At 65.1% G+C, this 56,448-nt stretch carries 55 protein-coding genes (2 of these 55 running past the window's edge); 26 read left to right on the forward strand and 29 right to left on the reverse strand.

All coding sequences use genetic code 11. The annotated features are described in order from the left end of the window. A protein-coding gene (locus DDT93_RS21435; RefSeq protein ID WP_157960247.1) for a formimidoylglutamate deiminase crosses the window boundary here: on the reverse strand, window positions 1-238 show its beginning. 1,175 nt of this gene lie to the left of the window's left edge; the window shows 238 of its 1,413 coding nt (coding positions 1-238); it begins with the start codon at window positions 236-238; the stop codon falls past the left edge of the window. 2 nt (window positions 239-240) lie between these two features. Continuing rightward, window positions 241-1,065: an N-formylglutamate deformylase gene (gene hutG, locus DDT93_RS21440; RefSeq protein WP_109467948.1), complete on the reverse strand. Its 825-nt coding sequence runs from the start codon at window positions 1,063-1,065 to the stop codon at window positions 241-243. Between the two features lie 135 nt (window positions 1,066-1,200). Here hutG and DDT93_RS21445 point away from each other — a divergent pair, with 135 nt between their 5' ends. Genes DDT93_RS21445 through DDT93_RS21455 form a run of 3 tightly spaced genes read left to right on the forward strand, consistent with a single transcriptional unit; the run spans window position 1,201 to window position 4,906 of the window. Further along, window positions 1,201-2,175: a TAXI family TRAP transporter solute-binding subunit gene (locus DDT93_RS21445; RefSeq protein ID WP_109468106.1), complete on the forward strand. Its 975-nt coding sequence runs from the start codon at window positions 1,201-1,203 to the stop codon at window positions 2,173-2,175. Next, window positions 2,175-2,675, forward strand: coding sequence for a DUF1850 domain-containing protein (locus DDT93_RS21450; RefSeq protein ID WP_109467949.1), 501 nt, complete (start codon window positions 2,175-2,177; stop codon window positions 2,673-2,675). Before DDT93_RS21445 ends, DDT93_RS21450 begins: the two co-directional genes overlap by 1 nt. Then, window positions 2,672-4,906: a TRAP transporter permease gene (locus DDT93_RS21455; RefSeq protein WP_109467950.1), complete on the forward strand. Its 2,235-nt coding sequence runs from the start codon at window positions 2,672-2,674 to the stop codon at window positions 4,904-4,906. The genes DDT93_RS21450 and DDT93_RS21455 overlap by 4 nt, the downstream gene beginning before the upstream one ends. Before the next feature lie 68 nt (window positions 4,907-4,974). Here DDT93_RS21455 and DDT93_RS21460 read toward each other — a convergent pair whose 3' ends face one another. The 5 genes from DDT93_RS21460 to DDT93_RS21480 all read right to left on the reverse strand — a co-directional run bounded on the left by DDT93_RS21460 (window position 4,975) and on the right by DDT93_RS21480 (window position 9,680). After that, complete coding sequence (locus DDT93_RS21460; RefSeq protein ID WP_109467951.1) at window positions 4,975-5,667, reverse strand: TetR/AcrR family transcriptional regulator; 693 nt, start codon at window positions 5,665-5,667, stop codon at window positions 4,975-4,977. Between the two features lie 123 nt (window positions 5,668-5,790). Then, entirely contained in the window at window positions 5,791-6,840 is a 1,050-nt protein-coding gene (locus DDT93_RS21465; RefSeq protein ID WP_109468107.1) for an extracellular solute-binding protein, read from the reverse strand. A 49-nt stretch (window positions 6,841-6,889) separates the two neighbouring features. Continuing rightward, a complete protein-coding gene (locus DDT93_RS21470; protein WP_109467952.1) occupies window positions 6,890-7,702 on the reverse strand; it encodes an ABC transporter permease in 813 nt (270 codons plus the stop codon). Then, window positions 7,702-8,571, reverse strand: a complete 870-nt coding sequence (locus DDT93_RS21475) for an ABC transporter permease (protein ID WP_198654931.1) — start codon at window positions 8,569-8,571, stop codon at window positions 7,702-7,704. Before DDT93_RS21475 ends, DDT93_RS21470 begins: the two co-directional genes overlap by 1 nt. Beyond that, window positions 8,568-9,680, reverse strand: coding sequence for an ABC transporter ATP-binding protein (locus DDT93_RS21480; RefSeq protein ID WP_109467953.1), 1,113 nt, complete (start codon window positions 9,678-9,680; stop codon window positions 8,568-8,570). The genes DDT93_RS21475 and DDT93_RS21480 overlap by 4 nt, the downstream gene beginning before the upstream one ends. 371 nt (window positions 9,681-10,051) lie before the next feature. On the opposite strand from DDT93_RS21480, the gene DDT93_RS21485 reads away from it, so the two are divergent. The 4 genes from DDT93_RS21485 (at window position 10,052) to DDT93_RS21500 (ending at window position 14,996) form a co-directional block, all read left to right on the forward strand. Further along, on the forward strand, window positions 10,052-11,299 hold the full coding sequence (locus DDT93_RS21485; RefSeq protein WP_109467954.1) for an aminotransferase class III-fold pyridoxal phosphate-dependent enzyme: 1,248 nt from the start codon (window positions 10,052-10,054) through the stop codon (window positions 11,297-11,299). Window positions 11,300-11,366: 67 nt separating this feature from the next. Continuing rightward, window positions 11,367-13,037, forward strand: a complete 1,671-nt coding sequence (locus DDT93_RS21490; protein WP_109467955.1) for a N,N-dimethylformamidase beta subunit family domain-containing protein — start codon at window positions 11,367-11,369, stop codon at window positions 13,035-13,037. Between the two features lie 22 nt (window positions 13,038-13,059). After that, a complete protein-coding gene (locus tag DDT93_RS21495; RefSeq protein WP_109467956.1) occupies window positions 13,060-14,322 on the forward strand; it encodes a four-carbon acid sugar kinase family protein in 1,263 nt (420 codons plus the stop codon). Beyond that, window positions 14,319-14,996, forward strand: coding sequence for a class II aldolase/adducin family protein (locus tag DDT93_RS21500; protein WP_232825528.1), 678 nt, complete (start codon window positions 14,319-14,321; stop codon window positions 14,994-14,996). Before DDT93_RS21495 ends, DDT93_RS21500 begins: the two co-directional genes overlap by 4 nt. Here the strand turns inward: DDT93_RS21500 and DDT93_RS21505 are convergent. Further along, window positions 14,993-15,733 carry an SDR family NAD(P)-dependent oxidoreductase gene (locus DDT93_RS21505; protein WP_109467958.1) on the reverse strand — a complete coding sequence of 247 codons (741 nt, stop codon included), beginning with the start codon at window positions 15,731-15,733 and terminating at the stop codon, window positions 14,993-14,995. The genes DDT93_RS21500 and DDT93_RS21505 overlap by 4 nt on opposite strands. Beyond that, entirely contained in the window at window positions 15,730-16,449 is a 720-nt protein-coding gene (locus tag DDT93_RS21510) for a GntR family transcriptional regulator (protein ID WP_198654932.1), read from the reverse strand. Before DDT93_RS21510 ends, DDT93_RS21505 begins: the two co-directional genes overlap by 4 nt. Before the next feature lie 226 nt (window positions 16,450-16,675). Between DDT93_RS21510 and DDT93_RS21515 the strand changes: the two genes are divergently transcribed. From DDT93_RS21515 to DDT93_RS21560, 10 genes are all read left to right on the forward strand, one after another. Beyond that, a complete protein-coding gene (locus DDT93_RS21515; protein ID WP_198654933.1) occupies window positions 16,676-17,542 on the forward strand; it encodes a transketolase in 867 nt (288 codons plus the stop codon). Next, on the forward strand, window positions 17,539-18,567 hold the full coding sequence (locus DDT93_RS21520) for a transketolase family protein (protein WP_109467959.1): 1,029 nt from the start codon (window positions 17,539-17,541) through the stop codon (window positions 18,565-18,567). Before DDT93_RS21515 ends, DDT93_RS21520 begins: the two co-directional genes overlap by 4 nt. Before the next feature lie 26 nt (window positions 18,568-18,593). Continuing rightward, window positions 18,594-19,247 carry a TetR/AcrR family transcriptional regulator gene (locus DDT93_RS21525; protein WP_109467960.1) on the forward strand — a complete coding sequence of 218 codons (654 nt, stop codon included), beginning with the start codon at window positions 18,594-18,596 and terminating at the stop codon, window positions 19,245-19,247. Between the two features lie 245 nt (window positions 19,248-19,492). Beyond that, the gene (locus DDT93_RS21530) at window positions 19,493-20,761 is read left to right on the forward strand and encodes an aminotransferase class III-fold pyridoxal phosphate-dependent enzyme (protein WP_109467961.1); all 1,269 of its coding nucleotides are present in this window, start codon (window positions 19,493-19,495) and stop codon (window positions 20,759-20,761) included. A gap of 33 nt (window positions 20,762-20,794) precedes the next feature. Beyond that, window positions 20,795-22,381, forward strand: a complete 1,587-nt coding sequence (locus DDT93_RS21535; protein WP_109467962.1) for an ABC transporter substrate-binding protein — start codon at window positions 20,795-20,797, stop codon at window positions 22,379-22,381. 7 nt (window positions 22,382-22,388) lie between these two features. Next, window positions 22,389-23,402, forward strand: coding sequence for an ABC transporter permease (locus DDT93_RS21540; RefSeq protein WP_109467963.1), 1,014 nt, complete (start codon window positions 22,389-22,391; stop codon window positions 23,400-23,402). Next, window positions 23,402-24,274 carry an ABC transporter permease gene (locus DDT93_RS21545; protein ID WP_109467964.1) on the forward strand — a complete coding sequence of 291 codons (873 nt, stop codon included), beginning with the start codon at window positions 23,402-23,404 and terminating at the stop codon, window positions 24,272-24,274. Before DDT93_RS21540 ends, DDT93_RS21545 begins: the two co-directional genes overlap by 1 nt. Beyond that, a complete protein-coding gene (locus tag DDT93_RS21550) occupies window positions 24,271-25,260 on the forward strand; it encodes an ABC transporter ATP-binding protein (RefSeq protein ID WP_109467965.1) in 990 nt (329 codons plus the stop codon). Before DDT93_RS21545 ends, DDT93_RS21550 begins: the two co-directional genes overlap by 4 nt. Then, window positions 25,257-26,072, forward strand: coding sequence for a shikimate dehydrogenase family protein (locus DDT93_RS21555; RefSeq protein WP_109467966.1), 816 nt, complete (start codon window positions 25,257-25,259; stop codon window positions 26,070-26,072). Before DDT93_RS21550 ends, DDT93_RS21555 begins: the two co-directional genes overlap by 4 nt. Then, on the forward strand, window positions 26,069-27,067 hold the full coding sequence (locus DDT93_RS21560; protein ID WP_109467967.1) for an ABC transporter ATP-binding protein: 999 nt from the start codon (window positions 26,069-26,071) through the stop codon (window positions 27,065-27,067). The genes DDT93_RS21555 and DDT93_RS21560 overlap by 4 nt, the downstream gene beginning before the upstream one ends. A gap of 24 nt (window positions 27,068-27,091) precedes the next feature. On the opposite strand, the gene DDT93_RS21565 is transcribed toward DDT93_RS21560, so the two are convergent. From DDT93_RS21565 to DDT93_RS21590, 6 genes are all read right to left on the reverse strand, one after another. Then, window positions 27,092-28,261, reverse strand: a complete 1,170-nt coding sequence (locus tag DDT93_RS21565; protein ID WP_109467968.1) for a CaiB/BaiF CoA transferase family protein — start codon at window positions 28,259-28,261, stop codon at window positions 27,092-27,094. Between the two features lie 19 nt (window positions 28,262-28,280). Beyond that, a complete protein-coding gene (locus DDT93_RS21570) occupies window positions 28,281-29,588 on the reverse strand; it encodes a TRAP transporter large permease (protein ID WP_109467969.1) in 1,308 nt (435 codons plus the stop codon). Between the two features lie 9 nt (window positions 29,589-29,597). Then, on the reverse strand, window positions 29,598-30,113 hold the full coding sequence (locus DDT93_RS21575; RefSeq protein WP_157960248.1) for a TRAP transporter small permease: 516 nt from the start codon (window positions 30,111-30,113) through the stop codon (window positions 29,598-29,600). Window positions 30,114-30,181: 68 nt separating this feature from the next. Then, on the reverse strand, window positions 30,182-31,321 hold the full coding sequence (locus tag DDT93_RS21580) for a C4-dicarboxylate TRAP transporter substrate-binding protein (RefSeq protein ID WP_109467971.1): 1,140 nt from the start codon (window positions 31,319-31,321) through the stop codon (window positions 30,182-30,184). Between the two features lie 79 nt (window positions 31,322-31,400). Then, entirely contained in the window at window positions 31,401-32,171 is a 771-nt protein-coding gene (locus DDT93_RS21585; RefSeq protein ID WP_109467972.1) for an SDR family NAD(P)-dependent oxidoreductase, read from the reverse strand. A gap of 16 nt (window positions 32,172-32,187) precedes the next feature. Beyond that, complete coding sequence (locus tag DDT93_RS21590) at window positions 32,188-33,705, reverse strand: aldehyde dehydrogenase (protein WP_109467973.1); 1,518 nt, start codon at window positions 33,703-33,705, stop codon at window positions 32,188-32,190. A 259-nt stretch (window positions 33,706-33,964) separates the two neighbouring features. On the opposite strand from DDT93_RS21590, the gene DDT93_RS21595 reads away from it, so the two are divergent. Beyond that, on the forward strand, window positions 33,965-34,720 hold the full coding sequence (locus DDT93_RS21595; protein ID WP_109467974.1) for an IclR family transcriptional regulator: 756 nt from the start codon (window positions 33,965-33,967) through the stop codon (window positions 34,718-34,720). Between the two features lie 27 nt (window positions 34,721-34,747). Here DDT93_RS21595 and DDT93_RS21600 read toward each other — a convergent pair whose 3' ends face one another. Genes DDT93_RS21600 through dctP form a run of 6 tightly spaced genes read right to left on the reverse strand, consistent with a single transcriptional unit; the run spans window position 34,748 to window position 41,145 of the window. After that, window positions 34,748-35,599, reverse strand: a complete 852-nt coding sequence (locus tag DDT93_RS21600) for an alpha/beta fold hydrolase (RefSeq protein WP_109467975.1) — start codon at window positions 35,597-35,599, stop codon at window positions 34,748-34,750. 35 nt (window positions 35,600-35,634) lie between these two features. Further along, complete coding sequence (locus tag DDT93_RS21605; RefSeq protein ID WP_109467976.1) at window positions 35,635-36,981, reverse strand: NAD(P)/FAD-dependent oxidoreductase; 1,347 nt, start codon at window positions 36,979-36,981, stop codon at window positions 35,635-35,637. Beyond that, entirely contained in the window at window positions 36,978-38,186 is a 1,209-nt protein-coding gene (locus tag DDT93_RS21610; RefSeq protein WP_109467977.1) for an amidohydrolase, read from the reverse strand. The genes DDT93_RS21605 and DDT93_RS21610 overlap by 4 nt, the downstream gene beginning before the upstream one ends. 53 nt (window positions 38,187-38,239) lie before the next feature. Beyond that, complete coding sequence (locus tag DDT93_RS21615; RefSeq protein ID WP_109467978.1) at window positions 38,240-39,529, reverse strand: TRAP transporter large permease; 1,290 nt, start codon at window positions 39,527-39,529, stop codon at window positions 38,240-38,242. After that, on the reverse strand, window positions 39,529-40,098 hold the full coding sequence (locus DDT93_RS21620) for a TRAP transporter small permease (protein ID WP_157960250.1): 570 nt from the start codon (window positions 40,096-40,098) through the stop codon (window positions 39,529-39,531). The genes DDT93_RS21615 and DDT93_RS21620 overlap by 1 nt, the downstream gene beginning before the upstream one ends. Window positions 40,099-40,155: 57 nt before the next feature. Beyond that, on the reverse strand, window positions 40,156-41,145 hold the full coding sequence (gene dctP / locus DDT93_RS21625) for a TRAP transporter substrate-binding protein DctP (protein ID WP_109467980.1): 990 nt from the start codon (window positions 41,143-41,145) through the stop codon (window positions 40,156-40,158). Between the two features lie 155 nt (window positions 41,146-41,300). Here dctP and DDT93_RS21630 point away from each other — a divergent pair, with 155 nt between their 5' ends. The 5 genes from DDT93_RS21630 (at window position 41,301) to DDT93_RS21650 (ending at window position 47,583) form a co-directional block, all read left to right on the forward strand. Further along, on the forward strand, window positions 41,301-41,942 hold the full coding sequence (locus DDT93_RS21630; RefSeq protein ID WP_157960251.1) for a TetR/AcrR family transcriptional regulator: 642 nt from the start codon (window positions 41,301-41,303) through the stop codon (window positions 41,940-41,942). 101 nt (window positions 41,943-42,043) lie between these two features. After that, window positions 42,044-43,060 carry an agmatine deiminase family protein gene (locus DDT93_RS21635; protein WP_269800958.1) on the forward strand — a complete coding sequence of 339 codons (1,017 nt, stop codon included), beginning with the start codon at window positions 42,044-42,046 and terminating at the stop codon, window positions 43,058-43,060. After that, window positions 43,061-44,818, forward strand: coding sequence for an amidase (locus DDT93_RS21640; protein ID WP_109467982.1), 1,758 nt, complete (start codon window positions 43,061-43,063; stop codon window positions 44,816-44,818). Window positions 44,819-45,155: 337 nt separating this feature from the next. Further along, a complete protein-coding gene (locus DDT93_RS21645; RefSeq protein ID WP_109467983.1) occupies window positions 45,156-46,247 on the forward strand; it encodes a carboxynorspermidine decarboxylase in 1,092 nt (363 codons plus the stop codon). A gap of 82 nt (window positions 46,248-46,329) precedes the next feature. Then, on the forward strand, window positions 46,330-47,583 hold the full coding sequence (locus DDT93_RS21650; protein WP_109467984.1) for a saccharopine dehydrogenase family protein: 1,254 nt from the start codon (window positions 46,330-46,332) through the stop codon (window positions 47,581-47,583). Between the two features lie 54 nt (window positions 47,584-47,637). Here the strand turns inward: DDT93_RS21650 and DDT93_RS21655 are convergent, their stop codons facing one another. From DDT93_RS21655 to DDT93_RS21675, 5 genes are read right to left on the reverse strand one after another with little or no spacing between them, the layout of a single operon-like run. Continuing rightward, window positions 47,638-48,579, reverse strand: a complete 942-nt coding sequence (locus tag DDT93_RS21655; RefSeq protein WP_109467985.1) for a fumarylacetoacetate hydrolase family protein — start codon at window positions 48,577-48,579, stop codon at window positions 47,638-47,640. A gap of 11 nt (window positions 48,580-48,590) precedes the next feature. Further along, the gene (locus DDT93_RS21660) at window positions 48,591-49,361 is read right to left on the reverse strand and encodes a cyclase family protein (RefSeq protein ID WP_109467986.1); all 771 of its coding nucleotides are present in this window, start codon (window positions 49,359-49,361) and stop codon (window positions 48,591-48,593) included. Window positions 49,362-49,374: 13 nt separating this feature from the next. Beyond that, window positions 49,375-50,676 (reverse strand): TRAP transporter large permease, encoded by a 1,302-nt coding sequence (locus DDT93_RS21665; RefSeq protein ID WP_109467987.1) that lies wholly within the window; start codon window positions 50,674-50,676, stop codon window positions 49,375-49,377. A 2-nt stretch (window positions 50,677-50,678) separates the two neighbouring features. Next, on the reverse strand, window positions 50,679-51,215 hold the full coding sequence (locus tag DDT93_RS21670; protein WP_109467988.1) for a TRAP transporter small permease subunit: 537 nt from the start codon (window positions 51,213-51,215) through the stop codon (window positions 50,679-50,681). Then, a complete protein-coding gene (locus DDT93_RS21675) occupies window positions 51,212-52,276 on the reverse strand; it encodes a C4-dicarboxylate TRAP transporter substrate-binding protein (RefSeq protein ID WP_232825529.1) in 1,065 nt (354 codons plus the stop codon). Before DDT93_RS21675 ends, DDT93_RS21670 begins: the two co-directional genes overlap by 4 nt. Window positions 52,277-52,411: 135 nt before the next feature. Between DDT93_RS21675 and DDT93_RS21680 the strand changes: the two genes are divergently transcribed. Then, entirely contained in the window at window positions 52,412-53,098 is a 687-nt protein-coding gene (locus tag DDT93_RS21680) for a TetR/AcrR family transcriptional regulator (protein WP_109467989.1), read from the forward strand. Window positions 53,099-53,179: 81 nt separating this feature from the next. Here DDT93_RS21680 and DDT93_RS21685 read toward each other — a convergent pair whose 3' ends face one another. From DDT93_RS21685 to DDT93_RS21695, 3 genes are read right to left on the reverse strand one after another with little or no spacing between them, the layout of a single operon-like run. Beyond that, window positions 53,180-53,662, reverse strand: a complete 483-nt coding sequence (locus tag DDT93_RS21685) for a VOC family protein (protein ID WP_198654935.1) — start codon at window positions 53,660-53,662, stop codon at window positions 53,180-53,182. A 34-nt stretch (window positions 53,663-53,696) separates the two neighbouring features. After that, the gene (locus tag DDT93_RS21690; RefSeq protein WP_109467990.1) at window positions 53,697-54,371 is read right to left on the reverse strand and encodes a glutathione S-transferase family protein; all 675 of its coding nucleotides are present in this window, start codon (window positions 54,369-54,371) and stop codon (window positions 53,697-53,699) included. Continuing rightward, complete coding sequence (locus tag DDT93_RS21695; RefSeq protein WP_109467991.1) at window positions 54,368-55,093, reverse strand: DUF1428 domain-containing protein; 726 nt, start codon at window positions 55,091-55,093, stop codon at window positions 54,368-54,370. The genes DDT93_RS21690 and DDT93_RS21695 overlap by 4 nt, the downstream gene beginning before the upstream one ends. A gap of 94 nt (window positions 55,094-55,187) precedes the next feature. On the opposite strand from DDT93_RS21695, the gene DDT93_RS21700 reads away from it, so the two are divergent. Together DDT93_RS21700 and cysP are read left to right on the forward strand one after the other, a co-directional pair. Continuing rightward, window positions 55,188-55,844 (forward strand): winged helix-turn-helix transcriptional regulator, encoded by a 657-nt coding sequence (locus DDT93_RS21700; RefSeq protein WP_109467992.1) that lies wholly within the window; start codon window positions 55,188-55,190, stop codon window positions 55,842-55,844. Window positions 55,845-56,015: 171 nt separating this feature from the next. Then, window positions 56,016-56,448 carry the beginning of a thiosulfate ABC transporter substrate-binding protein CysP gene (gene cysP / locus DDT93_RS21705; RefSeq protein ID WP_109467993.1) on the forward strand. It continues 599 nt past the right edge of the window, so only the first 433 of its 1,032 coding nucleotides appear in the window; the start codon lies at window positions 56,016-56,018; its stop codon lies off the right edge, out of view.

The following is a 56,448-nucleotide window of genomic DNA, read 5'->3' on the forward strand; positions in this document are numbered from 1 at the left end:
CTGGGTTGCGGCGCACCTCGGACAGGCCCGCCATGGCGTATTGGAACGCGTGGCTGTGCAAGTCCGTGATCCCGGGGACGACCGGATTGTCATAGACCGGGAGCCCGTCCGGGTTGTCGTCTTCGCTCGCGGCGAGGATCGTTCCGTCCGGCCCGAAATGAACCGACAGGTTTCTGACCCAGCCCTTGGGCGTCAGGGCGAACCGGAAGTGCGCCCCCTTGAGAACGTCGAAAGCCATCATCAATGCTCCATGTCGGGCTGGAACTCGGCCATGACCGAGACAAGGCGCGCCAGCGCTTCCTTCAGTCGGTCTGCCCGCTCCGGCAGGTAAGTCCAAGGCGTCTCTTCCAGCATGTATCCTGCCTGCGCGATCTCGATCTGCAAGGCATGAACGTTACGGGAGGGCTGGCCATAATGGCGGGTGATGTAACCGCCCTTGAACCGCCCGTCTCGCACGACGCTGAAGTCGCTTTCTTCCAGAGCTGCCAGTGCGGCGTCCGACAGCGATTGCGCACAGGCCGCGCCGGAGTTCGTACCCAGGTTGAGGTCGGGCAGACGCCCTTCGAAAAGTCGCGGGACATGGCTGCGGATCGAATGAACGTCCAGCATTACGCAATAGCCATGCACGGTCCTGATGCGTTCAATTTCATCCGTGAGCGCCTTGTGGTAGGGTGTCCAGAAATCGGCAATTCGGCTGCCGCGCTCTGCCTCATCCGGCTCGGCACCGGGCCGGTAGAGCGGCCGTCCGTCGAAGTCGATCGTCGACACCAGCCCGGTCGTCGCACCCGTGTACAAGGGCGTATCGTCCGACGGCCGGTTCAGATCCACGGCGTAGCGCGTCACCCGGGCCGACATCAGGCTGGCGCCGTCAGGCAGCAGGTCGCGGGCAATACGGTCCATATGCCAGTCGGTGTCGCTCAGATCGAGCGCCTCGGGCTTCAGCGCGGCCCGCAGCGAGTCGGGCACCACGGTTCCGGCATGGGGAACATGCAGCAGCAACGGCGTGCTGCCTTTTATCTGATCAAATAACGGGCTCTTTGTGGGGTCGGCCGGTGAATCCTGCATGTCCGATCCTTTCGTATTTGAAAACACTTATTGACATACAAAATTCTGAGGTCAAGAAATTAGCTGTCCAACACCCGAGGGCCATCGACCGGAGAGACCGGACGTGGCACTCGATAACTTTTTATGGAGGATTCCATGTCCCTTTCCCGTCGCCAGTTTCTCGGCGCGACCACGGCGAGCCTCGCCCTGCTCACCGCTCCGGCCTTCGCACAGAGCCGCACCTTCTTCGGGATTGCCACCGGCGGCACCGGCGGCACCTACTATCCGCTTGGCGGGATGCTGGCTCAGCTCATCTCGAACACGGCCGAACTGCCGGACACCAAGCTGTCGGCCACGGCAGAAACCGGTAACGCATCGGTCGCCAACGCCCAGCTCCTTGGTCGTGGCGAGATCGAGTCCGCCTTTGCTGCGGCCGACATCCTCGACGCCGCCTACAAGGGCGTGAACCAGTTCGCCGACGGCGCCCTCACCAACCTTCGGGCCATCGGTGCGCTCTATCCCGAGACCGTTCAGCTTGTCGTGCGCGCCGACAGCGGCATCGAGAAGTTCGAAGACATCAAGGGCAAGTCCGTATCGTCCGGTTCCCCGGGTTCGGGCCAGTGGCAGCTTCTGGGTGACCTGCTCGAAGCCCACGGCATGGTGCGCGAAGACGTGTCCGAGGACTATTCCTCGTTCGCGCAGTCGGTCGACAAGATCAAGGACGGCAACCTCGATGCCTCGCTCATCACCGCCGGCCTGCCGACCTCCTCGGTGACCGATCTGGCCAACGGCCACGACATCAAGATCGTACCGCTGACCGGCCCGGCCATCGCCAAGCTGCAGGAAACCCAGCCCTACTACGCGAATGCCACCGTTCCCGCGGGCAGCTACAAGGGCGTCGACGCCGACGTTGAGACCCTGGCCGTGCGTGCGATCTGGGCAACCCACGCGGAAGTCTCCGACGAGATCATCTACGCGGTGACCAAGGCGCTCTATGAAAACACCGAGACGCTGGGCAAGGTGCACCCGATGGGCAAGCAGATCTCGCTCGACAAGGCACTCGAGTCCGTCTCGATCCCGGTCCATCCCGGTGCCGAGAAGTACTATGCCGAGAAGGGCATCTCCAAGTAATGTCCGTGCGCAGCCCTCTGCGCACCATCGGAAGGGCGGCCTTTGCCGCCCTTCTCGTTGTGCCTGCCCTTTCCGCGCACGCGGGAAGCTCGGCAACCTGGCTCTGCCTGACCGAGACACGTGGCGAACAATCCGAGGTCGCCCGCCTTCCGCTCGGTCCCAACCGCACATTCGATCTGAGTTTCATTCATTCCGTGTCGCGCACGCCGGTCACCGACAGCTACCTTGTCGTCGGTGACGAGATCGTACAGACCCGCGAGGTCTTTGTGGCCCATGGCGCGGGCCTGCCCTCGATCGCGAACGACATGGACGCCACCGGCTGGCGGCACGAGGACGGCCACTTCATCCTCGACATGAACCGCCACACGGGACCGATCCCGTTGCGCATTCAGGCGCAGTTCAAGAATACCATCCATATCGACGGCACCGATCTGCCTCTCGCTGATCTGGGCTATCCGGCACTCACCCTTGCCCCCTGCGACGAGGAGACATCACAATGACCCAAGGTCTGCCCCCGAAAGGAAGTCACGGCCATACGGCTGCCGACGGCGATCACGAATTCACCGCTGACGAAGTCGAGGCGCTGGTACGGGAATACGATTCTGAATCGAACTTCCGGAACCTTGTTGGACCGACGGCAATGCTGGTCACGATCGCTTCGGTCCTCCTCTCCCTGTTCCACGTCTACACTGCGGGCTTCGGGCTCCTGAACGAGGTGATGCACCGCACGATCCACCTCGCCTTCGTGATGGGTCTGATCTTCCTCGTCTTTCCGCGCAAGCGCGCGGCCCCCACGGTGCGGCTTTGGGTTGAATCCGGGCTTTTCGCAGCCTTCTATCTCTATATCCTCTACGGACTTGCCACATCCTTGTCCGCCAGCACGACAAAGACCGTATTCATCGCGGTCATGCTGGTGCTGATCGCGCTGACGCTCCCCTTCAACCGCAAGGGCGCGGATCCTGAAAAGGTCGCGATCCGCGACTGGATCTTCGCGGCGGCGGGGGCCGGGTTCTCGGCCTACCTGTCGATCTTCTTCAAGTACATTTTCATCGAGAACGTCGGCAGCCCGCCAGAAGCAGTCTACATGATGGGCTTCCTCGCCATCATCATGACGCTCGAGGCCACCCGCCGGACCATGGGCCCGACCCTTGCCTGGATCGGTGTCTTCTGCCTGATATACGCGCTCGCGGGCCCCTACCTGCCGGGCATAATGGCGCACCGGGGCTACTCGATCACCCGCATCATCAACCATCTCTTCGTCGGGACCGAGGGTATCTACGGCGTCGCGGTCGGCGTGGTCGCGACCTACGTGTTCCACTTCGTCCTGTTCGGGATTCTCGCCCAGATGAGCGGGCTGGGGCAGCTCTTCATCGACCTCGCGACGATCATCGCGGGTCGTGCCTCCGGCGGGTCTGCCAAGGTCTCCGTGGTGTCTTCTGGCTTCTTCGGGATGATCTCCGGCTCGCCGATCGCCAACACGGTGACGACCGGGGCCTTCACCATCCCCCTCATGAAGAAATCGGGCTTCTCGGGCCGGTTCGCCGGTGCCGTCGAAGCCTCGGCCTCCTGCGGTGGCCAGATCACGCCGCCGATCATGGGGGCGTCTGCCTTCGTCATGACCGAGATGCTGGGCGTGCCCTATAACGAGCTCATCCTGATCGCTATCGTCCCCGCGGCCTTCCACTACATCGCCATCCTGCTGATGGTTCACCTCGAAGCCAAGAAGCTGGGCCTGACCGGGCTCTCCAAGGACAAGATCCCGCAGTTCGGGGCCGTGCTGGCCAAGTCGTGGCACCTGTTCCTGCCGCTTGGCGTGATGGTGGCAATGCTGCTGATGCAGTACACGCCCTTCCTCGCGGCCTTCTGGGGCATCATCCTGACCATCGCCTGCAGCTACGTGCCCCTCCTGATGCGGGCCCTCGGCAATACCACGATGGACACCTCGACCGTGCTGACCCCGCCCCGGCTGGTGCAGGGGTTCGAGGATGGTGCCAAGTTCGCACTCGCCATCGGCGCCGCCTGTGCCTGCGTCGGGTTCCTTCTGGGCATGACCACCCTGACCGGCCTCGGCTTCAAGTTCTCGGCTGCGGTGGTTCAGCTGGCGCATGATGTGGCCGGCTTCGTCATCGCACTCGATTTCACCGGGCTGCTTTCGGAGAACGGACTGGCGCTGTTCTTCGGCCTGATCTTCGTGGCCATCGCCTGCATCATCATGGGCGCGGGCATCCCGACGACCCCGACCTACATCATCCTGGCCTCGATCGCCGCCCCGGCGCTGACAGAATTCGACGTGCCGTTGATCGCGACGCACTTCTTCGTCTTCTACTTCGGCGTGCTGGCGGACGTGACCCCGCCGGTGGCGCTTGCCGCCTATGCGGCCGCCGGGCTGGCGAGGGCAGAGCCGATGACCACGGGGACGACGGCCTTCCGCCTGTCCATGGGCAAGGCGCTGGTGCCGTTCATGTTCATCTATGCCCCGAGCCTGCTGTTCGTGGACTTCACCTGGCTGGAGTTCATCACCGCGCTTCTGTCGGGTCTGATGGGTGTTCTGGCCCTGTCGGCCGCCTACATCGGCTGGTTCCGGCGTGACCTCGTCCTCTGGGAAAAGCTCTTGCTGACCGTTGCGGGCTTGCTGCTGATCTCGACGCACTACGCGACGATTACAGTCGGGGCGCTCATCGTGCTGGCCATCCTTCTCCGGCCAGCCAAGGCGCAACCCGGAACGGCATAGTTCCCGGGCCTTCTTGGCCGATGGCTCTTTGAGTCGTCGGCCAGCGAACGCCCCCCGTCGGCTGATGATCAGGCTTCGGTGTCCTGCACCTCGATCCGGTCCAGCGCGTCCTCGGTCAGCGGGCGCCGCGGCAGGTACTCCGGCAGGAACTGACGCAGGTAGGTCACGGCGCATGCCGTGCCTTCCTGCCGGTATTCCTCGGTGATCCGCCCGTGATGCCCATAGGACAGCGACCAGATGCCATCCATCGCAGCGGCGGAAATCTCGATGCGGTGGGCGAGGTCGGGCATCGGCTGCATGTCGAAGTAGGCTTCGAACATCCGCGCGCGGCTGCGCGCGATACGGGCGTTGCCCGCGAAGTCCGCGTTGCGCACCGCGACCGAGACGCCGGCGCCGAGAAACAGGCGCAGCGCTGCGGGCCGGGAGTTCTGGAAGGCGGCGGCGGCCGTGTGCTTCATCGCCAGCAATTCCTGCCACGTCTCCGGCTCGGGATCGGTCGGCGGGATGATGGAGCGGCGATAGATCTCCTCGTTGAACCGGCGCGCCAGCGCGACATAGACGGCGTTTCGGTTCGGGAAGAAGTAGTAGACCGAGGCGAGGGACACACCCGCCTCCTCGGCGATCTGGGCGAGGCTGATGTCCTCGTCCTCCGTCGCGGACAGGAGCGTCTCGGTCGAGTCGAGCAGAAGGTTGTACCGCTCGACGCCACGCCGGCGCATGGGCCGGTTCAGAAGGGCCGGGTCAACCAGAGTATCTGCCAATTTCAATATCCGTCGTCTGCAAAGGGTCGGACCATGTTAGGGCCGCGTGGCCCGGGCGGCAACAGGTGGCCGCCGCCCGGGAGGTGGGCGAAAGCTGTCGTGAAGCTCCCGCCCGTCCTGCTCTTACTGCAGCAGCCAGTTGGTCCAGCGTTCGCGCAGCTCGTCGCGGTGCGCGCCGATCCATTCGAAGTCGGGGTCCACCAGCAGCTCGTAGTTCGCCGGATAGGTCGCATAGAGTTTCTGCTCGTCCTCCGGCAGCTGGCTCAGGCCGATGGTCGAGGAGGTCGCGTAGCCGACCGACTGGATGAAGCCCGGGTGCCCCTCGGCCGAGCCGTAGAAGAAGTTGATGAACTTCATGGCGCCCTCGGTGTTGGGCGCGCCCTTCATCACCGCGAGATAGCCGGTATCGCGGATCGCGCCGTCCCATGCCATGGCAAAGGGCGAACCGTCCTGGATCACTTTCAGCGCCCGGCCCGAGTAGGCCATGGTCATGGCGACCTCTCCGTCGCGCATGATCTGCTGTACTTGGTTCCCGGTCTTCCACCAGACCGAGATATAGGGCCGGATCTCGTCGAGCTTCTTGTAGGCGCGGTCGAGGTCCAGCGGGTAGAGATCCTCCTTGGCAACGCCATCGGCCAGCAGGGCAACGGTCGGCAGCCACCAGTCGCGGTCACCGGTATCGGGCAGGCCGCGCGGTCCGGGGAAGGTTTCGACGTCCCAGAAATCGGCCCAGGTGGCGGGCGCCTTGCCGGCATAGGTGTCGGTGTTGTAGGTCAGGACCATGCCGCCCGTGGTGCGGGCAATGCCCTTGGGCTGGCAAGCACCGGGGAGCGCGTATTTCTTGACGTTCTCCAGCTCATCGCAAGGGATGGTCTCGAGGATGTCGGCCTTGCCAACGAGGTCGGGGCCGGTCGCGGTCACGATGTCGAACTCGATATCGCCGGTGCGGGCCATGCCCTCGGCGCGTGCCCACTGGTCGGGCACCTCGATATCGAAGGGAACCACCTCGGTCCCGGTCGCATCCGCGAAGGGAAGGTAGAAGTACTCTTCCATCATGTTGCGCATCAGACCGCCGGTCGTCGCGATGACGATCTCGTCAGCGACGGCGGCGGTTCCGCCTAGGGCCAGTGAAAGCGCGAGCGCGGCACCGGCAACGGGCTTCTTGAACTTCATGTCAATCTCCATGTCGGGTCTTGGTTCAGGACGTTTCTTGGTTTTGCAGCTAGGCCTCGGGAGAGACCGTTCGCCGGGAGTCCGCCATGCGTCGCAGCAGCGCCGCGGCGACAAGGACGAAGATCGAGATGCCGGTGAGAAGAACGGCGATGGCAGGGATGATCGGAGTGAGGTTCTGTTCGATATCGTCGAACATCATGCGCGGCAGGGTCTTGTCCCGGATGCCGGCAAGGAAGAACGAGATCACCGGCTCGTCGAACGAGAGGATAAAGGCGAAAAGCCCCCCGGACAGGACGTTGGGCAGGATGATCGGCAGGGTCACCAGCCGAAAGGCGGCGAAACGAGAGGCGCCACAGCTCATCGCCGCGTCTTCCAGCGTGGCGTCCACCGAGCTTAGCGCCGCGGCGATGGTGAACACGGCGAAGGGCATCGCGATCACCGAATGCGCAAGGACGTAGCCGGTGATGGTCGACGACAGGCCGGTCTGGCGGAAGAACAGGTAGAGTGCCACCGCCAGCGCGATATGCGGCACCACGATGGGGGCGATCAGTAGCCCCTGGAACAGCGCGCCAAGCCGCCCTGCCCCTCGCATCAGCGCGTAGGTCGACATGGTCGCGATCACGCAGGTGGTGATGGCTGTCAGGACCGCGATCTGCAGCGAGAAGGTCGTCGCCTTCATCCAGCGCGAGTTGCCGAAGAAGGCACCGAACCAGTCGAAGGTGAAGCCCTCGGGCGGAAAGGTCAGGTAGTCCGTTTCGCTGAAGGCCATCGGCAGGATGACGACGATCGGCGCGAGGATGAAGAAGAGCACCGCGTAGACATAGGCATTCAGCAACAGCTTGCGGGGGTTGAGGTCTGTCATCACAACTGCCCTCCCAGCATCCGGTCGAACCGGAACACGCGCGAGAACAGCAGCGTGATCGCCGTGACGAAGAGGGTCAGCACACCGACGAGCGCGGCGGCGAAGGGCCAGTCGAGGAACTCGCGCAGCTGCTGCGAGATCAGCGTGGCGATCATCATTTCCTGCGGCGACCCCAGCAGCGCAGGGGTGATGAAATATCCGAGCGCCGTAAGGAACACGAGGATCACACCGCCCAGAACACCGGGCAGCGCCAGCGGAAAGGTCACCTCCCAGAAACTGCGGAACGGCCCTGCGCCGCAGATCGATGCGGCGCGACCGTAATCCGCCGGGATGTTCCTCAGCGCGCCATAGATCGGCAGCACCATGAAGGGCATGAGCACGTGGGTCATCGCCACCACCACGGCACCCTGAGTGTAGAGCAGCCGTATCGGTTCGGACGTGATCCCGAGGAACTGCAGCGCCGAGTTGATGATGCCGTTGCGTTGCAGCAGCACGGCCCAGGCCGCGGTTCGCACCAGCACCGATGACCAGAATGGCAGCAGCACGCAGGCGGTGATGAAGAGCGCCATCGGCCCCTTGGACGACACCATCGCCATCGCCACCGGAAAGGCCAGTACCAGCGAGAGGGCCGAGACGAGCACCGCGATCCATAGGGTGCGCAGCAGTACTTTTCCGTAGACCGGGTTGTCGAGGATCTTGGCATAGTTGCCGAACCCCGGGGTCGGTTCGGTCACCGACAGCGAGAGCAGGCTCAGCAACGGATAAAGAAACGCAAAGGCGATGAGCATGAAGAAGGGCGCCATCAGCAGAACGATGCCCGCCGACGAGAGCCGCCGCCCGTTGGGCTGGAAGAACGCGGACAGGGTCACGCCGCGATCTCGCCGTAAACCAGCATCGCCTCGGGCGGCAGGGTCAGGCCGATACGCTCGCCAGCAGAAAGAGGCGGCAGCCCCGCGGAGGGGACACGCGCGCGCACCTCGGTCCCGTCGTCGAGCCGGGCGATGATCAGGGTTCCGGCCCCGGCATAGACAATTTCGGTCAGGTTCGCGCGCACCGCGCCCGGAGTCCCGGCGGGAACCACGCCCAGCCGTTCGGGCCGAATGGCGAGGGTCGTGCTGCCCTGCACCGGTTGCGAGACAAAGGCGCTCTCGGGCGGCAGAATGCGTTCCCCCTGCCCCAGCATCAGGCAGGATCCGTCCCAGTTGGCGGGGATCATGTTCATTTCGCCGATAAACCCGGCGGCAAACAGGTTCGCGGGCCGCTCGTAGAGTTCGCGGGCCGGCGAGATCTGCTGTATCTGGCCGCCGCGCAGGATGGCGATGCGGTCGGCCATGGTCAGCGCTTCGCCCTGGTCGTGCGTGACGAACACCACCGTGATGCCAAGCTCGACGTGCAGGCGCTTGATCTCGAGCTGCATTTCCTCGCGCAGGTTCTTGTCGAGCGCCGAGAGCGGTTCGTCCATCAACAGCAGGCGCGGCTCATAGACAATGGCGCGGGCCAGTGCGACGCGCTGGCGTTGCCCGCCCGACATTTGCGCAGGCATCCGGTCGCCATAGCCCGACAGGCGGACGACTTCGAGCGCCTGCCCGGCTCGGCGGCGACGCTCGGCGCGGCCGACGCCGCGCATCTTCAGTGGGAAGGCGACGTTGTCGAGGACGGTCATGTGCGGGAACAGCGAATAGTGCTGGAACACCATGCCGATATTGCGCTTCTGCGGCGGCAGCCGGGTGCAGTCTTGTCCATCAATCAGGATCTGGCCGCCGGTGGGCACCTCGAAGCCAGCCATCATCATCAGCACGGTCGACTTGCCAGAGCCCGACGGACCCAGCAGCGCAAGGAATTCGCCGCTCGGGATCTCGATCGAGACGTCATCGACCGCCTTCAGCGTACCAAAGCTCTTGTCGAGTCCCCGGATCGAAATCTCTGCGCCCGGTGCGGCACCTGCCGTCGTGCCTGCCACCCGTCTTTCCTCGACCATGCGCCACCTCTTCCTGATTGGCCGTCCTCGGCTGACGACGAATCTGACGCTATCTGATATACCAAGATAATCAATCCTTATCAGGTATCTTGCCAGAATTTTCACGGAATTGCTGAATTGTCGCGCAAGAGGGATCACCCCAACAGCGCAACGACCATGCACATACTTCCTATATGATATAGCTAAACATGAGAAAAGAAGAGCGCGCCCAAGCGAGCAGCAGACCAAGACAACGTGCTGAGTGTCTGAAAAAGATATAGACAGAGAGACAAGCCATCTTGACGTCCGCCCGATATTCTTGATTTCTGTTATATCAAACTTACAGCCTGGTGGCGGCCTGCCCGAGCACCACGCGAGAGACGGAGCCCAGCATGATCACCGCCCCCCCGAACGACCCGAAATCCAACGACGCCCGCCTGCGCGAACGCGCGCAGCAGGTGATCCCGGGCGGCATGTGGGGGCACATGAGGGCCGCCGCCGTGCCCGCGGGCTATCCGCAGTTCTTTGAAGGCGGCGAAGGCGCGCGGGTCCGCGACGTGAATGGCCGGACCTACATCGACTTCATGTGCAGTTGGGGGCCGATCATCCTTGGCCACCGCCATCCCGAGGTGGAACAGGCCGCACGCGCACAGCTTGATGCCGGCGAGTGCCTCAACGGGCCGACCGAACACGCCGTGCGCCTCGCGGAGAAGCTTGTCGCCCTTCAGCCCCACGCCGATTGGGCGCTGTTCCAGAAGAACGGGTCCGACGCGATGACGACATGCGTCACGCTCGCCCGCGCCGGAACCGGGCGGCGCAAGATCCTCGTTGCGCGCGGCGCCTACCACGGCGCGGTGCCCTGGTGCTCCCCCTCGCTGGTCGGGGTCACAGCCGAGGACCGCGCCCACCTGCTCCACTTCACCTACAACGATGTCGCCTCGCTCGATGCAGCGGTGCAGGAGGCGGGCGACGATCTCGCCGCCATCGTGGTCTCGGCCTTCCGCCATGATCTCGGCATCCGGCAGGAACTCCCGACCCCCGAATTCGCGAGGGCTGCCCGCGCCCATTGCGACCGGCTGGACGCCGCCCTGGTCCTAGACGACGTTCGCGCCGGGTTCCGCCTGAACCTCGGCGGCAGCTGGGCCGACCTTGGTGTCAGCCCTGACCTCTCGGGCTACTCCAAGGCCATCGCCAACGGTTACCCCCTCGCCGCCGTGACCGGCAGCGACCGCTTCCGTGGCGCAGGCGAGGAGGTCTTCGTGACCGGGTCCTTCTGGTACGCAGGCGCGGCAATGGCCGCCGCGGTCGCCACGCTGGACGTGCTCGAGCGCGAGGATGGCCCCGCACTATTGCACGCCGCCGGGACCCGTTTCGCCGAAGGCCTTATCGGCGGCGCCGCGCGTCATGGTTACGAGGTCACGCTCTCCGGCCCTCCGGTCATGCCACTGATGCAGTTCGCTGGGGACCCTGAGGCGAAGCTGGGCAAAGCCTTCTGCCAACAGGCCCTCGCGCGCGGGGTCTACCTGCACAACAAGCACAACATGTTCCTGAACCTCGCCCATACCGACGCGGTGATCGACGAGGCACTGGAGGCCATCGACGCCGCCTTTGCCGCACTGGCAGGGGCCACACCCGCATGACCGCCGCATTGACGCCCCTCACCCGAACCCGCTCTAACCTCCCTGGCACTCCCAGAAAGGGCCGCGCATGACACGCTCCAAGTTCCGCTTTCCCGAGACCGGTCCGCACGCGATCAAGCCGTGGTCGGTGCGCAAGGGCTATGCTGACGAGCACTTCCTGTCGGACTACCGTTTCCAGTTCCCCCGCCAGGATCCGGCCCTGGCAGAGGTCTATGTCTACACCCCGCGCATGTCCTATGATCCCGGCGAAACGGTCGAATTCCACGGCTCCTGCAACGCGGACACCTGGACGCTCCAGATCTACCGCGACGGCCACCAGCCCGAGATGGCCTACGAGGCTTTCGATATCCCCGGCGCTTTCACCAAGACCTCTGAAACCGCCTACTCCGACGGTTGCGACTGGCCGGTGGTCCATTCGTGGACCATTCCCGAAGGCCAGCGCCCGGGCTTTTACCGCGTCGTCTCGACCTGCATGCGCAAGGACGGCGAGCGGTTCGTCCAGCACCACTTCTTCGTAGTGCGCCCGACGCCCGAGACCCAGCAGGGCAAAATTCTCTTCATGCTCGCGACCGGAACCTGGACCGCCTACAACGACTGGGGCGGCGCCAACCACTATTTCGGCACCTTCGGACCCAACAAGAACGAGGGTTCTCCGCATCTCAGCCTGCACCGCCCCTGGACCCGCGGCATGTTGTGGCTCCCCAACGGCGCCTCGCGGATTGCGCAGAACCGCATGCCCGAGATGAACGACCTGCCCGGCTATCCTTCCAAGGAATGGGGCTACTCGCACGGCTGGGGCCAGTACTACGCCGCCGCCGGCTGGGCCCAGTTTGACCGCCACTTCGCGGTCTGGGCCGAGAAGGAGGGCTTCGGTTTCGACATCATCACCCAGACCGATCTGCACTACCGGCCCGAGATCCTCGACAACTACTCCTGCCTCGTCACCGTCGGCCACGACGAATACTGGTCGTGGGACATGCGCAAGACGGTCGAGGAGTGGGTCGAGAAGGGCGGGCATTTCTCGCGCTTCGGCGGCAATTTTCTCTGGCAGATCCGGCTGGAGGAGGACGGCGCGCGGCAGGTCTGCTGGAAGACCAAAGCGCCGAAGATGGACCCGGTCCGCGACGATCCCGAGAAAAAGCACCTGCTGACCGCCTCTTGGGAGAGCGGCGGCGTGTCGTGGCCCGGCGCGTCCACCGTGGGGGTGAACGGCTGCCACGGCATGTACGGCAGCTGGGGCGGCTTCGCCCCGCGCGGGTCGCGGGGGTTCACCGTCTACCGGCCCGAACACTGGGCATTCGAGGGCACCGATCTGCGTTATGCCGATGTCTTCGGCGCCGAGGCAGGGATCTTCGGCTACGAGGTCGACGGGCTGAACTACACCTTCGAACGCGGCCTGCCCTACCCGGTGGCTGACCCGGGCGTGCCCGAGGGCATCGAGATTCTCGCCATGAGCCCCGCGGTCCTGTTCGAATACGAGCACGAGGGGCCGGGTTATCGCTATTACGTGCGCGATTCCGACCTTGTCGGGCTGGCCGAGCTGGCGGCAGAGGACTACCCGGTCGCCCGGCGCAACTACCAGTACGGCTCGGGCATGGTGGTGAGCATGAACCGCGGCAAGGGAGAGGTCTTTACCGCCGGCTCCTGCGAGTGGATCATGGGGCTGACCCGGCGCGACCCGTTCACCGAGACGATCACGCGCAACGCGCTGGAGCGTTTCAGCGGCGCCGCCGACTGACCCGCCCGGAGGAGGAAAGAACATGTCTCCCGCCTATGGCGTGATCTCCGACGACTTCACGGGCGGTCTGTTGATCGCCAGCTACTTCGAGGAAGCCGGGCTGGAATGCCCGGTCTTCTTCAGCCCCGAGGCCGCAGCGGCTGCGGCCCCGATCACCGCACCCATCGTGGTGATCGCAAGCCGAACGCGCCTGATCCCGGTCGAGGAGGCCCGGACCGAACTGACCCGCGCACTCGACGCGCTGGATGCGCTTGGCTGCGGCACCATCGCCTACAAGGCCTGTGCCAGCTTCGACTCGACCGAAGAAGGCAACATCGGCCTTGCCGCAGACATGCTGTCCGACCGCTACGACCAGGTGCCGCTGCTGCTCAGCGCCGGCTTTCCCGAGTTCCGCTGCACCGTGAACCAGGGCCACCTGTTCTACCAGTCGGTGCTGGTGAACGAGAGCGTCAAACGGTTCGACCCGGTCACGCCGATGCCCGACCCCAACCTCGTGCGGTTCCTGTCGCACCAGACCCGCACACCACTGGGACACGTAAGCCATCTGGACATGTTCCGCGGCGAGGACGCCGCCTTTGCCGCGCTCGCCGAGCAGATCGGCGAGGGGCACCGCCACGTCCTGCTCGACTGCGCCGACGATCATGACATTGAGATCAGCACCGCCCTTGCGCGGGGGAGCCGCGCCATCGTGGCCAGCGATCCGCTCTGCATTTCGGTCGGGCTGGACCGCGCCCATGCGCGCACCGGAACAGCAAAACCGCCGCGACACGCGGGCGGCCCTGCCGCCGTTCTGATCGGCAGCGTCGGCCCGGTGGCCGAGCAGCAGACCGCCCTGTTCGAGGCGCAATACCCGGTGCATTACATCGACCTGACCGCCGATGTTTCCGCAGAGGAGCTGATCGACCGCGCCACCGCTTGGGCAGCAGATCACATCGGCCTGCGCCCCTTTGCGATCACCACCCTCGCGAAAGAGGCCGGGGTGAAGGCGGCGCAGGTGAAGCTGGGCCAGATGGGCGCCGCACGCCATGCCGAACGCCTGCTCTCGGGCATCGCCGCGCGCTTGCGCGACCTTGGTGTGCGCCGGTTCATCGTGTCCGGCGGCGAGACGTCGGGCGCCATCGTCGGCGCGCTGGGGATCGAGCGCGTTCGGCCCTTTGCGCGCGGACCGCTCGGCGGCGGCTTCTGCGTGGCAGAAGGCGGCGACCCGGTCTCGTTCTTCCTGAAATCCGGCAAGCTCGGCGCCCCTGATGTCCTGCTGCGCGCCCTCGACGAGATGACCCCATGACGAAAGACACAACGATGACCGAAGACGAGATCCGGCAGGCGCTGGCCGATCACAGCCGCCTCTGCGTGACCCGCAAGCTCTCGAACGCGACCGCGGGCAACATCAGCATGCGGTTCGGATCGGGAATGCTCATCACCCCCTCCGGTGTCGACCCGGACATCATGGAGCCCGGCCACATCGCCGAAGTGGCCTTTGACGGCTCCTTCACCGGCCCGCTGAAACCGTCGAGCGAGTGGGCCCTGCATTCCGCGCTCTACCAGTCGCGGCCCGAGGCGCAGGCGATCGTCCATGCGCATCCGACCTACTGCGTCGCCATTTCCTGCCTGCGCGAGCCGATCCCGTCCTTTCACTACATGGTGGCGAGCTTTGGCGGCAACGACGTGCCCTGCGCGCCCTACGCGCCCTTCGGGACGCAGGCGCTGGCCGACGCGGTCGCGGACACGATGGGAACCAGATACACCGCCTGCCTCATGGCCAACCACGGGATGATTGCAATTGGCGGCAGCCTCGCGGCGGCCTTTGGCAAGACCGAAAAGCTGGAGGTGCTGGCTCATCAGTACCAGCTCTCGCGGTCCATCGGCACGCCGGTGCTTCTGAGCGCCGAAGACATGGCGACGGTGCACGAGGCCTACAAAAGCTATGGTTACGGCAAGCCCGCAGTGGCCGCAGGTTAGTCGAGCGTCCGCGGGTTCCTGAGGCCCGCGGTCTCGCCCCCGTCAACCGGGATCACCGCGCCGTTCACATAGCTAGATGCATCAGAGAGCAGCCAGGCAATCACCTCGCCCAACTCCTCCGGCCGGGCGATACGTCCAGCGGGAATGCGCAGTTCGAGCGTGCGTCGGCGGGTGTCATCCGACAGGACAGAGCCCATCATCCGGGTCCCGATCTGGCCGGGACAGACCGCGTTGAAACGCACCCTGTCGCCCAGTTCCAGCGCCAGCGACTGGGTCATCCCGATGATCGCCGCCTTGGATGCGGTATAGAGCGCAAGGTTCTCCTCGCCCGCCCGCCCAGCCACCGAGGCGATGTTCACCACCGACCCGGCGCCCGCCACGAGACCCTCCAGCGACAGGCGCGTCATCAGGTAGACGCTGCGGGCATTGATCCGCATCATCTCGTCCCAATCGGCCACGGTGGTCTCGCCAAAGACATGGCGTTTGCCCAGACCGGCGTTGTTCACCAGCCCGCGCAGCTTGCCCTGCCCCAGTTCCAGCGCCCGGTCGACAATAGCCCGGCAATCGGCGTCCACGCCGATGTCGGCCTGGAAATAGCTCAGCCCTTCAATCTCCCGCTCGGCCGCCTCTCCAGCCTCCGCGTCGCGTCCGGCGATCAGCACCTGCGCGCCGGAGCGGCAGAGAATTTCGGCCGTCGCGCGCCCGATCCCGTGGGTTCCACCTGTAACGATGATCATTTCCTGCGCCGTCCCTTTTGCGCTGCCTGCTCTTCCTCGTAGCGCGCGAGGTGATGGCGCAGGTTGCGGCCGCCCTCGATCAGATCCATCCGGATCGCCTCGCGCAGCGAGTAGGAATCGCGCGCGCGCAGCGCCTCCAGCACTTTCAGGTGCTGATGCTGGCCCGCGTAGGTCGGGTGCGCATCGGGGTAGAGCTCGCTCAGGATCGGCCCGATGCGAATCCACAGCCCCTCCAGCACCTCGGTCAGCGTCGGCATCCCCGACCGGGAATAGAGCCCGAAGTGAAAATCGAAGTTCGCCTGCAGGGCGGTCTGCCAGTCACCCGAGGCCTCCGCGCGCACCAGCGCCTCGTGGGCCTGCTCCAACTCGGCGATCACCGCGTCGTCGATATGCGGCAACGCGCGCTCTGCGGCCATCGGTTCGAGACTCATGCGGATGTCGCGGATCTCGGTGTATTCCTTCTGGGTCAGGCGGCGCACCCGAATGTAATATCGGGGCCGAATCTCGATGGCGCCCTCGTGCGCCAGTTGAAACAGGGCTTCGCGCACCGGGGTCTCCGAGGTGCCCATCTGCTGCGCCAGATCGCGGACCTTGAGCCGTTCATGCGGCTTCAGCTCCGCCTTCATCAGCGACCTGCGAAGCTTTGCATAAACGATCTCCGAGAGAGGAACGGACTCCTCGGTCTCGGCGGCATCCCCGGTCGGCAAATCGCTCACATCGCTTCCTTTTCCAGCTTCTGCCCTCTCAGGCTCTGCCACCCGCGCACGGCTGTCAATCGCGGGAGCTTGAGCCAATTTCCAGCATCCGGATATATCATAATTATAAGAATATCGCCACACACGGGGGATAGCCACAGATAATTTGGCTAAATCGGTCGAAATGGTTGCGTGACTGCATTTTCAGATATATCAAATAGCCAACCCGTCCAACAGCGAGAGTCCCATGTCCGACCGTTCAAACGTCAACATCGCGGTGCTGGAGGACCGCGCAAAGTTCATCCGGACCGAAACCGTCCGGCTGACCAAGATCGCGGGCGCAGGCCACTATTCCTCGACCTTCTCCTGCGCCGAGATCCTGTCGGCGCTCTACTACGCCCAGATGCGCATCGAGCCGTCACGGCCCGACTGGGAGAACCGCGACCGCTTCGTCATGTCCAAGGGCCACGCCGCCATCGGGCTCTATCCGGTGCTGGCCGATCTCGGCTACTTCGATCCTTCCGAACTCGACACCTACACGCGCCTCGGCTCGAAGTACGGCGACCACCCCGACATGAAGAAGGTGCGCGGGCTGGACTTTTCCTCGGGCTCCCTCGGGCACGGGCTCTCCGTCGGGGTCGGCATGGCGCTGGCCGGTCGCGTCAGGGGCCTCGACTACAAGACCTACGTGATGCTCGGCGACGGCGAAATTTCCGAGGGCCAGATCTGGGAGGCGATGAGTGCCGCCAACCACTTCCAGCTGGGCCATCTGGTGATCCTGCTCGACCGGAACGGCCTCTCGATCGACGGCCATACCGAGGAGGTCATGGCGATCGAGCCGGTTCACGACCGTTTCGCCAGCTTCGGCTGGGATGTTCAGCGCGTCGACGGACATGATCTTGCGACGGTGATGACAGCCTTCGGCAACCTCAAGGACGGCACCACCGGGAAACCGCAGGCGATCATCTTCGACACCATCAAGGGGCGTGGCGTGAAGCGGATGGAGATGTCGCTCGACTGGCACGTCGGCAACCTCGTCGGCGACGACTACGACGATGTCATGGCCGAGCTTGACGCCGGCCTGCAACCCTACGAACCGGAGCCCGCAGAATGACCACCGAGATGCAGAACGAAGCAGAGATCTTTCGCGGCACCACCGAGGGCAAGACCACCTTCAAGGACGCGCGTTCGGTCCGTGGCACGCCGAAACAGGGCATGCCCGCCTTTGTCCTGGGCGAGGAACTGGCCGAGATGGCAAAGTCCGACGACCGCATCGTCGTCGCCACCGCCGATCTCGCCTCGGCCAACCGCACCAACGACTTCAAGGCCGTGCACCCTAAACGGTTCTTCGACTTCGGCATCGCCGAAAAGAACATGATCACGGCCGCCGCAGGCATGGCCGCCTGCGGAATGGTGCCCTACGTGGCCACCTTTGCGAGCTTTGCCGCCATCCTCGGCGCCGAGCAGATCCGCACCGACTGCGCCTATCCCCGGATGCCCGTGCGCGTCATCGGCACCCACTCGGGCATGTCGATGGGCTTCTACGGCTCATCCCACCATGCCCTCGAAGACCTTGGGATGCTGCGCTGTGTCGCCGACCTGACGGTGATCTGCGCGACTGACGCCAACCACCTGCGCGCGATCCTGCGCAAGTCGGCGGATCATCCCGGCGCGATGTACATTCGCCTGGGCCGCGGTCGCGACCCGGTGGTCTATGACGAGGTCCCCGACCTGGAGATCGGCAAGGCGATCCGCCTGCGCGAGGGGAGCGACATCACCCTGATCGCGACCGGCAGCCAGGTCCGCGCGACGCTCGACGCCGCAGATGCGATGGCGCAGGACGGCATCTCTGTCCGCGTGGTGGACATGCACACCATTAGCCCGCTGGACCGCGCCGAGGTCGAGGCGGCTGCGCGCGAGACCAGGGCGATCATGACGGTGGAAGAGCACAACATGACCGGCGGCCTTGGCAGCGCCGTCGCCGATGTGCTGGTCGATCTGCCCCGCCTTCCGTTCAAAAAACACGGCGTACCCGACCGCTTTGTCGAGGTCGGCCCGCCGGCCGCACTCTACAACGCCTACAAGCTGGATGCGCCGGGGGTTGAAGAGGTCGTCCGCGCCTTCCTGAAGGGCATCTAGGTGGCAAACCGGCCGGGAGGCAGCGCATGAAATCGACAGCGGCCCATCTTTCCAACGCGCGCCGCCCCCAGCGGACCCGCGGCAAGGAACGGTTCTCGCACCTTCTGGACGTGACCGAGCAGCTGCTGGCCGAACATGCCGATACCGAGGTCACCCTGGCGTCCATCGCGGAACGCGCCGGGGTGCCGCTCCCCTCGGTCTACCACTTCTTCCCGAACCGGAATGCGATCTACGTGGAACTGGCCCGCCGGTTTCACCAGGACCTTGCGGCGATTTCGCGAAGTCGGATCGCGCCGCCGCCGGACCGCTGGCAGACACTGCTGCTGACCCGCCAGTCGAGGGGGCGCGACTACCTCAACGCCCACCCCGCCGCGCTGCGACTGTTCATGGGCGCGGGCGTCAGCGCCGAGGTCCGCACCCTCGATCTGAGGGGCAACTCATCCCTCGCCAAGTCCCGCGCCGAAGAGTTCCGCACGCGCTATGTGTGCACCGGACTCGACCAGCTGGAGGACTGGCTGGCCGTGTCCATCGGGGTGATGGACGGGGTCTGGACGATCTCCTACGCCGAACACGGCCGCATCACCGACCACTACCTTCAGGAAGCCTGGCGCGCCTCGGTGTCCTACCTGCGCAACTACCTCCCCGAGGTGCTGTTGCCGAACCCTGACGCGACCGACTGAGTTAACGAAATTTTCTATCACCTTCTCTGACAGGGATGCCCGGAATCCCTGTTCCATGTGAAGTCAGACGCCAAAGACTTAAACCCTGAAACAATAAAGAAAAATGCCAAATGCCCAGTATGATGGCAGTTTCGGAAGGCAGGCGGAACCGGCAAGCTACTGAGGATCAATATCAGTTGTCAGCTGAATTTTCCGTCAATAACCTCGAATCCAAAGCTATCAGACAGCACGGGGTCAAAGGTTAGATGTGGGACAACACCAAGGATCGCGCCCTGCGTGAACGTGCGGCCGAAGTCATTCCCGGCGGCATGTACGGACACCAGTCCACCGTCATGATGCCCGAGGACTTTCCCCAGTTCTTCACCCGCGCCGAGGGGACCCGCCTGACCGACGCCGACGGCAACGAATACATCGACTACATGTGCGGCTATGGCCCTAACCTGCTGGGCTACGGGCATCCCGACATCGCCCGCGTGGTGAGCGAGCAGCAAACCCGCATCGACACCTCGACCGGTCCTTCGCCGCTGATCGTCGATCTGGCCGAAGCGATGGTCGGCATGGTCAGCCACGCGGACTGGGCCATGTTCTGCAAGAACGGGGCCGATGCCACGATGATGGCGCTGATGATCGCACGCGCCTACCGGGGCAAGCGCAAGGTGCTGCTGGCCAGGAACGCCTACCACGGCTCGATGCCGTGGAACACGCCGCGCCCGGGCGGGGTGGTGGCCGAGGACCGCGCGCATTTCATCTACTTCGACTACAACGACCCACAGGCGCTCACCGACGCGGTGAAAGAGGCGGGCGACGATCTTGCCGGCATCTTTGCCGCGCCCTTCCGCCATGACACCTTCACCGACCAGTCGATGCCTGACGCCGAGTATGCCCGCACCGCGCGCAGACTGGCGGACGAACACGATGCGCTGCTGGTGGTTGACGACGTCCGCGCCGGGTTCCGCCTGTCGCGCGACTGCTCGTGGGAAACCGTCGGCGTGCGCCCCGACCTTTCGTGCTGGGGCAAGGTGCTGGGCAACGGCCAGCCGATCTCGGCGCTGATGGGCAATGACCGGGCCCGCGCTGCGGCACAGAAAATCTTCGTGACCGGCTCTTACTGGTTCTCGGCGGTGCCGATGGCCGCGGCAATCGAGACGCTGCGGCTGGTTCGCGAAACCGACTACCTCGAACACATCACCAAGATCGGCGAACAGTTCCGCGCCGGACTGGACGAGCAGGCCGAGTCCTTTGGCTTTGGTCTGCGCCAGACCGGACCGGTGACGCTGCCCATGGTCCTGTTTCAGGACGATCCCGACTTCCGCCTCGGCTACGGCTTCTGCCGCGCCGCGATGAAGCGGGGCGTCTACCTCTCTCCCTACCACAACATGTTCATGAACGCCGCGATGACCCAGAAGGACCTCGCGGATACCTTCGAGGCCACCGGCGAGGCCTTTGAAGATCTCAAGCGAAGCCGTGACAGCCTGAAACCGTCGCCTGTGCTGGTGGCGCTGATGGATGCCTGAACCTCGCAAACTACGCCAACAGGGAAGCAAAAAATGAAACATTTCAGATTGAAGAAGGGGCTGACCGCCCTGTTACTGGCGGGAGCCGCGTTCAACGCGGCCCCCGTTGCCGCGCAAAACAGCGACACCTTGGTCATCGCGCGGTCGATGGACGTCAACTCGCTCGACCCGGCCCGCGCCTTCTGTGACACCTGCCAGTTCTACCTGACGGCGGTTTACGAGACGCTGGTCACACTCGACGCCGACAACAAGACGCTCAAGCCCAACCTCGCAGAGAGCTGGGACGTGAACGAGAACTTCACCGAGTTCACCTTCCACCTCAAGGACGCGACCTTTGCCGACGGCTCTCCGGTCGAGGCGTCCGACGTGGTCTGGACCTTCGAACGCCTCAAGAACCTCAAGGCCTCGCCGTCGTTCCTGATGGACGGCCTGACCTCGGCCGAGGCGGTCGACGCCAAGACGGTCAAGTTCACCGTGGATGCGCCGAACTCGGAATTCCTCAACAAGGTGTCCGCACCCTATACCGGCATCATCAACGCCGAGGTGGCCGAGGCCAACGGCGCCATCGCGGGCGACACTGCAGCCGAGGCGGACAAGTCCGAGCCCTGGTTCCTCGCGAACTCGGCAGGATCCGGTCCCTTCATGCTCGCCAGCTACTCGCCCGAAGCCGAGCTGCGCCTTGCCCGTAACGATTCCTACTGGGGCACCGAACCGGCCTTTTCCGAGGTGGTCGTGACCCAGATCCAGGACGCCGTGAGCCAGGCGCAGGCGCTGGAAACCGGTCAGGTCGATATCGCCATGCAGATCGACCCGGACACCGCCCAGTCGATCCGCTCGGGCGATGTGACAACCGAGGTCGTGCCCTCCTACAACTTCCTCTACATCGGCTTCATCCCCGGTGCGAAGGACATGGCCGACGTGCTGACGCCGGAGGTCCGCCAGGCCCTCGCGCTGGCAATCGACTATGATGGCATGCTCGACTTCACCGTCGGCGGCAACGGCGCCAAGCAGGCCGCGCCGATCCCGAACGGCTTTCCCGGAACTGCCGGCCTGACTCCGCGCGCGCAGGACATCGAGAAGGCCAAGCAGATGCTGGCCGATGCCGGCCAATCCGACCTCAAGCTGGTCGCGGGCTACCCGAACGACAACGTCTACGGGGTCGACTTCAACATCATGATGCAGAAGGTCCAGCAGGACTTTGCCGCCGTTGGGGTCGAGCTGGAGCTGAAACCGCTGACTTGGGCCGTCTGGCGCGACGAACTCGGCGCAGGCGAATGGCCGGTGACCGCGATCTACTATGCCCCCGACTACTACGGTTCGGGCCAGTACGTCGCCTACTTCGGCATGATCGACGGCTTCCCCTGGACCAACCGCGCCAGCCTCGGGAAGGGCGAGCTGGTGGTGAACCCGGCAGAGGCCGACCTCTACGCCAAGGCACTGGCCTCGTCCGGCGCAGCCTCGGAGGAAGCCTATACCGAGATCGGCCAGGCCATGATGGACGACGCGATCATCCTTCCTCTGGTGTCGCCGAACCTCGTTCTCGCCTATCGCAACGATATCGAGGGCGTGCGATACTCTGCCTGCTGCAACCTGCCGCTGGCCGAAATCTCGCGGAAATAAGTAACAGATGCTCGCCTATATCGTCAGACGGCTGATCTCTATTCCCTTTCTGCTGTTGGGCGTGGCGAGCGTCTCGTTCCTGCTCTCGCAAATGACCAAGGGCGACCCGCTGGCCGCCCTTGTCCCCGAACGGATGATGTCGAACCCCGAGATCGTAGAGGCGGTCAAGGCCGAGTGGGGTCTCGATAAGCCGCTGCCCGTCCGCTACGTTCGCTACCTCGGCAACCTCATCCAGGGCGATCTTGGCACCTCGTTCTCGACACGCCGCCCCGTCGCCACCGACATCGCCGAACGGCTCCCGGCCACGCTGGAACTCGTCATCGCCGCCATGATCATCGGTACTGCGTTGGGGCTCTGCCTTGGCCTGCTCTCGGCCCGGTTTCGCGGTTCCGCCTTCGACAGTCTCGCGCGCATCTTCGCGCTGATCGGATCCTCCCTCCCCATCTTCTGGTCCGGCTTGATCCTGCTCTACCTGCTGTCGGTGCGCATCGCGCTTGTGCCCGGCACCGGGCGCCTGCCGCCACGGGTCCAACCGCCGCCGACCCATACCGGGCTCTACACCATCGACGCGCTCATCGCCGGGGACATCTCGCTATTCTGGCAGGCTCTGGCGCATCTCGCGCTGCCCGCCTTCGTGCTGGGCTGGGCCGTGACGGGCATCATCACCCGCCTCGTGCGCTCCTCGCTGATCGAAGGGCTGGGACAGGACTATGCCCGCACCGCCCGCGCCAAGGGCGCGCCGGAGCGGGTAGTGCTGATCGGCCACGCACTGCCAAACGCGATGATCCCGCTGCTGACCATCCTTGGCTTTACCTTTGCCTACCTGATCACCGGAGCAGTGCTGACCGAAGCGATCTTTTCCTGGCCGGGCATCGGCTCCTACGCGGTGCGGGCTGCAGCGTCGCTCGATTATCCCGCCATCGGCGGCGTCACCATCGTCGGCTCTGTCGCATTCCTGCTGGCCAACCTGCTGACCGACATCGCTTACGCCTGGGCCAACCCACGGATCAAGGTGCACTGATGGCCGAACTCTCCAACGCCCTTGGCACCGCCGCCAGCCGCACCCGTTTCGTCGGCCTGCGCCGCTTGGTCCGTCGCCTGCCCCCGACCGCCAAGGTCGGCGCCGCGATCCTGCTGTTCTGGATCGTGACCGTTCTCACCATCCACTTCTGGCCGGTGGCCGACCCCCTCGCCATGGTGGGCCGCCGTCTGCAACCGCCCTCGGGCGACCACTGGCTCGGCACCGATGCGCTCGGGCGCGATGTGTTCTCGCGCACCCTGCACGGTTCGGTCTGGTCGATCCCGATCGCTATCGTCGTCGTGGCCTTCGCCGTCGCCATCGGCTCGGCCCTTGGTGCCGTTGCAGGTTTCTTCGGCGGCTGGTGGGACGCGGTGATCATGCGCCTTGTCGACGTCACCGTTTCCTTCCCGCCCATCCTGCTGGCCATGGCGGTCGCCGCCATGCTGGGGCCCGGCCTCGCCAATGCCTCGATTGCCATGGTCATCGTCTGGTGGCCGATTTACGCCCGCCTGATGCGCGCGCAGGTGCTGGAGGTCCGCGAGCGCGAGCATGTCGAGGCCGCTGTCGCCGGTGGCGCGGGCCGCGTCCGGGTGCTGGTGGTTCATGTGCTGCCGCTCTGCTGGACGCCGACCCTGATCAACGCGACCATGGACTTCGGGCAGGTCGTCCTGCTTGCCGCCTCGCTGAGCTTCATCGGCCTTGGCGCCACGCCGCCCAGCCCGGAATGGGGCAGCATGATCTCCGAGGGCGCGACCCGCTTCTACAACTGGTGGATCGCTTTCGGCCCGGGCATGGCGATCCTCTCGGTCGTCCTTGCCACCTCCTTCCTCGGCGACGGTCTCCGCGATGCCTTTGACAGGAGGGCCGGATGAGCGAACCGCTCCTCGATATCCGCGATCTACGCATCTCGTTCCGGGGACCCGACGGCACATGGTCCGAGGCCCTGCGCGGCGTCGATCTCTCACTGGAACGTGGCGGCGTTCTTGGTGTCGTGGGCGAAAGCGGCTCGGGCAAGTCCATCGCGATGATGGCCTTCCTCCAGCTCCTGCCCCGTGGCGCCCGCATCTCCGGCAGTGCACGGTTCAACGGTGAAGAGTTGATCGGCATGGCCCCCTCGCGCATCCGGCAGATCCGCGGCAAGAACATCGGCTGCATTTTTCAAGACCCGCTTTCGGCCTTCAATCCGGTGCTGACCATCGGCTCCCAGATCGCCGAGGCGATCCGGCTGCACGACCGGTCCGTCTCGCGCCGGGAGGCGCTGAAAGAGGCCGAACGGCTGTTCGAGATGGTCTCCATCCCGCAACCCGCGCGCCGGGTCAGGCAGTATCCGCACGAGTTCTCGGGCGGCATGCGACAGCGCGCGATGATCGCGATGGCGCTGGCCAACCGGCCCGAGCTGATCATCGCCGACGAACCGACTACCGCGCTTGACGTGACCGTGCAGGCCCAGATTCTCGACCTGCTGGCCGACCTGCGCAAGGAACTGGGCATCGGCCTCGTGATGATCACCCACGACCTTGGCGTCGTGGCGGGCATCGCCGACGAGATTGCGGTGATGTACGGCGGCAAGGTAGTCGAACGCGGACCGACTGACCCGGTGTTCTACGACACCGCCCATCCCTACACCGCGGGGCTGATCGGGGCCGTTCCGACACTGGAAGGAACCGGCGCGCTGCGACAGATCCCGGGCACGCCTCCGTCGATCTTCACGCGCCCCCAAGGCTGCTCCTTCAACCCGCGCTGCGAGCGGGCCGAGGCAGTTTGCCTGCGCGAGGATCCGCCCTTCGCGGTACACGGCCGCACATCCTGTGCCTGCCACTTCCCGCTTGGTCCCTCGCTCCGGGTCGTCGGGTCATGAAGCAGTTCGCACCGCCGCAGATCACCGGCCGCACGCGGGTCATGTTCATCATGGGGGATCCCATCGGCCACGTCGTCGGCACCGCCGTGCTGAATGCCGCATGGCAAGAGGCCGGACGCGACCTTGTCACCGTACCGCTGCACGTGCTCGCCCCGGACCTGCCGCACATGCTCGACAGCCTCCGCAAGGCGCCCAACGTGGCGGGCACCGGCATTACCATCCCGCACAAGATCGCGGCGCTCTCGCTGGTCGATCACGTGACCGAGGCAGCGCGGCTTGCCGGGGCAGTGAATTTCATCCGCCGCAACCCGGACGGATCCCTCACCGGTCACAACATCGACGGCGCAGGTTTCCTTGCCGGTCTAACGGACCACGGCATCGACCCGGTCGGGCGCAGTGTTCAAATCGCCGGGGCCGGTGGCGTGGCGCGGCCCATCGCCTTCGCGCTCGCCGCTGCGGGGGCCCACCGCCTGACCATCCGCAACCGGGACAAGACCAAGGCCGAGGCCCTGCTTGCCGATATCCGGGCAAGCGGCGTCGCCCCCGGGTGCACCCTCGAAACCGCCCTCGGTGCGCCCGCCGACCTGCTGGTCAACGCAACCTCTCTCGGCATGAAGGAAACGGATCCGATGCCTTTCGACCTTGCCGACATCGCAACTGGCGCCATCGTGGCCGAGGTGGTGATGACCCCGGCCGAAACGCCACTGCTCGCCGCGGCGCGGGCTCGCGGCTGCACCATCGTTCCGGGCCGCGCGATGATGGATCCGCAGGCCGCGCTGGTCGCCGCCTTCCTCGACGGGACGCCCGCGTGACACAAGGACAGACAACCGCCCCCGTTCTCTCGGTCCGCGACCTGACCAAGGATTTCCCGCTCCGCGGCGGTCTCCTCGGTCGCGAGGTCGGGCGGGTGCAGGCCGTCTCGGGCATTTCTTTCGACATCGCCCCGGGTGAAACCTTCGGCCTCGTCGGTGAATCCGGCTGCGGCAAGTCCACGCTCGGACGCAGCATCCTGCGGCTGATCGAACCGACCTCCGGTCAGGTCCTGCTGGCTGGCAAGGACGTGACCGCCGCGACCGATGAACAGTTGCGCCAGTTGCGCCGCGAGATGCAGATCGTGTTTCAGGATCCGATGGCCTCGCTTCACCCGCGCATGACCATCAGCCAGATTCTCGCCGAGGGGATGCGCCTTGCCGACCTCCCGAAGTCCGAGGTGGAGCGCAAGATCAGTTCGCTGATCGACATGGTCCGCCTGCCCGCCGATACCGCGACCCGCTATCCGCACGAACTCTCCGGCGGACAGCGCCAGCGGATCGGCATCGCCCGCGCGCTCTCGCTCGATCCAAGGCTGATCGTCCTCGACGAACCGGTCTCGGCGCTCGATGTCTCGATCCAGGCCGGCGTGCTGAACCTGCTGGAAGAGCTACAGGAGAACCTGGGCTGCGCCTATCTGTTCGTGGCGCACGACCTTGGCGTGGTCCGCCACATCTCGGACCGGGTGGCTGTCATGTACCTTGGCCGCATCGTCGAGATGGCCCCGGTGGCGCAGCTCTACTCGAACCCGCAGCATCCCTATACCCAGTCGCTGATGTCCGCGATCCCCCGTCCGGATCCCCGCGTCGAACGCGCGCGCAAGCGCATCGTGCTCAAGGGTGACCTGCCCTCTCCAATCGACCCGCCTCCCGGCTGCCGGTTCCACACCCGCTGCCCCCGGGCGACCGAGATCTGCAAGCGCGCAGTCCCGCCGCTGGCGAGCCCGGACAACAGCGCCGCGCTGGTCGCCTGTCACCACCCCGGCCCGATCGGCTGACATCGGGATCGCAAGGGCGCCGCTCTACTCCGCTGTCCGCGGCCCGACCCGGGAAACCTCTTCGCCCAACCGACGTAAAACCTCCGCCGTGTGCTTTCCAAGGCCGGGGGCCGCGTGGTCGCGGCCCTGCGGAACGCCCTCGAACCGGACCGGCAGCGGAACCGACCGCACCCGCCCGGGAAGGTCATCGGAGGCCGCGAAGAAGTTCTGCGCCGAAAGGTGCGGATCGCTGAGCAGGTCGTCGATCCCCGCAACGCGGGCATAGGGAATGTCCTTTGCCTCGAAAATCGCGATCCACGCTTCGGTGGGCTTCTGCGTCAGGCCGGTCGCAAGCCGATGATAGAGCCTGTCGGACCGCGCATTGCGTTGTGCGGGGTCACCGAACCACGGTTCGGAAGGAATGCCGGTCTCTCCCATCGCGTCGAGAACCGCGCGCCAGTGCCGTTCATCGTAGGGCATGACCGAGAGCCAGCCGTCTGCCGTTGCATAGGGCCGGCGGCTTGGGTTCAGCAGGCGGACATAACCCGGCCTCCCACCGAGATCGAAGCTTGCGGCATCAAGGTGCTCGTTCATCAGAAAGGCGACGAGGCATTCGAACATGGGCACTTCGATCGCCTGCCCCTGCCCCGTCCGCTCCCGCGCAAGGAGCGCGGCAAGGATGGCATAGAGGATGTGCAGCCCGCCGATCTTGTCGGCGACGATCGTCGGCACATAGGCCGGTTCCGCCCCGACGCGTGTCGGCAGGGCGGCGAGCCCCCCTGCGGCCTGGATGATGTCGTCATAGGCGGGCCGCCCGGCGTAGGGTCCGTCGCTGCCATATCCGGTGGCCGCGCAATGGATCAGCCGGGGCCTGCCCTGACGTACCGTTTCCGCGTCAAGCCCGACCCGCCGCGCCGCTGCGGGACGCATGTTGTGCAGCACCACGTCCGAGTGATCGAGCAACTCCCCGAGGATCTCCTGCCCCTCCGGCGTCTTGAGGTCTGCCACCACCCCCAGCTTGTTCCGGTTGTTGTTGGCAAACAGCGCACCCGTTCCATCCGGCCCTCGCGTGCCAGAGGAGCGCGCGAGATCTCCCGCCGGCGGTTCCAGCTTGATGACCTCGGCCCCGAGGTCTCCAAGCACCTGTCCGGCCATCGGGCCCATCACGATGGTCGAGGCATCGAGGATGCGGAACGGTTTCAGAAGGTCGAGCATGTCTTCTCCTTCGCTTGCCTCAGCCTGCCACGCTCGGCAGCCACAGAACGATCTCCGGCACCACGACAAGCGCGGTCACGATCAGCAGGTCCGCCACGAGGAACCACATGACCCCGCGAAAGATCGTACCCGTCGAGGCAAGATCGCCGACGACCCCCTTGATGACAAAGACGTTCAGCCCGATGGGCGGTGTGATCATGCCGATCTCGAGGAATTTCGCCAGCAGAACGCCGAACCAGATCAGGTTCCAACCGGCCTCGTCGATGATCGGCAGCAGGATCGGCAGGGTCAGCAGCATGGCCCCGATCGGCTCCAGGAACATCCCGAGCAGCAGGTAGACACAGGCAATCCCGATCAGGAGCAGGGTAAAGCTCAGCCCAGCACCCGAGATCGCCTCGGCCAGCACGTCACCCGCGCCGGAATAGGCGATGAACCGGGTCAGCATCGACGCGCCGATGGCAATGATGAACAGCGCGGCCGAGTTGATCAGCGTGTCGATGACAGCCGCACGGAACCCCTGCCAGGTCAGCCCGCGCTTGAGCAACGCGATCACCACGGCAAGGAACGAACCGACGGCCCCGGCCTCGGTCGGGGTGAAGGCGCCCATGAACAGGCCGCCCAGCACGCCCAGCATCAGCAGCAGAACCGGCCAGGTTTCGACAAGGGCGCCCAGCCGGTCCGGCCAGCTGAACCTGTCGTCATCGCGCGGTGCGAGCGCCGGGTTGAGCTTGGCGCGGATCACGACCACGCCGACGTACCCTAGCACGGTCAAAAGCCCCGCGCCCACCCCGCCCATGAACAGCGAGGACACCGGCACCTGCGCGATGATGCCGTAGAGGATCATCAGGATCGACGGCGGGATCAGCGCGCCGACTGTCCCCGCCGCCGCCACGGTGCCTGTCGCGAGGCTCACGTCGTACTTCTGGCGCATCATCTCGGGCACCGCGATCCGCCCCATCGCAGCCGCACAGGCGATGGACGACCCCGTCACCGCCGCGAACCCCGCGGCTCCGAAGATAGAGGCCACCGCCAGCCCACCGGGCAACCGCGACAGCCAGACCCGGGCCGCCCGGAACAGTCCCGTCGTCAGCCCTCCGTTGTAGCAGACGAAACCCATCAGCAGGAACATGGGGATCGAGCTCAGCTGCCAGGTCGAGGCAAACCCCCAGGGCACCACCCCAAGCGCTCCCCATGCCGCCCGTTCGCCGACCAGCAGCCAGATACCCCCGAAGGAGACCCCGATCAGCGAGACCCCGATGGGGAATCTCAGGGCAATCAGCAGGACCAGCAGGCCAAGCCCGGCGAATCCGATATGTGCATCCGTCATCGCCAACCCTCAGAACGCGCGGTCGACATGGAATTCGGCACCCCGAATGCCGTAGCGCGCGATCTTGTAGACCAGCGCCGCCACGATCAGCCCGGTGCCGATGGGCATCAGGTAGAAAGCAGGCCAGGTGTCGATCCGCACGTCCTGCTCGATGATGAAGGTGCTGACCTGCGTCTTGCGCAGCGCCTCTTCGACCCCACGCCAGGTCAGCAGGCCGAAGATGACAGCCGCATAGAGGGAGGCGCCCGAGTTCAGTCGCCGCTGAACCGGCAGAGCAAGGCGCTCGACCAGAATCTCGACGGAGATATGCTTGCTGCCGCGCTCGGCGAAGGCCAGAGGAAGGAAGACCACCGCCACCATGTAGTAGTTCGACACGATCGCGATCGTGCCCGGCAGGGGACTGGACAGGAAGAACTTCGCCGCCACGTCCGCCGTGATGTGCACCATCATGAGAACGAGAGCGACGGCGCTGACCAGCGTCGCGCCCCCGATCGCGCCACCAAGCGCCTTTTCGATTGCCTGCATTGTCATGTCCTTGCGAAAGGGGTCTGCCCGACCGGGGAGCGAGCCGGGCAGACCTGCGCGCAGTGTCCTCAGTTCAGCCCGTAGGTTTCCGGGTCGACCTTCGAGAACACCTCGGTCCAGAGCAGGTCGGCCAGTCCGTCCGTGTTCTGCTCGAGCCCGGCGCCCTTCTCCTTCCACTTGTCGACGAGTCCCGCGATGACCTCCATCTTGGCGTCGACATCACTCAGCCCGTAGGTGTCCGAGAACTGCTTTGCCACGACCTTGACGTCGTCCTTCACAAAGGCTTCCGAGGCATCGAGCAGCGCCTGCGGCGGCTCGATCACCTCGATGCCACGCTTGCGGGATTCCTCCAGCGCTTCCTTGGCCGCGTTGTTGTAGCGGATCGACACGTCGGCCACGTTGCGCGCGGCGGCCTTCAGCAGGAAACTGCGCTGCTCGCCCGAGAGCCCGGCCCAGGTATCCCGGTTGATGTTGGCCGCGCCGGATCCGGCGAAGACACCGCCCGGAACCCCGGTCGTGATGTACTTGGTCACGTCGATCAGCTGCAGGTTCAGCAGTTCCGGGGCCGAGATCATGGTGCAGTCCACCACGCCCTGGCTCATCGCCTCGTAGATCTCGTTGCCGGGGATCGACACCTTGGTTCCGCCGAAATGTTCGGCCCAGCGGCCGAAGTTCGACGCCCCGGCGCGGAAGGTCTTGCCCTTCAGATCCTCGACCGAACGCACGGGCTGGGTGCAGAGCAGAACGTAATCCGGGGTCGAGGCGCTGCCGAGGTAGACTTGGTTCTCGCGGGCGAACTGGGCCTGGCAGTCCGGGCAATGCAGCATGGCGTACTCTGTCAGCGCGCCCGCCATGGCAATGGCCGGATCGGCACCGCGTGTGCCCGAGGTGGACAGCATCGAGAGGTCCGCCGCGAGGTTCGCCTCGGCGAATTCTGCGGGAAAGTAGGGCATCAGCACGTAACCCATGTCGGCGAGGCCGTCACGGATGCCGGCCGGGGTTTCCTTGAGGTCCAGCAGCGAAAGCTCGAACAGCTTCATCGACATGTCCGAGTTGTCGTTCACGTAGGCGACGAAGTCCTTCAGCCCCTCGTTCACGGGCCCGCCCGGCGGAAAGCCCGAGGCATAGGTGAGTTGCTGCGCCTGAGCGGCAAGGGCCCCGGTCATACCGAGCGCAAGGGCGAGTACCGCCGGTTTCAGATGTTTCATTGTCTTCCTCCCTGATCGGACCTCATGGGGTCCTGTTGACCCGCCCGGCGTCCTCCTGTCGTCGTCCGGGCGGCACGTTTCATTTCGCGGTGAAGCCACCGTCGACCGGCAGTTCGACACCGGTGACAAAGGCGCTGTCGTCCGAGGCCAGCCAGAGCACGGCTTGGGCCACTTCCTCCGGCTGGACCAACCGGCCCAGCGGCACTGTTGCCGTGTACTTGTCCTCGGCCGCCTTGGCCTGCTCCGCACTGACCCCGCGGCCGGTAAAGCCGGATTTCATCGGCGTTTCCGCCAACCCCGGGCAAACCACGTTCACGCGGACATTGTCGGGTGCGAAGGTCTGGCACAGAGATTTGGTCAGCCCGACCACGGCGAACTTGCAGCTCGAGTAGACCGGCGACCACATGGAGCCGACCATGCCGGACACCGAGGCGGTGAAGATCACCGAACCGCCGCCGCGCTTGCGCATGTACTGCACCACTTCGCCCGCGCCGAAGCTGGCCGAGCGCATGTTCAGGTTCAGCGCGAGCTCGTATTCCGCCGCGTCCAGCCCCTCGATGCCGCCCGGGCCGGGGATACCCGCATGGGCCCAGAGGATGTCGATCCCGCCCAGCTTGGCCGCTGCGTCGTGGATCGACTGGCGCGGTCCTTCCACCGTGCTGAGGTCGGCCTGAACCGTCGTCAGCCGGTCGCCATCGGGGTCGAGCGTCGCCTTGAGCACGGCCAGCGCGTCGGCATTGATATCGACGGCGCAGACCTTTGCGCCTTCCTTCAGGAACAGTTCCACACCGGCGCGGCCCATGCCGGAGGCGGCCGCCGTAATGACGGCGAGTTTGTTTTGCAGTCTCATCGAGTTCTCCAGGGCCTCAGTCGGCGTATGCGTCGGGAAATTTGCCGGTGGTCGAAATCACCGTGGTGCGGGTGTCGAGGTAGGCGTCCATCGCCTCCACCCCGTTCTCGCGGCCCCAGCCGCTTGCCTTGAACCCGCCATAGGGCGTGGTCCACCGGATGTAGCGGTAGGTATTGACCCACACGATGCCCGCCCGGATCCGCGCGGACACGCGGTGCGCCCGACCGACATCGCGGGTCCACAGCCCGGCGGTCAGGCCATAGGCCGTGTCATTGGCCAGCGCGACCGCCTCTTCCTCGTCGTCGAAGGGGATCAGCGCAGCAACCGGGCCGAAGATCTCCTCGCGGGCGATCCGCATATCGTTGCGCGCCCCGGCGAACACCGTCGGCTCGACGAAATACCCGTTCGACAACGCTCCGGCGTCGAGGCGGTTGCCCCCGGCCACGAGCTCGGCCCCCTCCTCACGTCCGATCTGAACGTAGCGAAGGGTCTTTTCCATCTGCTCTGCACTCGATTGCGGCCCCATGTGGGTCGCCGGATCGAGCGGCAGCCCGACGCGGACCTTTGCCGCGCGCGCCGCAAAGGCTTCGACCACTTGGTCGTAGATCGGGCGCTGGACCATCACCCGCGAACCCAGCGCGCAGCTCTGCCCGCAGAGGGTCCATGCCGAGTTCGTCGCCGCATTCAGCGCCTGTTCCACGTCCGCATCCGCGAACAGGATGTGGGGCGACTTGCCGCCCAGTTCGAAGGTGTATTTCTTCAGGCTCTGCGCCCCGGTCCGCAGGATGGCGCGGGCGGTCTCGCCCTCGCCGGTAAAGGCGATCTTGTCGACACCCTCGTGTTCGGCCAGCGCCTCGCCCGCTCCGCCACGGCCATATCCCGGCACCACGTTGACGACCCCTGCGGGAAAGCCCGCCTCCTCGAACAGCCGGGCCAGTGCCAGCGCGGTCACTGGCGTCTGCTCGGCAGGCTTCAGCACCACGGTACAGCCCGCCGCCAGGGCGGGGCCAAGCTTCCAGCAGGCCGACATCAGCGGCACGTTCCAGGGGCAGATCATGCCAACGACACCGACGGGCAGGCGCGAGGTAAAGACATGCACCGCATCGCCCATCGGGATGCTGCGCCCATCGTGCTTGTCGGCCAGCGACGCGAACCAGTGGTAATACTGGGCGTGCATCCCGATGTCGGCGCGCGTCTCGCGCAAAGCCCGGCCTGAATCACGGGTCTCAAGCTGTGCCAGGTCTTCGACTTTGGCTGCGTAGAGGTCGGCGAATTTGCGCAGCATGGCCGCGCGCTCGTGCGGGGCTATCCGGGACCATTCTCCCTCGAATGCTTCCCGCGCCGCCGCGACCGCGCGGTCCACGTCCGCCTTGCCGCCATATGCGACCCTTGCCCATACCGCGCCCGTGGCCGGATCGATGCTCTCGATCATCCCGCCGTCCTGCGGAGCAACCCAGCTGCCGCCGATGTACAGGTTGGGGTATTCTTCGACCGGGCCACCATGCCGCTGGATCGCAGAAAACTGCTGGTTCATCACGGCTCCTCCCTTCCGTAATTCCGATATCGCAATCATATGTTCACGATATTGAATAACTCAATCTCGACTTTCTGCTTACATGAGGTTAGCGGCTTAAGAAGCAATCAGTTGATAAAATTACATATTATGTGAGAGCGCGCGTGAAATGCTGGCGAACACTCTCGACATATGTTCTATCTATTCATGATCATGACTAACAAATACACCAAAGCGAATCGCTCGGCGCATCCTCGGTGAATCAGAAAGGACAAAGCGTATGAAGGTCAGGCAGGCAGCTAACGTCGTCACTCTGCTGGAGTACTTCGCCGCCCGGGGTGAACCGGCCACGCTGGCAGAGATCGCCGATGATCTCGGATGGCCGCGCTCCAGCACCTTCAACATCGTCGGCACGCTTGTCGAAGTCGGCTACTTCTACGAACCGCGCAGTCGCGGCGGCTACTATCCCAGCCCGCGCTGGCTCAGCATGGCGCAGGAGATCGCCGAGAGCGACCCGATCCCCGACGTGATCCGCCAGCTCGCCGACAAGGTCAGCGCCGAGACCGGAGAGACCACCGCAATCGGCTCAATGTCAGGCCAGTCCGTGGTGTTCATCCATGTCTGCCAGTCGCGCCAGCCGATCCGCTATAATGCCGAGATCGGCACCACCGTTCCCCTGCATGCAAGTTCGGCCGGACGGTCGATCCTTGCCCAAATGGAGCAGCAGGAGCGGGATGCGTTCTATCGCAAGCTCAACTTCGAGAAGTTCTCGGACACCACCCCGATGAGCATAGACCGCATCGAAAGCGACCTGCGCGAGGCCGAGGCGCGTGGCTATCACCAGAGCGACTCCGAATACATCGCCGACCTTGCAGGGGTCGCCCTGCCCCTCGCCTATGGCAGTCGGCGGCTCTCGATCGTGGTCGCTGGCCCGGTGTCGCGCTGCCTCACACGAAGGCCCCAGACCGCGCAGGCCATCCGCCGGATCATTGCCGACTTCGGCATGAAGGTCTGGCCAGCGCCGCACCCCACCTGAGAGGGGTGCCACTTTCTGGATCACACCTTAGTTCGACGCGAGGAACTCCAGAACCATCGCGTTGAACGCCTCCGGCGCCTGGATCGGCATGAAGTGCGACGCGTCCGGCATGACGGCCAGCTTTGCCCCCGGAATACGGTCGACGATGTCCTGCGAATGCTTGACCGATATCGCGTCGTACTGCCCGACCGCGATCAGCGCCGGGGCCTCGATGTTCTGCAACTCGTCCAGCATGTGCGGCTCATCCGTCCACATCTGGTAGACCGCAGCGCTGAAGTTCTCCCACTTCTCCGGGGTCGGCGACAGGGACCGATAGGCCATTTCGGACTGGTTGCTCTCGATCGTGTAGGGCGGTTTCGAGAGGTTTTCCATGTCATAGGCGTCGGTGTCAGCGTTCGAGCCGAAAGTCACGAACCGCGCGACCTTATCCGGATAGCGATAGCCCATGATCATGGCGATGTTGCCGCCGTCGCTCCACCCGACTATGGGCGCCGTCGCGATCCCGAGGGCATCCATCACCGCGACCACGTCATCGGCCATGCGCTCGTAATGCAGCGGCTCGCCGTTCCAGCTCGACCGTCCGTGCCCCCGGCTTTCGATCAGCAAGACGCGGTGATCACCCGCGAACGCGGGAACCTGGTTGCCCCACGAGAGTGCGCTGCCGGTGCCGCCGTGCAGGAAGACGAGCCAGTCGCCCGTGGTGCCGTGCACCTCGAAATAGACCTTTTCGTGATCCGCGGTTGCCACCATGCCCGACACCGCGGGTTCAGGCAGCGGGGCCGGATCGGGGATCGTGTCCCAAGCGTTCTGGGCGAGGGCCATCGTCGCAGTAACCATCAGCGCCGCCGCTCCTGTCACAAATCGGGTTGCTCTCTTCATGTCACGCTCCACTGTTGTTGTCACGATGGACCCGGTCAGAGCGCCGGGCCGGGACGGATCGGGCTGCCATCCTCGAACCGGGACAGGCGGAAACGGGTCAGGTCGTGGCCCGGGGCCTTGTCCTGCATCAGGTCGGCCAGCACGCGCCCCACGCCGGGGCCGATGCCGAAACCATGCGCGCTCATCCCCGTCCCGATGAAGAGACCGGGGAGCCGGGCAACCCGGTCGATCACCGGGACCACGTCGGGCATGGCGTCGATCATCCCGGCCCAGGTCCGGCGGAACGCCACCGGCCCCAGTTCGGGAAACAGCGACTGAAACCGCTGCCGCATCAGGCGCAGGTCACGCGCCTCCGCCGGCGGGTTCAGGATACGCATCCGCTCAAACGGCGTGATCTCCTCCAGCGACCACTGGCGCGGGGTCGTCCACGCGTCGGGGTATCCGCGCGGCGCATAGGGCCGCAGGCCCGGTCCGGTCGGATCAGCCCTGAGCGCGGGCAGATAGGATCTGAAGTGCCGGAACGCGTCGGGGCCGAGGAGGACCTGATGGCGCCCCCCGGCCGAGAGGGTATAGCAGCCGTCCTGCCGCCGCCGGAAGGCGACCAGTTCATCGGTCGCCGCCCCTGCATGAATCTCCGGCAGCGGCTGCGTCGCCGCCACGGTGGCCCGCACCGACACCTGCGGGATCGAGACACCGTGCCGCCGGAGCAGGAGCGAGGACCACGCCCCGCCTGCCACCAGCACACGGGAAGTAAGGACCCGGCCCGCTTCGGTAACGACACCAGCGATCCGCCCCGCAACGATGTCCAGCCCCCGGACCGCACAATTCTCGACGATCGTCGCACCCTCCTCGACCGCGAGGGCCGCAACCGCTGGAACCGCGGTCCACGGTTCCGCCCGCATGTCCGACGGCGTCGTCAATGCCCCGAGATAGCGCGCGCCCGTGCCCGGGATCAGCCTCTCTGTCTGCTCCGGGCTCAGCACCTGCGAGTCGAGGTCATGCGCCCCGGCCAGCTTGGCGAAGGCGGCGAAATCCTCCATCTCGGCCTCGGTCCGGGCCAGATAGGTCACCCCGGTCTCCTGCAGACCGATGGCATCGCCGCACTTCTGCGCCAGCCCCTGCCAGTGACGGCGCGCCTCGATCATGATCGGGAGTTCATCCGGATCGCGCCCCTGCTGCCGGACCCAGCCCCAGTTCCGCGAGGACTGCTCGGCGGCAACACGACCCTTTTCCAGCACGACCGCGCGAACACCCGCGCGAGCGAGGAACAGGGCGGTCATGATGCCGACGATCCCCCCGCCGACAATCACGGCGTCCGCCTCCTGCGGCAACGGACCGGCAAAGCGCGGCGGGGTTGCCAGAGTAAAGGGAAACTCGGTCATGACCCGAGGCGATCTCCGGATTCGGCCCCGGTCCGGTCCAGGCAGGCGGCGATGGCCTCGGAGAATATCCGGACCCCGACCGGGATCAACGTGTCGTCAAAGTCATACTCCGGGGTATGGACAGCAGGGCTGTCCGGCCCGGCCCCGAGGAAAACCATCGCGGAGCGCGCACCGGCCTTGCCGAAACGCCCGAAATCCTCTGAGGCGACCGATGGACCCGGCGGCGTGATCCGCCGGATGCCAGACCGGGCGAGGGCCTCGGCAAGACAGTCCACCGCGTCGGCGTCATTCACCGAGGCCGGGAACACGTCCTCGTAGCCAATCGCGACGGCCAGTCCGTTGTCCAGCGCCGTGCGCTTCGCCAGTTCCTCCGCCCGCTGCACCACGTCCGACATGTGCGCGTCATCCGCCGTGCGAAGCGTCACCTGGAGCCAGGCCTCACCCGGTGCAACGCCGTAGCTTGGCTCGCCCAGCCGGGCGTGGGTCGGTGTCACCATCACGAAGTCCGGCTCGGGCAACTGGCCCGCGCCAAGAGCTTCCAGCGCCGGCAGCAGGGTGCACATGGCCCGCATGGGCGACAGTCCGTCCCCGGGGCGCGAGGCATGGGCGGTCGAGCCGGTCAGCCGGATCCACATGCCGCGCGAGGCACAGTTCGCCGGACCGACAACCAGCTCGGCCGAGCCCTTCTCGATCTCCGGCATGTTGTGCAGGGAAAACGCCCAGTCCGGCCTGATCTCACCATAACGCGGGTCCGCGACCACGGCGGCCGCGCCCTGACCGGTTTCCTCGGCGGGCTGGAACATCAACACCACCCGCCCGCGCGGGGGGCGCTGGCGCGACAGAACACGGCCCAACCCGACGAGGATCGTGCTGTGCCCGTCATGCCCGCACAGATGCGCCGTCCCGGGCTTGGCGGACCGGTGGTCGATCTCACCCAGTTCGAGGATCGGAAGGGCGTCAAGTTCCGAGCGGACGAGGATCGTCGGCCCGGGCATGCCGGAGTCATAAACCGCCGCAACGCCATGCCCGCCCAGCCCCTCGAGAAGTGCGTCGGGCGCAGTCGGTTCGAGCATCGCGCAGACCCGGCGGGCCGTCTCCTGCTCTTCCCCCGACAGCTCGGGGAACCGGTGCAGCTCGTGGCGGAAGGCCGTCAGCTCCCGGATGTCGGCATCGCCGAGCGGTGGAAAGAGTGTGTCGTTGTTCATGGTCTTTTGCCTTGTGGTGACGCGACATGCGCGGGCGGCTGGGGACTCCCCGGTCAGCCGAAGAAGAATTCGGGTAGGAACATCGCGATCTGCGGCACGAAGGTGACCAGCATCAGGGTCGGCAGCCAGGCCAGCAGAAGGAACGCGATGGTCGGTTTCATCATCGCCTGGACCGAAACGCCGGTGACCCGTGTCCCGAGATAGAGCAAGGGAGCGGTTGGCGGGGTGATGTTGCCCATGCCAAGGTTCACGCCGAGGATCGCCGCGAAATGGATCGGGTCGACCCCGGCATTGGTTGCGATCGGCGTCAGCAGCGAGGCGCTCAGCACCAGCCCGCTGAAGTCGTCGATGATCATGCCCATAATGATGATGACGAGGTTCACCATCAGCATCACGACGACCGGGTTGTCAGATACGGAATAGATGAAGTCCTGCGTCAGCTGCGGCACGTCTTCGAAGATCAGGTACTTGCTGACGATCAGCACCATGAAGATCATCACCATCACGACGCCGATGGTCACGCTCGACTCCTTCAGGGTCTGCCAGAAGGTGGCCCATGTCAGCCCGCGATAGATCAGGAATCCGACGGGCAGCGCGTAGATGGCCGCGACACCGGCGGCCTCGGTCGGGGTCATGAAACCGCCGTAGATACCACCGAGCACGATCAGCGGCATCATCAGCGCGGGGATCGCCCGGAAGGTGGTCCGCCCCAGTTCGGGCAGGACCGGCCCGGTCGGCCGGATCGTCAGGATCTCGGTATTGCGGCGCAGAAGGAGGAAGTTCACCGCGACGAGGAAGGCCGTCAGGACAAGCCCCGCGCCGAGCGCGGAGAGAAAGCACTTCAGAACCGATTGCTGGGTCAGCCACGCATAGACCAGTTGCCCGCCGCTGGGAGGGATCAGCAGGCCAAGCGGACTGGCGCTGACCAGCAGTGCCGCCGAGAACCCGCGCGGATACCGGTTTCTCTCGAGATGCGGCATCATGATCGAGCCGATGCAGGTGAGGGTCGCGGCCCCGCTGCCCGAGATCGCGCCGAACATGGCGCTGGCGATCACACCCGCCGCACTCAGCCCGCCCCGCACCCGGCCGGTCAGCAGCTCGGCGATACGCACGATCGGGTCGGCGATGCGGCTGCGCAGCATCAGGTCGCCGGTGATGATGAACAGCGGAATCACGAGGATGATCACCGTGTTCAGCTTCCAGTGCCCGGTGCCCATGAAGGCCGCCGTGTTGTGATCGCCCAGCACCGCGATCAGGATCAGCACGCCGCCAAAGGCCATCGGGACAGAGACCCCGATCAGCAGAAGAACAACAAGCAGGATGATGGAGCCGGTCAGGATCATCAGAAGGCCCCCTCTGGCCGGGTCTCGTCGCCCGGGGTCTCGGGCAGTATGGCGCTGCCGAACCGTAGCAGGACATAGAGGTGAAGTGCCGTGTAGAAGGCGATGAAGACAAAGCCGACCAGGGTCGCGAGATGCGGCACGAGGAAAGGTATCTTGAGCGCGATGGTGGTCTGCCAGCGTGGATAGGCGGCGATGTCGCTCGCGACCGACTGCCAGGCCCACCATGTCAGAACCAACACGATAGCCAGTTCAATGACCGCGACCGTGACCTGCCGCGTCCAGCGCAGCCGACGAGAGCTGAAGACCGACTCGAGCAGATCGGCGCGGATGTGCGCGTTCTGATAGCTGCCCACTGCGCCACCGAGGAAGTAGAGCCAGAAGGCGAGAGGAAGCAGCCACTCCTCGTAGGCAAAGAGATCCGCGTGCAGCAGGTATCTCATGATCACGACCAGTGTGAAGGTAAGCGGCAGCAGGATCGTCGCCACCGCGCCGAGGGTCAGCTTGATCCGCACCATGGCGCGGACGAACCGCGCCGTTCCGGGCGGCAGATGATTGGCTAGGTCTTGCACGGGAATGACTCTTTGGTGGCCCCGGTCGGCGGGCGGCGCGTGCCGCCCGCACGCTCGTTACTTGGTAAGACGATCGATCAGATCCTGCCCGACAGACCCGCTCAGCGTCGGCCAGACATCGGCCACGACCTTTTCGCGGATCGCCGACATCTCCTCGGGCGTGAACTCGACGATGGTCCAACCCTTGTCACGCAACTGCCCCACGAAGCCTTCGGACCGCTCCAGCGCATCCTCGGCGATAGTCGAGGCTGCTTTGGACGCGGCAGTCTGGATGACCTCCTGCTGCTCCGGGCTCAGCTTGTCCCAGCTCTGGCCGCTGATGTAGATCTCCTGGATCTCGACGAAGGCGTTGTAGGCCAGGAAGGTATTGCCGACATCGCTGGCCGCGAAGGTGGTGTAGGCCCATTCCGGAGTACAGCAGATGGCGCCGTCGATGGTCCCGGCCTGAACCGCCGGAAAGACCTCGGCCCAGTTCATCGTGGTGGTCTGGTAGCCCAGCGTCTCCATGGTGGTCTTGACGATCTGCGAACTCCAGACCCGGATGTTCATGTCCTTGGGGCCAAGCCCTCTCGGATCAGCAGGCATGTCGGTCGCGATCATGCCGATCAGACCCTCGCCGATGGTGGCCAGATGCTGCACCCCATGATCCGCAAGGATCTCGGAGATCACAGTGTTGAACTCCGACGTCGGGTCGCCCAGCACGCTGCGGATCTCGTCGCCCGAAGAAATCAGGAACGGCAGGCTCAGCACCTCCAGCCGGGGGTCGGCCTGCGCGTAGACGGTGCCGTGCACCATGTCGATGTTGCCAAAGCGGACATCGTTGAACAGTTCTTCGCCCGAGCCGAGCTGACCGGCCGGGAAGTACTGGACCGTCACGCCGACATTGGCGGATTCGATCTCTTCGATCATCTGCTCCAGTACCTTGGAGCCGAAGTGCTCGGCCGGCAGCGTCCCGGCAAGCCTCAGCTTGACGTCCGCTGCCAGCGCGAAACTGGAGGAGAGCATGAGTGCGGCCACCGGCCACAGAAGCGTTCTTTGCAAAGTCATTTCAGGTCCCTGTCGATCTCTTGTCTGTTGACGCCGGTGTGATTCCGGCCCATTTCGAACCACAACATAACAGGTGTGATGTTGCTGAACCTAAGGCCGGTGACGAAAACCTGTCAAGCGTGTTAAACCGATCTCGCAGCCAGACAGGAGGTCCCGTGCAAGCAACGTCCAAAAGAAAGTCGGAACCCCTGGTCGAGGCAGACTGGATCCACGCGGCACGGCGGATCCTGATCGAGGAAGGGATCAAGGGCCTGAGTCTCAGACGGCTTGCGGCGGCCCTCGGGGTCACTACCGGCGCCTTCTACTGGCTGTTCGGCAACTTCGACGATCTGCTCGACAAGCTGCGGCAGGACTGGGAAGAGCAGAACAACCTGCACTTCTCTCTGGTGTTCGAGTCACCGGACCTCGACAGCCGCCAGAAGTACATCGAATACCTTCGGATCCTGCTGGACAAGCGCCGCTACGATCCCGAGTACGACGGCGCGATCCGGGATTGGGCCCCCTTCTCGCCGGAAACCGCGGCGACCCTTCAGCGGGTAGATGACCTTCGGATCCGACAGCTCGAAAGCATGTACCAGGGGTTCGGCAACAAGGGCCTTGCCGCCCGCGTCCACGCCGAACTCGCCTACTTTCACCAGATCGGCTACTACCTCGTCGGGGCGTCGGAATCCCTTGAACAGAGGTTGGAAAAGCTGCCGTTCTACGCGCAACTGGTCTGCCCGGACATCATCCCGCTCGACAGCACCATAGAGGACCTGCGCGCGCTGTTGGTGCGCAACGAAGACCTCCAAACCTGAACCGCCCGCCAGCCACTCGGCGGGAGACACCCCCTGCCGAGTGCGCTATGGAACACCCGAGTTCGAAGACACATGCCAGGAGCCCCCACATGACATGGACGATGCCGCCAGAGACCGCACCGCAAGAGCGCGTTTGGATGGCCTTTCCCCGTGAGGGCTCGACGCTTGGCGAGACCAGCGCCGAGCGCGAGGCCGGCTACGCGGCCTGGGCCGAGGTGGCCAACACCACGGCGGATTTCATCGGTGTGACCATGATCGTGGACCCGAGCGAGACGCGCAGGGCCAAGACCATGCTTGCCGGTGCGGTGGAGATCGTCGAACGCCCCGTCGGCGAGTTCTGGATGCGCGACACCGGCCCGACCTTCGTGCTCGACGAGTCCGGGCGCCTTGGCGCGGTGGACTGGGTCTTCAACGGCTGGGGCGGCCACGCATGGAGCAACGCCGAACCCGACGAAGACATGGCCCGATTCATCGCCGGTCTGGCGGGCGCCGAATGCCTGTCCTCCGAACTGGTGAACGAGGGTGGCGGCCTGCATGTCGATGGCGCCGGCACGGTGTTCCTGACAGAGACGGTGCAGCGCGATCCCAACCGCAACCCCGGCATCGCCCGTGCCAAGGTCGAGCAGGAGATGGCCCGCTTGCTGGGTGCGCGCCAGACGGTCTGGCTGTCGCAGGGACTGACCCGCGACTACGACGACTTCGGCACCTCGGGCCATGTCGACATCGTGGCGACCAGCCCCGCGCCGGGCCTGATCCTGCTGCACGCCCAGAACAATCCGGAGCATCCCGACCATCAGGTCATGGCGCTGATCAAGCGCGAGTTGACCGCAGCGCGGGACGCCGACGGAAACCCCTACGAGATCATCGACATGCCCGCCCCCGAGCAATTGCGCGACGATCACGGCTGGGTGGATTACTCCTACATCAACCACCTCGTGACCAACGGTGCCGTGATCGCCTGCGGCTTTGGCGAGGACCGCGCAGATGGCGCCGCCCGCGAGATCCTTGCCCACGCCTACCCGAACCGCACCATTGCCATGCTCGACTCGCGCGAGCTTTTCGCGCGCGGCGGCGGGATCCATTGCATCACCCAGCAGCAGCCCAAATCGGTGACGTAAGTGAACGTCATCGAGGCCACGATCGCCGACCTGCAGGCAGCGCTGAGCAGCGGCGAGGTCACCGCTGTCGAACTGGTGACCGCCTACCTCGACCGGATCGCGCAATATGACTGCGCGGGTCCGACGCTCAACTCGGTGGTGGTGGCCAACCCGGCGGTTCTGGACGAGGCGCGCGCCTCGGACCAAAGGCGCGCGGCCGGGCGCACCCTGTCCCCGCTCGATGGAATCCCCTACACCGCCAAGGACAGCTACAAGGCAAAGGGCCTGACCGTCGCCAGCGGTTCGCCTGCCTTTGCCGAGCTGATCGCCGGCGACGATGCCTTCGTCATCGCCCGCCTGCGCGCCGCCGGGGCTATCCTCATCGGCCTGACCAACATGCCACCAATGGCGAACGGCGGCATGCAGCGTGGCGTCTACGGCCGCGCGGAATCGCCCTACAACGCCGACTACCTGACTGCCGCCTTCGCCTCCGGCTCCTCCAACGGATCCGGCACCGCGACCGCCGCCAGCTTTGCCGCCTTCGGGCTCGGCGAAGAAACCTGGTCCAGCGGCCGCGCGCCTGCCGCGAACAATGCGCTCTGCGCCTACACACCCAGCCGGGGCGTGATCTCGGTGCGCGGGAACTGGCCCCTCGTGCCAACGATGGACGTGGTGGTACCGCACACCCGCACGATGGCCGACATGCTCGCGCTGCTGGACGTGATCGTCGCGGACGACGAGGACACCACCGGTGATTTCTGGCGCTCCCAGCCCTGGGTCGAGATTCCCCGCCCCTCCGATATCCGCCCGGAATCCTACGCCGCGCTGGCGGAAACCGGCAGTCTCGCAGGCCAACGTTTCGCCCTGCCCGCCATGTATATCAACGCCGACCCCCTCGCCGGAACCGCGCCCGACGGTGGTATCGGCGGCCCCACCGGTCAGCGGATCGAGACCCGCCCCTCGATCGTTGCCCTGATGGATGCGGCGCGATCCGCGCTCGAAGCTGCGGGCGCCGAGGTCATCGTCACTGATTTTCCGCTGGTGACCAACTACGAAGGCGACCGCCCCGGCGCGCCGACGATTCATACCCGCGGGCTGGTGTCGTCTGCCTACCTGGAACGCGAGATCTGGGACCTGTCGGTCTGGTCGTGGGACAGCTTCCTCAGGTCCAACGGCGATCCGCACCTGAACCGGCTGGCCGACGTCAACGGAGCGCAGATCTTCCCCCGGCCCCAAGGCGCCCTCCCCGATCGCTACACCGGCTTCGACGACGATATCGCGAACTATCCCGACTTCGCACGAACGCACCCCCGGACAGACTTTCGCGACATCCCCGAGCTCGAGGCGGGCCTTCGGGGCCTCGAGGAAACCCGGCGCCTCGACCTCGAAGAGTGGATGGACAACCTCGGGGTCGACGCGGTGATCTTTCCCGCAGTCGCCGATGTCGGACCGGCGGATGCAGACCGCAACCCGGACTCGGCTGACAAGGCGTGGAAGAACGGCACCTGGGTGGCCAATGGCAACCTTGCCATCCGTCACCTTGGCGTGCCCACGGTCACCGTCCCGATGGGAACCATGACCGATATCGGCATGCCCGCTGGGCTGACCTTTGCCGGGCGCGGCTGGTCAGATACCGGGCTTCTTCGCCTCGCCGCAGCCTTCGAGCGAACCGGCACCTATCGCAGTGCCCCGCCCCGAACAGCCGAGCCCGCCTTGGCCGGGGCACACCGCCAGCTGCTCGATTCCGAGGGGCGCTTCACACTTCCCCTGCGGGGTTGAGCGGCCTCCTGCCTTCACGAGATCGTCCGCTGCTCCTCGATTCTCTGTGGCCCGTCTCGCGCCGCAGCAGATTGCCGTTCGACAGCATCATCGCCGCCCGGAGCGTCGCGTCAGATTGACCACGAAGTCCGCCTGTCCGGCGAACCGAAATCCCGCAGACTGGAAAAAGTGCGCTTATCCAAACCATTAGCCCAACCCAACAACCACAGGAACCGCGCGTCAGAAACCGCGACATCGGCGACAGGGGCATTGCGACCTCGCCCCAACCGCTATAAACGGCCCCGGCATCGATTGGCCCGGTGCATTCCCGTCCCGTCCTGACAGAGGCCCGACGCGCATGCAGACGCCCTACTACCTCATCGACAAATCACGCCTTCTTCCGAACATGGAGAAGATCGCGACATTGCGCCAACTCTCCGGTGCCAAGGCGCTGCTGGCGCTGAAGTGTTTCGCCACCTGGTCGGTCTTCGACATGATGTCCGAGTACATGGACGGCACGACCTCCTCCTCGCTCTTCGAAGTGAAGCTGGGGCGCGAGAAGTTCCCGGGCGAGACGCATGCCTATTCCGTCGCATGGGCCCCGGACGAGATCGAGGAAGTTCTGGCCTCCTCCGACAAGGTCATCTTCAACACCGCGCAGCAGTTGTCCCGCTTTGAAGAGGTCAGCCGCAACCACATCCGCGGCCTGCGGGTCAACCCCGGTGTCTCGACCTCTGGCTTCGACCTCGCCGATCCGGCGCGCCCCTTCTCGCGCCTGGGCGAGCACAGCCCTGAAGTGATCGAGCCAGTGGCGGACCTCATCACCGGTTTCATGTTCCACAACAACTGCGAGAACGCGAGCTTCGAGCGGTTCGACGAGATGCTGGGCCAGATCGAGGCGCGCTTCGGTCACCTGATCAAGCGGATGAACTGGATCTCCCTTGGCGGCGGTATCCACTTCACCGGCGAAGGCTACCCGCTCGAAAAGCTTGCCGAGCGGTTCAAGCGGTTCGCGGGCGAAAACGAGGTGCAGGTCTACCTCGAGCCCGGCGAAGCCGCGATCACCAAGTCGACCACGCTGGAAGTCACCGTGCTCGACACGCTCTACAACGGCAAGAACCTCGCCATCGTCGATAGCTCGATCGAAGCGCACATGCTCGACCTGCTGATCTACCGCGAAAGCGCGAAGATGCTGGAAAGCGGCGATCAGGAATGGATGATCTGCGGCAAATCCTGTCTTGCCGGTGACATCTTCGGAGAGTTCCGCTTTCCCGATGCACTGAAACCCGGCGACCGCCTGTCGATGCAGGATGCGGCCGGTTACACAATGGTGAAAAAGAACTGGTTTAACGGCGTGCAGATGCCCGCCATCGCCATTCGTGAGCTCGACGGCTCCGAGCGCCTTGTGCGCGGCTTCACCTACGAGGATTTCGCGGCGGCCCTGTCGTGATCTGTCCGCGCCCTTGAAAGGGGCGCCTGTTGACCTGGCGCCCGCCCCGGCGGTGCGCCTCATCATCTGAGGGGATTCAGATTTGAAGAAGAACGTACTCATCATTGGCGCCGGGGGCGTCGCCCAGGTCGTTGCGCACAAGTGTGCCCAGAACAACGACGTGCTGGGCGACCTCCACATCGCCAGCCGCACGGAATCGAAATGCGAGGCGATCATCGCCAGCGTGAACGCCAAGAACGCGATGAAGGTCGCGGGCGCCTTCACTGCCCACGCGGTCGACGCGACGGATTCCGAGGCGGTGGCCGCGCTGATCCGCGAGACCGGCGCGCAGATCGTGATCAACGTGGGCACCGCCTTCGTCAACATGCACGTCCTCGACGCCTGCATCGCGACCGGCGCCGCCTATATCGACACCGCGATCCATGAAGAGCCCGAGAAGATCTGCGAGACCCCGCCGTGGTACGCGAACTACGAATGGAAAAAGCGCGATCTCTGCACCGAGAAGGGCGTGACCGCCATCCTCGGCGCCGGTTTCGACCCGGGTGTCGTGAACGCCTATGCGCGCTATGCCATCGACCAGATGGACGAAGTGAAGAGCATCGACATCGTCGACATCAACGCCGGGAACCACGGCAAGTACTTCGCGACGAACTTCGACCCCGAGATCAACTTCCGCGAGTTCACCGGCGTGGTCTACTACTGGGAAGACCAGCAGTGGAAGGAGACGACCATGTTCGCCTCGGGCCACACCTGGGATCTGCCGGTCGTCGGCCCGTCGCAGGCCTATCAGTCGGGCCATGACGAGGTGCATTCGCTTGCCACCAACTATCCGCAGGCCGACGTGCGCTTCTGGATGGGCTTTGGCGATCACTACATCAACGTCTTCACCGTTCTGAAGAACATCGGCCTGCTGTCCGAGCAGCCGGTGGTGACCGCCGAAGGTCAGGAAGTGATCCCGCTGAAGGTGGTCAAGGCCTGCCTGCCGGATCCGGCCAGCCTCGCGCCGAACTACACCGGCAAGACCTGCATCGGCGACCTGGTGAAGGGCACGAAGGACGGCAAGGACATCGAGCTCTTCGTCTACAACGTGGCCGACCACAAGGAAGCCTACGAGGAAGTGGGCAGCCAGGGCATCTCCTACACCGCAGGGGTGCCGCCCGTCGCCGCGGCGATGCTGGTGGCCACCGGCGAGTGGGATGCGAAGACCATGAAGAACGTCGAGGAACTGGACCCCAAGCCGTTCTTCACCCTGCTCGATCGCATCGGCCTGCCGACCCGCGTGGTCAAGGGCGGCCTCGGCGGCGAAGACATGGCCTGGACCGACTACCAGGGCTGATACGGATCGGGGCGGCCAAGGGCCGCCCCGTCTGTTCTCAAGCCGCGGGGTTTCTCACCCTTTGCGCACCACGGTGTTCGTCAGGGTTCCGATCCCGTCGACCGTCAGCTCCACCACGTCACCATCCGCAAGGAACTCGAAGCGCTCGAGTCCGCAACCGTCGTCGACGGTGCCGCCGCCGATGATCTCCCCGGCGTGCAAGGTTTCGGCATTCGAGATAAAGGCGATCATGTCCTCGTACCCGTGGAGCATTTCGCCGAGGCGGCTGTCGGTCACGGTGCGCCCGTTGATCTTTGCCACGCAGCGGAGCTCGCGATAGTCCGCGATCTCGTCGGTGGTCACGATCCACGGGCCAAAGACGTTGCCCGCGTCAAAGCTCTTGCCCTTGGCAGGCCCGAGCATGCCCTGCATCTCGCGCAACTGGGCGTCGCGGGCCGAGAAGTCGTTGAAGATGGTAAAGCCAAAGACATGATCCATCGCATCGGCAGCCGCGATATCGCGCCCGCCCTTGCCGATGACGACAGCCACCTCCAGTTCGTAATCCATGTAATCGGAATAGCCCGGCCAGACGATCTGGTCGCCGTTCCCTGCCACGCTGAAGCGGTTGGTGATGTAGAAGATCGGCTGCGCCTTGTAGATATCCGGAACGCTGCCCTCGGCTGGTCCGGGGTCGCTCTCGCCCGCCAGAACCGCCGCAAGGCGACGCATCCCGACCGGAGCATGGGCGATGTGCCGTGGCGCGGTCGAGGCATCGCGGATCTGCGGCGGGCACGGCAGCGGCGCCAGAAGGCGCACCTTGGACACGGGCACGGTCACCTCTGCCGCGTCGAGCGCACGGCGCGCGGTGGCAAGCCCGGCGCTCCCCGCCTCGATCAGGGACTGCATGTCGGCCAGCTCCGGCAGGCCGGTCGAGGTCAGGCACACGAGGGTCTGGCCGTCACCCATAAGGGCGCCGAGCCGGTGGCCCTTGCCACCGTCGAATGTTGCAAGTTTCATGTCGGTCTCCTTCAGTCCCGGATGATGGCGACCGGGCGGCACCAGCCGGCCGAGGCACCCTTGATCTTGACGGGAAAACACTGCACCTCGAAGCCGGTGGCTGGCAGGTCCTCGAGGTTGGCAAGCTTCTCCATGTGGCAATAGGCGCGGTCCATGCCCGCCCGGTGGCCCTCCCAGATGAACGAGGGATCGCCGGTTTCCGCCACCTTCTTCGCGGTATGCACAAAGGGCGCATCCCAGCTCCACGCATCGGTGCCGCAGACCCGCATCCCCCGCTCGGTCATCCAGTTGGTGGCCGCACGACCGATACCGCAGCCGCTCGGCACATACTTCGCCGTCCCGTAGTGGGCCGCGGCGGCGGTGTTCACCAGAACGATGTCCCCCGGTTGCAGCTCATGCCCGATGCGGTCGAACTCGGCTTCGACCTCCTCCGGCGTCACGACATGACCGTCCGGCAAGGCGCGGAAGTCGAGCTTGACGCCCCGCCCGATGCACCATTCCAGAGGCACTTCGTCGATGGTGATCGCACGCTGCCCACCGTCCATGGTGGAGTGATAGTGATAGGGCGCATCGAGATGCGTGCCGTTGTGCGTCGAGAGCATCACCTGCTCCACCGCCCAACCTTCGCCGCCGGGCAGACCATCGCGGGTCACGCCGGGGAAGAAGCCAAGGATCTGGTCGGCGGTTTCCTGGTGATTGAAGTAGGTGATCTTGGGCGCAAGCCCCGGCGGATCGGCGTATTCGGTGTTTTCCAGCGGTCGAGCGAGATCGATCAGGCGCATGGGGTGTCCTTTCTCAGCGGCCCAGCAGGCCGGTTGCAATTTGGGGGATGAAGATCAGCGCCACCAGCGACAGCGCCATGATCAGGGCAAACGGCGCCGCACCGCGGAACACCTCGCCCAGCGTGATACCCGTATCCTTCAGCGTGGCGTGCACCACGAAGACCGAAAGGCCGAGCGGTGGCGTCAGCAGACCGACCTCGACCGCCAGAACGGTGATCAGCCCGAAGTGCACGATGTCGATCCCCATCTGCTGGGTCACCGGGTAGGCCAGCGGCACCGTGACCAGCATGATGGAAGAACTGTCCAGCACGGTGCCCAGCAACACCAGCAGGCCGGCAAAGAGCAGCAGGAAGCCGACCGGCCCGATACCCGAACCGATGGCAGCCTCGGTGATCGACGCGGGCAGGCCCGAGTAGGCCAGCATCCGGCTGTAGATGGAGGCCCCGATGATCAGGAAGCAGACCGCCGCCGTGATGTGCCCCGTCTGCACCGCGATCCGCCACGCCGCGCGCGGCCCGATGCGGCGCAGCAAGACGCCGATGATCAGCGCGGCCGCGGCCCCCACGGCCCCGGCCTCGGTCGGGGTGAAGAACCCGAGGTAGATACCCGACAGCACCAGCGTGGCGAGGGCAAAGACCGGCAGGATGTTCCAGACCGGGGTCCGCTCGTCGTGTTCAGGACCCTTGATGCCGTCGAACAGGTTGGGGCGGGCAATGCCCAGACCACTCAGGTACAGGATATAGGCAGCCGTCAGCAGCAGCCCGGGCCCGATGCCCCCGATGAACAGGTCCCCGATGGAAGAATCCGTCAGGATCGCGAAGAGGATCAGCAGCAGCGACGGCGGAATAAGCATCCCGAGCACCGAGGAGCCTGCAACCACGCCGACCGCGATGCTGCGGTTGGTTCCGGCGCGTACCATCTCGGGCACGGCGACCTTCGAGAACACGGCAGCGGAGGCGATGGAGATACCGGTGATCGCCGCGAAGACCGCGTTCGACAGCACGGTTGCCACGCCAAGCCCGCCGCGCCAACGCCGCAGACCGCGCGAGATCACGGCGAAGGTATCCCGCCCCATGCCGCTCTCCGACACGGCGAGACCCATCAGTACGAACAGGGGCACGACCCCGAAGGTGTAATCGGCGATACTGTCCGTGGCCGCGAGAGCGACGAAGTTCATCGCGAGCTTGAACTTGCCCGTGATCGCCCAGACCCCGAAGAGGGAGACACCGGCCAGCGCGATGGCCACGTGAATCCCGGCATAGATGGCAATCGCGATCGCGATCAGCGACAGGTAGCCGACGGTGATTGGATCCATGGTCAGACGCCCTGGTGTTTCTTTAATTCGGTTACGGCGGCCAGCAGGAAGGACACCGTCAGAAGGGCAGAGCCGAGCACGATCAGGAACAGGAACGGCCAGACCGGCAGGGTGAAATGTCCCTGGATCCCCTCCATTTCGCCCCGCTCGTAGGCGCGGACCACCTTGGGCCAGACCGCCCAGGCCAGCGTCGCGGCAAAGGCCGCCCCGCACAGCTGCGCAATCAGGTCCATCGCCAGTCCGGCCCGGGGCCAGCGGCTCCGCACCATCCCGAGGATCCCGTCCGAACGGATCATCTCGCCCTTACGGTGGGTATGCGCGATCTGCAGGAACACGATGCCCACGATGGAGTACTTCACCATCTCCGGAACACCCGCGATGGGGTGGCCCATCGTTTCACGGCCAAGGATGTCGCAGACGATCAGGACCATGAGGCCCAGGATCCAGAGGGTCGCCACGACGTTGGCGGCCCCCATGACGGCATCCGCGGCCCGGTCGAGGCGCCCACGCGCCCCGGCCGTCGCAGTCACCGGTGTCATTCGGCCGACCAGTCCCGCGGCAGCGAAACGCCGGCATCCTTGAGATGGCCCATGTAGGTGGTCAGCACCTCGGTGCCGGGCAGGCCCTTGCCGTCGAGGTCCTTGGCCCAGTCCATCGCCACGTTCGGCAGGGTGGTCGCCCACTTGCTGCGCTCATCCTCCGAGAGTTCGCTGATCTTCGCGCCGCCCTCTTCCATCGCCTTGAAGGCACCCGCGACCCGAACCTCGAGTCCCTGGCGATAGGCGCTTGCAAAGACACTGGCCCCCTTGCGCAGCGCATCCTGCACCACCGGATCCTGCTCGTCGAACCAGCTCTTCTTGGCCACGATGCCGCCAGCGAACTGCGCGCCAAAGTGCACGCGGGTCACGTAGGGAGCCACTTCATGGAGCTTGGCCGCCGCTGCTGCGGTCGGGAAGACGATGACGCCCTCGGCCACGCCGGTCTGGATGTCGTTGTAGTAGGTCGTCAGGTTGCCCGAGACGCCCACCGCGCCGGTATCCTTCAACCAGTTCACCGCGGGCCCGGGCGCGTTGATCTTGCGGCCCTGCAGATCGGCGAGTCCGGTCACGGGAAAGGTCGTCATCAACAGGTAGTCTTCCAGCCCGAAGCCGCCGCCGAGATACTCGAGGTCGAGATCTTCCCAGAGTTTGCGCATCGCCGGGATTTCTTCGTGCATTCCGTCCACCGTCGACAGGACAAGGTCGACATCCGGCGAGCCGAAGGGCGTGACATAGGTGACGTTCTGCAGGCTCAGAAGCGAAGGCTCGAACAGCGAGGACACGATCCCGACCTGCGCCAGCCCGTCTTCCATCGCCTCCATCTCGCCGCCGACCTTGGCCAGCGTACCGCCATAGGCCTCGGTCCAGCTGATGCTAAAGTCGGTGCCTTCCAGCGCCTTGTTGACCGCCGGGATATAGGCCTCGGACAGGGTCTTGACCCACAGGAACACCGGCGGGTGGCCGGCAACCGCCGTCACGTCCAACTCTTCGGCCTGCAGGCCGGGTGCATAAGACATCGTTGCCGCCAGCGCGCAGCCGGCCAGCATTCTACCGAAATTCATCAGGAACTCCTCCCCGTTGCGCCGAAGCCCAAGCTCCGGCATTCTCTCCTCGAAACAAACTATCTGTACGTACGTATAAAAAGTCAATCCTCGGACTTCGCCACCTCGTCCGAAAACGTCCCGGAGACCCAAGGCTTGCCGCAACCGCTTGAAAACCCTGAGACATCACGCTCCACCGACGGGCGACTCGCGCGTGGCGAAGCCACCCGGGACAGGGTTCTCGATGCCGCCGAGAGGTGCTTTGCCGCCAACGGATTCGCCGCGGTGACCATTCGTCAGATCGCCCGCGAAGCGGGAGTCACGCTCGGCGTTGTCGGCTTTCATGGCGGATCGAAGGATGAACTCTTCGGCACCGTCCTTGCCCGCCGGACGGACACGCTGAACGCGCTCCGCACCGAGGCGCTGGCCGAACTCAAGGCCGGGGGCGCGTTTACCATCCGGGATCTGGTGGATGCCTACCTCGCGCCCTACCTGCAGATCGCCTCGCGCGGAGATCCGCAGTGGCGCGCCTATGCGCAGCTGATCGCGCGTATCGTGTCGGACGACCAGTACTACCCACAGGTCCGCGATCTCTACGACCCGGTCGCCAGGACCTATATCGACGAGATCCGACGCCTGCGCCCCGCTGCCAGCGCCGAGGCGCTTGCCACGGTCCTGACCCTTACCGTGTCCTCTATGCTCTCGATCGTCGCCAGCCGGGTCCGGATCGAGGGGCTCTCCGGAAAACCCGCAGGCGACAGCCCGCTGGATTACCGAACGATCCTCGTCGATTTTTGCACGGGCGGCATCGAAAAGGCCCTGCCTCCGAATGAGGCATCTTGAGACAGCAATGTAACGGATTCTGAGACGAAAGAAGGCAAGGCAGCCGACATGGGCTGCCCTGTCTCCGCGCCGGTTCGGAGGCTAGTCGCCTCGGCGCGCACGTTCGATCGCGGTAACGTCGATCTTGCCCATCTCCATCATGGCCTCGAACGATCGCCTGGCTTCGTCGCCGCCAGCAGCGAGCGCTTCCATCAGGACCCGAGGTGTGATCTGCCACGAAATGCCCCACTTGTCCTTGCACCAGCCGCAGGCGCTCTCCTGCCCGCCGTTGCCGACAATCGCGTTCCAGTAGCGGTCGGTTTCCTCCTGATCCTCGGTCGAGACCTGAAACGAGAACGCCTCGCTGTGGTGAAACGTATCGCCCCCGTTCAGGCCAAGGCAGGGGATGCCCAGCACCTTGAACTGAACGGTCAGCACGTCCCCGGCCTTGCCCGAGGGATAGTCCGCTGGCGCGCGATGCACCCCCGTGACCTCACTGTCCGGAAACACCCCGGCATAGAAACGCGCGGCGTCCTCCGCCTCGCTCTCGTACCAGAGACAGACGGCGTTCTTCGGAATCGTCATGATTTACTTAACCTTCCTACAGATCTGCTCGGGGTCAGGCCGGGCTCGCCACGGCACGCGCCTCATCCGCCGCAGTCCAATGTGCCATGTGATCGGCCATCGCCCGTTTGAACGCCGGCCGCCCGGTTCCGCGCCGTACAAAGGCGCCAAGCTCCGGGCACTCTGTCAGCATGCCCTCGGCATCGAGGACCCGCAGAACGTCGATCATGGCGAGGTCCCCCACACTGAACTCCCCGGCGAGCCACTCCTTCTTCGAGACGACGTTTTCGAGGGCGGCGAGTCGCGTCGCCAGCCCCTCGCGGGCGTGAGCGATGACAGCCGGAGCCGGGACCGGACCGAAGACCTCCGGCATCCGTTCGGCGAGGACAAGGTTTATCCAATGGGAACCCGCCACCTCGATCGTGTTCAGGGCGGCGAACACCCATTGCGCCACTTCGGCCTTGCGCGCCTCGGGCAGAAGCGCGGTGCCCTCGGCAAGATGCATCATGATCGCCCCGCTCTCGAACAGCGTCATGCCGTCGTCCTGAATGACCGGAACCTGCGCGAAGGGCTGCATGGCGCGATGCGCATCGCTCTTGGGCTGGGTCGGGACAGTCTTGACCTGATAGTCCCTCCCCAGCTCTTCCAGAATCCAGCGCACCCGAATGTCGCGCACGAAGCCGCGCGGGAACTCCGGCAGCCAGTCATAGGTGTAGAGAGTCAGTGTCATGCCGCAGTCCTCGAGTCGAAGATCGGGTCAAAGCCGCCCCACATCATCCGCATTCCGTCGAACGGCATGGTGGAAATGTCCATGTCTCCCATCTCGGCCTCCATCGCACGCGAGGCCGCGTCGCAGGTCGCGCGGTCGGGCCAGATCGTCCAGCTGAACACCGGCACTTCGCCGTCCTCGGCCTTGGTCGCGCGATAGAAATCGGTCACCTTGCCGTGCGGCACGTCCTCGCCCCAGCATTCGACCATCCCCGAACACCCGCCCTTGCGGAAGTGTTCCCAGCCTTCGCCCGCCATCTTGACGTAGGTCGCCTTGTTGCCCTCGGGCACTGCCAGCAGAAAGCCTTGATAGTAGCCCGCGGCGCCGTCATCGCCCGCCTCGTAGATCGGCGCGAACCCACCAAAGACCATGCGGCTGCCGTCGAACGGCATGGCGGGCATGGAGGCCATCGCCGGGTCGCTCTGCATCTTCTGGAACGCGGCATCGGCGGTCGCCCGGTCGGGCCACTCGATCCACGAAAACACGATGGATTCACCCTCCTTGGCCTGCACCGCGCCCTGGAAATCGGTCACCTTGCCCTTGGGCACATCCGCGCCCCAGGACTCGACCATACGGCTGGCGCCATAGGTCTGGAACAGGGGCCAGACCGCAGCGACATGCTGCTGGTAGGCCGCCTTGTTGGCGGTCGGGACGGCCGCCACCGCACCGGTAAAATACGTCATCTCGTGAAACCTCCCATACAGAAGCAAGGCGAATCTCGCTTGCAGGGTCAGCCTGCCAGCGGTAGTATTAAAAAACAACTGAAAGTATCTAAATGTGACTGAACCGGCGAAAACCCCCCGACTGCGCTATGACGAAGGATGCCTTGCCGCCCATGCCCTGAACCTGATCGGGGATCGGTGGGCCCTGCTGGTGGTGCGCGAGCTAATGTTCGCGCCCAAACGGTTCCAGATGATCCGTGCCGGCATGCCCGGCATCACGGCCAGCGTGCTCACCGGGCGGCTCGCGCAACTCGAAGAGGTCGGCGTGGTTTCCCATGACGACCGGCTCGGGATCTATTCGCTGACAGAAGCGGGGCGCGGGCTCCTGCCGGTGCTCGAGTCCCTGTGCCGCTGGGCTCTCACGGTGCCCGGGCATGATCCCTCGCGCTTCATTAGCCCATCCGCTCTGATGATCTCGATGGGAGTGAACCTTGTCCCCGCCCGCGCGAATGGCCTTGAGGCGCTTGCCGGATTCGACCTCGGCGGTGAGGCGTTCGAGATGCGGCTGACCGCAGGACAGCTCACGACCAGCGCGGTCGCCCGGGCCGAGGCGCCCTTTGTCCTCCGCGGAAACGGCAACACGATGGCCAGGGCGGTCTACGGCGAAACCGCGCTGCCCGACCTGCTTTCGGCAGGTGTCGTCGGAGCCGAAGGCGACCTCGCGTCGGCCGAGGTCTTCCTCTCCCTCTTCACCCTCGCCCCGCAGGTCTGAATCCGGGCCAAAAGGGCGAGACGAAGTTTCCTCCCGGGACCTTCGCGGCAAGACGTTTCTCCGGTCGCGAGCAAATCTTTGGACGACTTTCCCGATCTGATTGCCAACTTCTTGTATATCATGGGAAAATGTTCTCATTAGCGGTCGAAATACCATTAAGGAATCGATCCTATGATGACCTCCTCCAAGTTCTGGTCCTCGCTCAACATCAAACGCAGCTTGAGTGCGGCCGCCATCGCCCTGGCCGGCCTGACCAGCCCCGCCCATGCCGAGGACCGTGAAATCCTCAACGTCTCCTACGACATCGCCCGCGAACTCTATGCAGCGCTCAATCCGGCCTTTGTCAAACAATGGCAGGAGCAGACCGGCGAGACGCTGACCATCCAGCAAAGTCATGCCGGATCGTCCAAGCAGGCGCGCGCCATCCTTCAGGGCCTCAAGGCCGACCTCGTGACGTTCAACCAGGTTCTCGACGTCCAGATCCTCGCCGACCGCGGTTTCGTCTCCAAGGACTGGCAGACCGAGCTGGGCAACAACGCGTCGCCCTATTACTCGCTGCCCGCCTTCCTTGTGCGGGGCGGCAACCCCAAGGGCATCAAGGACT

Source organism: Albibacillus kandeliae (genome assembly GCF_003116585.1).
In the GTDB taxonomy this organism is placed as follows: Bacteria; Pseudomonadota; Alphaproteobacteria; order Rhodobacterales; family Rhodobacteraceae; genus Albibacillus; species Albibacillus kandeliae.

Excerpts from the sequence above, each read along its gene's own strand:
- hutG (WP_109467948.1), bottom strand. The coding sequence starts at position 1,065 with ATGCAGGATTCACCGGCCGACCCCACAAAGAGCCCGTTATTTGATCAG.
- DDT93_RS21445 (WP_109468106.1), top strand. The coding sequence starts at position 1,201 with ATGTCCCTTTCCCGTCGCCAGTTTCTCGGCGCGACCACGGCGAGCCTC.
- DDT93_RS21450 (WP_109467949.1), top strand. The coding sequence starts at position 2,175 with ATGTCCGTGCGCAGCCCTCTGCGCACCATCGGAAGGGCGGCCTTTGCC.
- DDT93_RS21455 (WP_109467950.1), top strand. The coding sequence starts at position 2,672 with ATGACCCAAGGTCTGCCCCCGAAAGGAAGTCACGGCCATACGGCTGCC.
- DDT93_RS21465 (WP_109468107.1), bottom strand. The coding sequence starts at position 6,840 with ATGAAGTTCAAGAAGCCCGTTGCCGGTGCCGCGCTCGCGCTTTCACTG.
- DDT93_RS21470 (WP_109467952.1), bottom strand. The coding sequence starts at position 7,702 with ATGACAGACCTCAACCCCCGCAAGCTGTTGCTGAATGCCTATGTCTAC.
- DDT93_RS21480 (WP_109467953.1), bottom strand. The coding sequence starts at position 9,680 with ATGGTCGAGGAAAGACGGGTGGCAGGCACGACGGCAGGTGCCGCACCG.
- DDT93_RS21485 (WP_109467954.1), top strand. The coding sequence starts at position 10,052 with ATGATCACCGCCCCCCCGAACGACCCGAAATCCAACGACGCCCGCCTG.
- DDT93_RS21490 (WP_109467955.1), top strand. The coding sequence starts at position 11,367 with ATGACACGCTCCAAGTTCCGCTTTCCCGAGACCGGTCCGCACGCGATC.
- DDT93_RS21495 (WP_109467956.1), top strand. The coding sequence starts at position 13,060 with ATGTCTCCCGCCTATGGCGTGATCTCCGACGACTTCACGGGCGGTCTG.
- DDT93_RS21500 (WP_232825528.1), top strand. The coding sequence starts at position 14,319 with ATGACGAAAGACACAACGATGACCGAAGACGAGATCCGGCAGGCGCTG.
- DDT93_RS21505 (WP_109467958.1), bottom strand. The coding sequence starts at position 15,733 with ATGATCATCGTTACAGGTGGAACCCACGGGATCGGGCGCGCGACGGCC.
- DDT93_RS21515 (WP_198654933.1), top strand. The coding sequence starts at position 16,676 with ATGTCCGACCGTTCAAACGTCAACATCGCGGTGCTGGAGGACCGCGCA.
- DDT93_RS21520 (WP_109467959.1), top strand. The coding sequence starts at position 17,539 with ATGACCACCGAGATGCAGAACGAAGCAGAGATCTTTCGCGGCACCACC.
- DDT93_RS21525 (WP_109467960.1), top strand. The coding sequence starts at position 18,594 with ATGAAATCGACAGCGGCCCATCTTTCCAACGCGCGCCGCCCCCAGCGG.
- DDT93_RS21530 (WP_109467961.1), top strand. The coding sequence starts at position 19,493 with ATGTGGGACAACACCAAGGATCGCGCCCTGCGTGAACGTGCGGCCGAA.
- DDT93_RS21535 (WP_109467962.1), top strand. The coding sequence starts at position 20,795 with ATGAAACATTTCAGATTGAAGAAGGGGCTGACCGCCCTGTTACTGGCG.
- DDT93_RS21540 (WP_109467963.1), top strand. The coding sequence starts at position 22,389 with ATGCTCGCCTATATCGTCAGACGGCTGATCTCTATTCCCTTTCTGCTG.
- DDT93_RS21545 (WP_109467964.1), top strand. The coding sequence starts at position 23,402 with ATGGCCGAACTCTCCAACGCCCTTGGCACCGCCGCCAGCCGCACCCGT.
- DDT93_RS21550 (WP_109467965.1), top strand. The coding sequence starts at position 24,271 with ATGAGCGAACCGCTCCTCGATATCCGCGATCTACGCATCTCGTTCCGG.
- DDT93_RS21555 (WP_109467966.1), top strand. The coding sequence starts at position 25,257 with ATGAAGCAGTTCGCACCGCCGCAGATCACCGGCCGCACGCGGGTCATG.
- DDT93_RS21565 (WP_109467968.1), bottom strand. The coding sequence starts at position 28,261 with ATGCTCGACCTTCTGAAACCGTTCCGCATCCTCGATGCCTCGACCATC.
- DDT93_RS21570 (WP_109467969.1), bottom strand. The coding sequence starts at position 29,588 with ATGACGGATGCACATATCGGATTCGCCGGGCTTGGCCTGCTGGTCCTG.
- DDT93_RS21575 (WP_157960248.1), bottom strand. The coding sequence starts at position 30,113 with ATGCAGGCAATCGAAAAGGCGCTTGGTGGCGCGATCGGGGGCGCGACG.
- DDT93_RS21580 (WP_109467971.1), bottom strand. The coding sequence starts at position 31,321 with ATGAAACATCTGAAACCGGCGGTACTCGCCCTTGCGCTCGGTATGACC.
- DDT93_RS21585 (WP_109467972.1), bottom strand. The coding sequence starts at position 32,171 with ATGAGACTGCAAAACAAACTCGCCGTCATTACGGCGGCCGCCTCCGGC.
- DDT93_RS21590 (WP_109467973.1), bottom strand. The coding sequence starts at position 33,705 with ATGAACCAGCAGTTTTCTGCGATCCAGCGGCATGGTGGCCCGGTCGAA.
- DDT93_RS21595 (WP_109467974.1), top strand. The coding sequence starts at position 33,965 with ATGAAGGTCAGGCAGGCAGCTAACGTCGTCACTCTGCTGGAGTACTTC.
- DDT93_RS21600 (WP_109467975.1), bottom strand. The coding sequence starts at position 35,599 with ATGAAGAGAGCAACCCGATTTGTGACAGGAGCGGCGGCGCTGATGGTT.
- DDT93_RS21605 (WP_109467976.1), bottom strand. The coding sequence starts at position 36,981 with ATGACCGAGTTTCCCTTTACTCTGGCAACCCCGCCGCGCTTTGCCGGT.
- DDT93_RS21610 (WP_109467977.1), bottom strand. The coding sequence starts at position 38,186 with ATGAACAACGACACACTCTTTCCACCGCTCGGCGATGCCGACATCCGG.
- DDT93_RS21615 (WP_109467978.1), bottom strand. The coding sequence starts at position 39,529 with ATGATCCTGACCGGCTCCATCATCCTGCTTGTTGTTCTTCTGCTGATC.
- dctP (WP_109467980.1), bottom strand. The coding sequence starts at position 41,145 with ATGACTTTGCAAAGAACGCTTCTGTGGCCGGTGGCCGCACTCATGCTC.
- DDT93_RS21635 (WP_269800958.1), top strand. The coding sequence starts at position 42,044 with ATGCCGCCAGAGACCGCACCGCAAGAGCGCGTTTGGATGGCCTTTCCC.
- DDT93_RS21645 (WP_109467983.1), top strand. The coding sequence starts at position 45,156 with ATGCAGACGCCCTACTACCTCATCGACAAATCACGCCTTCTTCCGAAC.
- DDT93_RS21655 (WP_109467985.1), bottom strand. The coding sequence starts at position 48,579 with ATGAAACTTGCAACATTCGACGGTGGCAAGGGCCACCGGCTCGGCGCC.
- DDT93_RS21660 (WP_109467986.1), bottom strand. The coding sequence starts at position 49,361 with ATGCGCCTGATCGATCTCGCTCGACCGCTGGAAAACACCGAATACGCC.
- DDT93_RS21665 (WP_109467987.1), bottom strand. The coding sequence starts at position 50,676 with ATGGATCCAATCACCGTCGGCTACCTGTCGCTGATCGCGATCGCGATT.
- DDT93_RS21670 (WP_109467988.1), bottom strand. The coding sequence starts at position 51,215 with ATGACACCGGTGACTGCGACGGCCGGGGCGCGTGGGCGCCTCGACCGG.
- DDT93_RS21675 (WP_232825529.1), bottom strand. The coding sequence starts at position 52,276 with ATGAATTTCGGTAGAATGCTGGCCGGCTGCGCGCTGGCGGCAACGATG.
- DDT93_RS21685 (WP_198654935.1), bottom strand. The coding sequence starts at position 53,662 with ATGACGATTCCGAAGAACGCCGTCTGTCTCTGGTACGAGAGCGAGGCG.
- DDT93_RS21690 (WP_109467990.1), bottom strand. The coding sequence starts at position 54,371 with ATGACACTGACTCTCTACACCTATGACTGGCTGCCGGAGTTCCCGCGC.
- DDT93_RS21695 (WP_109467991.1), bottom strand. The coding sequence starts at position 55,093 with ATGACGTATTTTACCGGTGCGGTGGCGGCCGTCCCGACCGCCAACAAG.